Annotated in this window: 50 protein-coding genes and 3 pseudogenes (2 of these 53 only partly in view); 20 read left to right on the top strand and 33 right to left on the bottom strand. The window is 72.1% G+C overall.

Translation table 11 applies throughout. From position 1 onward, the window contains the following. Positions 1-272, bottom strand: the 5' portion of a protein-coding gene (locus tag AMK31_RS06945) for a vitamin B12-dependent ribonucleotide reductase (protein ID WP_073939481.1). The gene continues 2626 nt to the left of window position 1, outside the view; 272 of the gene's 2898 nt are visible here — the first part of the coding sequence; it begins with the start codon at positions 270-272; its stop codon lies beyond the left edge, outside the window. Positions 273-434: 162 nt separating this feature from the next. Beyond that, complete coding sequence (gene nrdR, locus AMK31_RS06950; protein WP_073939482.1) at positions 435-986, bottom strand: transcriptional regulator NrdR; 552 nt, start codon at positions 984-986, stop codon at positions 435-437. Positions 987-1524: 538 nt separating this feature from the next. On the opposite strand from nrdR, the gene lexA reads away from it, so the two are divergent. Further along, a complete protein-coding gene (lexA, locus tag AMK31_RS06955) occupies positions 1525-2304 on the top strand; it encodes a transcriptional repressor LexA (RefSeq protein WP_073939483.1) in 780 nt (259 codons plus the stop codon). A 182-nt stretch (positions 2305-2486) separates the two neighbouring features. On the opposite strand, the gene AMK31_RS06960 is transcribed toward lexA, so the two are convergent. From AMK31_RS06960 to AMK31_RS06975, 4 genes and pseudogenes are all read right to left on the bottom strand, one after another. Next, on the bottom strand, positions 2487-4463 hold the full coding sequence (locus AMK31_RS06960; protein ID WP_073939484.1) for an ATP-dependent DNA helicase: 1977 nt from the start codon (positions 4461-4463) through the stop codon (positions 2487-2489). 149 nt (positions 4464-4612) lie between these two features. Further along, positions 4613-5185 (bottom strand): annotated as a pseudogene (locus tag AMK31_RS41350) (GNAT family N-acetyltransferase); the annotation flags it as partial. A gap of 43 nt (positions 5186-5228) precedes the next feature. Next, complete coding sequence (locus tag AMK31_RS41355) at positions 5229-7130, bottom strand: IucA/IucC family protein (protein ID WP_079186728.1); 1902 nt, start codon at positions 7128-7130, stop codon at positions 5229-5231. 300 nt (positions 7131-7430) lie between these two features. After that, positions 7431-9026, bottom strand: a complete 1596-nt coding sequence (locus AMK31_RS06975; RefSeq protein ID WP_073939485.1) for an aminotransferase class III-fold pyridoxal phosphate-dependent enzyme — start codon at positions 9024-9026, stop codon at positions 7431-7433. Positions 9027-9420: 394 nt separating this feature from the next. Here AMK31_RS06975 and AMK31_RS06980 point away from each other — a divergent pair, with 394 nt between their 5' ends. Both AMK31_RS06980 and AMK31_RS06985 read left to right on the top strand, forming a co-directional pair. Continuing rightward, a complete protein-coding gene (locus AMK31_RS06980; RefSeq protein ID WP_073939486.1) occupies positions 9421-10644 on the top strand; it encodes a trypsin-like serine peptidase in 1224 nt (407 codons plus the stop codon). A gap of 212 nt (positions 10645-10856) precedes the next feature. After that, a complete protein-coding gene (locus AMK31_RS06985) occupies positions 10857-12068 on the top strand; it encodes a trypsin-like serine peptidase (protein WP_073939487.1) in 1212 nt (403 codons plus the stop codon). 123 nt (positions 12069-12191) lie between these two features. Here the strand turns inward: AMK31_RS06985 and hflX are convergent, their stop codons facing one another. The 6 genes from hflX to miaA all read right to left on the bottom strand — a co-directional run bounded on the left by hflX (position 12192) and on the right by miaA (position 20531). After that, positions 12192-13691, bottom strand: a complete 1500-nt coding sequence (gene hflX / locus AMK31_RS06990) for a GTPase HflX (protein WP_073939488.1) — start codon at positions 13689-13691, stop codon at positions 12192-12194. A 129-nt stretch (positions 13692-13820) separates the two neighbouring features. After that, complete coding sequence (locus AMK31_RS06995; RefSeq protein WP_073939489.1) at positions 13821-15296, bottom strand: M1 family metallopeptidase; 1476 nt, start codon at positions 15294-15296, stop codon at positions 13821-13823. A gap of 78 nt (positions 15297-15374) precedes the next feature. Continuing rightward, the gene (locus AMK31_RS07000; protein ID WP_073939490.1) at positions 15375-17555 is read right to left on the bottom strand and encodes a RelA/SpoT family protein; all 2181 of its coding nucleotides are present in this window, start codon (positions 17553-17555) and stop codon (positions 15375-15377) included. A 469-nt stretch (positions 17556-18024) separates the two neighbouring features. Next, a complete protein-coding gene (gene dapF / locus AMK31_RS07005; protein ID WP_073939491.1) occupies positions 18025-18894 on the bottom strand; it encodes a diaminopimelate epimerase in 870 nt (289 codons plus the stop codon). Positions 18895-18980: 86 nt separating this feature from the next. Continuing rightward, positions 18981-19484, bottom strand: a complete 504-nt coding sequence (locus tag AMK31_RS07010) for a hypothetical protein (protein ID WP_073939492.1) — start codon at positions 19482-19484, stop codon at positions 18981-18983. Positions 19485-19592: 108 nt separating this feature from the next. Beyond that, on the bottom strand, positions 19593-20531 hold the full coding sequence (miaA, locus tag AMK31_RS07015; RefSeq protein ID WP_073939493.1) for a tRNA (adenosine(37)-N6)-dimethylallyltransferase MiaA: 939 nt from the start codon (positions 20529-20531) through the stop codon (positions 19593-19595). 182 nt (positions 20532-20713) lie between these two features. Between miaA and AMK31_RS07020 the strand changes: the two genes are divergently transcribed. Beyond that, positions 20714-21058, top strand: coding sequence for a hypothetical protein (locus AMK31_RS07020; RefSeq protein ID WP_073939494.1), 345 nt, complete (start codon positions 20714-20716; stop codon positions 21056-21058). Between the two features lie 25 nt (positions 21059-21083). Further along, the gene (locus tag AMK31_RS07025; RefSeq protein ID WP_073939495.1) at positions 21084-21350 is read left to right on the top strand and encodes an antitoxin; all 267 of its coding nucleotides are present in this window, start codon (positions 21084-21086) and stop codon (positions 21348-21350) included. Positions 21351-21634: 284 nt separating this feature from the next. Here AMK31_RS07025 and AMK31_RS07030 read toward each other — a convergent pair whose 3' ends face one another. The 4 genes from AMK31_RS07030 to AMK31_RS07045 all read right to left on the bottom strand — a co-directional run bounded on the left by AMK31_RS07030 (position 21635) and on the right by AMK31_RS07045 (position 25788). Then, on the bottom strand, positions 21635-22363 hold the full coding sequence (locus AMK31_RS07030; protein ID WP_073939496.1) for a class III extradiol dioxygenase subunit B-like domain-containing protein: 729 nt from the start codon (positions 22361-22363) through the stop codon (positions 21635-21637). A gap of 83 nt (positions 22364-22446) precedes the next feature. After that, positions 22447-23964: a tRNA (N6-isopentenyl adenosine(37)-C2)-methylthiotransferase MiaB gene (miaB, locus tag AMK31_RS07035; RefSeq protein WP_073939497.1), complete on the bottom strand. Its 1518-nt coding sequence runs from the start codon at positions 23962-23964 to the stop codon at positions 22447-22449. Between the two features lie 82 nt (positions 23965-24046). Then, the gene (locus AMK31_RS07040) at positions 24047-24763 is read right to left on the bottom strand and encodes a response regulator transcription factor (RefSeq protein WP_079186730.1); all 717 of its coding nucleotides are present in this window, start codon (positions 24761-24763) and stop codon (positions 24047-24049) included. Beyond that, positions 24760-25788 carry a sensor histidine kinase gene (locus tag AMK31_RS07045; protein ID WP_241842559.1) on the bottom strand — a complete coding sequence of 343 codons (1029 nt, stop codon included), beginning with the start codon at positions 25786-25788 and terminating at the stop codon, positions 24760-24762. Before AMK31_RS07045 ends, AMK31_RS07040 begins: the two co-directional genes overlap by 4 nt. Before the next feature lie 210 nt (positions 25789-25998). Here AMK31_RS07045 and AMK31_RS07050 point away from each other — a divergent pair, with 210 nt between their 5' ends. Both AMK31_RS07050 and AMK31_RS07055 read left to right on the top strand, forming a co-directional pair. Next, on the top strand, positions 25999-26484 hold the full coding sequence (locus AMK31_RS07050) for a cation:proton antiporter regulatory subunit (RefSeq protein WP_073939498.1): 486 nt from the start codon (positions 25999-26001) through the stop codon (positions 26482-26484). Positions 26485-26488: 4 nt separating this feature from the next. Then, complete coding sequence (locus AMK31_RS07055) at positions 26489-27718, top strand: cation:proton antiporter (protein ID WP_073939499.1); 1230 nt, start codon at positions 26489-26491, stop codon at positions 27716-27718. A gap of 47 nt (positions 27719-27765) precedes the next feature. Here AMK31_RS07055 and AMK31_RS07060 read toward each other — a convergent pair whose 3' ends face one another. Beyond that, a complete protein-coding gene (locus AMK31_RS07060) occupies positions 27766-28170 on the bottom strand; it encodes a MazG nucleotide pyrophosphohydrolase domain-containing protein (protein WP_073939500.1) in 405 nt (134 codons plus the stop codon). Between the two features lie 86 nt (positions 28171-28256). Here AMK31_RS07060 and AMK31_RS07065 point away from each other — a divergent pair, with 86 nt between their 5' ends. After that, entirely contained in the window at positions 28257-29267 is a 1011-nt protein-coding gene (locus AMK31_RS07065) for a TAXI family TRAP transporter solute-binding subunit (protein WP_073939501.1), read from the top strand. A 97-nt stretch (positions 29268-29364) separates the two neighbouring features. On the opposite strand, the gene AMK31_RS07070 is transcribed toward AMK31_RS07065, so the two are convergent. Together AMK31_RS07070 and AMK31_RS07075 are read right to left on the bottom strand one after the other, a co-directional pair. Then, a complete protein-coding gene (locus tag AMK31_RS07070; protein WP_073939502.1) occupies positions 29365-30756 on the bottom strand; it encodes a sensor histidine kinase in 1392 nt (463 codons plus the stop codon). A gap of 9 nt (positions 30757-30765) precedes the next feature. After that, positions 30766-31452, bottom strand: a complete 687-nt coding sequence (locus tag AMK31_RS07075) for a response regulator transcription factor (RefSeq protein WP_073939503.1) — start codon at positions 31450-31452, stop codon at positions 30766-30768. Between the two features lie 287 nt (positions 31453-31739). Here AMK31_RS07075 and AMK31_RS07080 point away from each other — a divergent pair, with 287 nt between their 5' ends. The 8 genes from AMK31_RS07080 (at position 31740) to AMK31_RS07110 (ending at position 38200) form a co-directional block, all read left to right on the top strand. Further along, on the top strand, positions 31740-32516 hold the full coding sequence (locus tag AMK31_RS07080; protein WP_073939504.1) for an amino acid ABC transporter ATP-binding protein: 777 nt from the start codon (positions 31740-31742) through the stop codon (positions 32514-32516). Positions 32517-32619: 103 nt separating this feature from the next. Then, positions 32620-33462 (top strand): glutamate ABC transporter substrate-binding protein, encoded by an 843-nt coding sequence (locus tag AMK31_RS07085; RefSeq protein WP_073939505.1) that lies wholly within the window; start codon positions 32620-32622, stop codon positions 33460-33462. A gap of 120 nt (positions 33463-33582) precedes the next feature. Next, positions 33583-34260: an amino acid ABC transporter permease gene (locus AMK31_RS07090; RefSeq protein ID WP_073939506.1), complete on the top strand. Its 678-nt coding sequence runs from the start codon at positions 33583-33585 to the stop codon at positions 34258-34260. Then, a complete protein-coding gene (locus AMK31_RS07095) occupies positions 34257-35165 on the top strand; it encodes an amino acid ABC transporter permease (RefSeq protein WP_073939507.1) in 909 nt (302 codons plus the stop codon). The genes AMK31_RS07090 and AMK31_RS07095 overlap by 4 nt, the downstream gene beginning before the upstream one ends. A gap of 177 nt (positions 35166-35342) precedes the next feature. Continuing rightward, the gene (locus tag AMK31_RS07100; RefSeq protein ID WP_073939508.1) at positions 35343-36998 is read left to right on the top strand and encodes an FAD-dependent monooxygenase; all 1656 of its coding nucleotides are present in this window, start codon (positions 35343-35345) and stop codon (positions 36996-36998) included. 96 nt (positions 36999-37094) lie between these two features. Next, positions 37095-37166, top strand: coding sequence for a putative leader peptide (locus AMK31_RS42290; RefSeq protein ID WP_309544753.1), 72 nt, complete (start codon positions 37095-37097; stop codon positions 37164-37166). 75 nt (positions 37167-37241) lie between these two features. Continuing rightward, the gene (locus tag AMK31_RS07105; RefSeq protein ID WP_073939509.1) at positions 37242-37790 is read left to right on the top strand and encodes a cysteine dioxygenase; all 549 of its coding nucleotides are present in this window, start codon (positions 37242-37244) and stop codon (positions 37788-37790) included. After that, a complete protein-coding gene (locus tag AMK31_RS07110; protein ID WP_073939510.1) occupies positions 37787-38200 on the top strand; it encodes a rhodanese-like domain-containing protein in 414 nt (137 codons plus the stop codon). The genes AMK31_RS07105 and AMK31_RS07110 overlap by 4 nt, the downstream gene beginning before the upstream one ends. Before the next feature lie 106 nt (positions 38201-38306). Here the strand turns inward: AMK31_RS07110 and AMK31_RS07115 are convergent, their stop codons facing one another. The 5 genes from AMK31_RS07115 to AMK31_RS07135 form a co-directional block, all read right to left on the bottom strand. Continuing rightward, entirely contained in the window at positions 38307-39278 is a 972-nt protein-coding gene (locus tag AMK31_RS07115; RefSeq protein ID WP_073939511.1) for a sugar ABC transporter substrate-binding protein, read from the bottom strand. A 247-nt stretch (positions 39279-39525) separates the two neighbouring features. Continuing rightward, positions 39526-40299, bottom strand: coding sequence for a recombination regulator RecX (gene recX / locus AMK31_RS07120; RefSeq protein WP_073939512.1), 774 nt, complete (start codon positions 40297-40299; stop codon positions 39526-39528). 3 nt (positions 40300-40302) lie between these two features. Next, positions 40303-41430 carry a recombinase RecA gene (recA, locus tag AMK31_RS07125; protein ID WP_073939513.1) on the bottom strand — a complete coding sequence of 376 codons (1128 nt, stop codon included), beginning with the start codon at positions 41428-41430 and terminating at the stop codon, positions 40303-40305. Between the two features lie 235 nt (positions 41431-41665). After that, complete coding sequence (locus AMK31_RS07130; protein WP_198948434.1) at positions 41666-42919, bottom strand: AI-2E family transporter; 1254 nt, start codon at positions 42917-42919, stop codon at positions 41666-41668. Positions 42920-42979: 60 nt separating this feature from the next. Further along, the gene (locus AMK31_RS07135) at positions 42980-43174 is read right to left on the bottom strand and encodes a DUF3046 domain-containing protein (RefSeq protein WP_073939515.1); all 195 of its coding nucleotides are present in this window, start codon (positions 43172-43174) and stop codon (positions 42980-42982) included. Positions 43175-43254: 80 nt separating this feature from the next. Here AMK31_RS07135 and AMK31_RS07140 point away from each other — a divergent pair, with 80 nt between their 5' ends. Further along, the gene (locus AMK31_RS07140; protein WP_073939516.1) at positions 43255-44199 is read left to right on the top strand and encodes a hypothetical protein; all 945 of its coding nucleotides are present in this window, start codon (positions 43255-43257) and stop codon (positions 44197-44199) included. Positions 44200-44202: 3 nt separating this feature from the next. Here the strand turns inward: AMK31_RS07140 and AMK31_RS07145 are convergent, their stop codons facing one another. From AMK31_RS07145 to AMK31_RS07155, 3 genes and pseudogenes are all read right to left on the bottom strand, one after another. After that, on the bottom strand, positions 44203-44511 hold the full coding sequence (locus tag AMK31_RS07145; protein WP_073939517.1) for an AzlD domain-containing protein: 309 nt from the start codon (positions 44509-44511) through the stop codon (positions 44203-44205). Continuing rightward, positions 44508-45230 (bottom strand): AzlC family ABC transporter permease, encoded by a 723-nt coding sequence (locus tag AMK31_RS07150; protein ID WP_073939518.1) that lies wholly within the window; start codon positions 45228-45230, stop codon positions 44508-44510. The genes AMK31_RS07145 and AMK31_RS07150 overlap by 4 nt, the downstream gene beginning before the upstream one ends. 20 nt (positions 45231-45250) lie before the next feature. Next, a pseudogene (locus AMK31_RS07155) lies at positions 45251-46092 on the bottom strand (AraC family transcriptional regulator); the annotation flags it as partial. A gap of 126 nt (positions 46093-46218) precedes the next feature. Here AMK31_RS07155 and AMK31_RS07160 point away from each other — a divergent pair. The 3 genes and pseudogenes from AMK31_RS07160 to AMK31_RS07170 form a co-directional block, all read left to right on the top strand. Beyond that, on the top strand, positions 46219-51201 hold the full coding sequence (locus tag AMK31_RS07160) for an ATP-dependent helicase (protein WP_073939519.1): 4983 nt from the start codon (positions 46219-46221) through the stop codon (positions 51199-51201). 77 nt (positions 51202-51278) lie between these two features. Beyond that, positions 51279-52139, top strand: coding sequence for an Fpg/Nei family DNA glycosylase (locus AMK31_RS07165; protein ID WP_073939520.1), 861 nt, complete (start codon positions 51279-51281; stop codon positions 52137-52139). Positions 52140-52170: 31 nt separating this feature from the next. Further along, positions 52171-52932 (top strand): annotated as a pseudogene (locus tag AMK31_RS07170) (SDR family NAD(P)-dependent oxidoreductase); the annotation flags it as partial. Between the two features lie 499 nt (positions 52933-53431). On the opposite strand, the gene AMK31_RS07180 reads toward AMK31_RS07170, so the two are convergent. The 6 genes from AMK31_RS07180 to AMK31_RS07205 form a co-directional block, all read right to left on the bottom strand. After that, entirely contained in the window at positions 53432-53902 is a 471-nt protein-coding gene (locus AMK31_RS07180) for a Dps family protein (RefSeq protein WP_073939521.1), read from the bottom strand. A gap of 193 nt (positions 53903-54095) precedes the next feature. Then, positions 54096-54476 carry a helix-turn-helix domain-containing protein gene (locus AMK31_RS07185; protein ID WP_043504588.1) on the bottom strand — a complete coding sequence of 127 codons (381 nt, stop codon included), beginning with the start codon at positions 54474-54476 and terminating at the stop codon, positions 54096-54098. 109 nt (positions 54477-54585) lie between these two features. After that, positions 54586-55131: a CinA family protein gene (locus AMK31_RS07190; RefSeq protein ID WP_073939522.1), complete on the bottom strand. Its 546-nt coding sequence runs from the start codon at positions 55129-55131 to the stop codon at positions 54586-54588. Then, positions 55128-56072 (bottom strand): CDP-diacylglycerol--glycerol-3-phosphate 3-phosphatidyltransferase, encoded by a 945-nt coding sequence (pgsA, locus tag AMK31_RS07195; protein WP_073939523.1) that lies wholly within the window; start codon positions 56070-56072, stop codon positions 55128-55130. Before pgsA ends, AMK31_RS07190 begins: the two co-directional genes overlap by 4 nt. Beyond that, positions 56069-57541: a 30S ribosomal protein S12 methylthiotransferase RimO gene (rimO, locus tag AMK31_RS07200; RefSeq protein ID WP_073939524.1), complete on the bottom strand. Its 1473-nt coding sequence runs from the start codon at positions 57539-57541 to the stop codon at positions 56069-56071. The genes pgsA and rimO overlap by 4 nt, the downstream gene beginning before the upstream one ends. 93 nt (positions 57542-57634) lie before the next feature. Beyond that, positions 57635-57671, bottom strand: partial view of a helix-turn-helix domain-containing protein gene (locus AMK31_RS07205; RefSeq protein ID WP_073939525.1) — the 3' end only. It continues 803 nt past the right edge of the window; 37 of the gene's 840 nt are visible here — the last part of the coding sequence; its start codon lies beyond the right edge, outside the window; its stop codon occupies positions 57635-57637.

Genomic DNA, 57671 nt, shown 5'->3' on the forward strand with positions numbered 1-57671 from the left:
TGCGGGGTGCCGACGGCACCCCGGAAGTACTTGCTGGTGACGATGTTGACCGCGTTCACCGACCAGAAGTCGGGGAACTCGACGCCACGCTGCTCGAAGTTCACCGAGCCGTCGCGCCAGTTGGTCATGACGACGTCACGGCGCTCCCACGTCACCTCGTCGTACGGGTGCACGCCGGGGGTGGTGTGGATGCGCTCGATACGCAGTCCCTTGCTCGCCTTGGTGCCCTTGGCTCGGGAACCTCGTGCCGGACCGCTCGCCGTCTCTGTCATGCCGCCTCCCTGTACGGGCGAAAACGCCCTGAAGTGCCTCGATGTTCCCGAAGCACGGTGTTCTGTCTGGTGTTGCGGGCACCCTCTCGCTGCCGCCCGCAACAGGTCTTGGATCGCCGCCGACCGGCCGGTCCGGACGCGATGTCCGGCCCGGCCCCTCGATCAGTCGGCGGCGCCGGCGGGCTCGGGGACCGAAACGGCCTCTCCCGACCCGCGGTCGTCTTCCTGGCGCCCCACGCCGGCGTCTCCGTCGTCCGCGGCGGGGCGTCCCGTCTGTTCCCTGAGTTCAGCGATCGCCGCCTCGAAGTCCTCGAGCGACTCGAACGCCCGGTACACGGACGCGAATCGCAGGTAGGCGACGAGGTCGAGCTCCTGCAGCGGGCCGAGTATGGCCAGCCCCACGTCGTGGGTGGTCAGCTCGGCGCTTCCGGTGGCCCGCACCGCCTCCTCGACCCGCTGCCCCAGCTGGGCCAGCGCGTCCTCGGTGACAGGCCTTCCCTGACATGCCTTGCGCACGCCATTGATGACCTTGGTACGGCTGAATGGCTCGGTGACTCCGGATCGCTTGACCACCATGAGCGAACACGTCTCCACGGTCGTGAAACGACGGGAGCAGTCCGGACACTGGCGGCGCCTGCGGATCGACGTGCCGTCGTCGGTCGTACGGCTGTCGACGACGCGGCTGTCGGGGTGCCTGCAGAAGGGGCAGTGCATGAACTCCCAACCCTCCTCACAGCAGACTCGATGGCCTCGGGAGCCACACGGGCCCCTCGAAGCAGCCACAAGCATAGGCGATCGCCGAGGGCTCGATGACCCGGGGGACCACAACTTGTGGGCTGCCGTCGTCATCCAACCACTAGATGTGGGGATTGGCTCATACATCCAGCCCAGCCCCGCGTGTCGAAGCACGCACGTCGGCGCGCCAGCCTGATGCGATGGCGCGTGGGGAGATACCGTGGCCGCCGCAGGGAGGACGCGTGCGACTCCTGCGCGAACGGCAGCCGGTGCCCGGTCGACGGGATGCCGGATGGCAGACTGGGGCCCGCCCCACAAGGGCGCTTCCCCGGGCGCTTTCCCGGCGGTGAAGAGTACAACAATGGGCGCTTTTGCCCGCGAGGCACCGCGTGACCCATACACCCGGACACATGATCACGTCAGCCGAAACGCGAATTTTCACTCGAACGTGTGTTTGGCGCAACCTTTCGAAAGCAACTACCGTTGTCCAGCAGGGAGACCATCGAGAGGGGCCGACGTGACCACCACCGCAGACAGTGCCACCATCACTGCCCAGGACCGCCCCCAGGGCCGACTCGAGCCGGTGCATGCGATGAACGAAGCCACGAATCCCGAGGGGCACAAGCGCTCCCTGCCGGGGCGACCTCCAGGCATCCGGGCGGACAGCTCCGGGCTCACGGACCGGCAGCGCCGTGTGATCGAGGTCATCAGGGACTCCGTCCAGCGGCGCGGCTACCCGCCGTCGATGCGCGAGATCGGCCAGGCCGTCGGCCTGTCCAGCACGTCCTCCGTGGCGCACCAGCTGATGGCACTGGAGCGCAAGGGCTTCCTGCGCCGTGACCCGCACCGCCCGCGCGCCTACGAGGTGCGCGGCTCCGACCAGGCCGCCTCCGTGGCCCCCACCGACACCGCCGGCAAGCCTGCCGCGTCGTACGTGCCGCTGGTCGGCCGGATCGCCGCCGGTGGCCCCATCCTCGCCGAGGAGTCGGTCGAGGACGTCTTCCCGCTGCCCCGGCAGCTGGTCGGTGACGGAGAGCTGTTCGTCCTGAAGGTCGTCGGCGACTCCATGATCGAGGCCGCCATCTGTGACGGCGACTGGGTCACGGTCCGCCGTCAGCCCGTCGCCGAGAACGGCGACATCGTCGCCGCCATGCTCGACGGCGAGGCCACCGTGAAGCGCTTCAAGCGCGAGGACGGCCACGTCTGGCTCCTCCCCCACAACGCGGCCTACGAGCCCATCCCGGGCGACGACGCGACCATCCTGGGCAAGGTGGTGGCCGTACTGCGGCGCGTGTGACGGCCGCGACGGGCGGGCTGGCGACAGCCGCGCCCCTCCGACCGGGCCCCGGAACCCCTGCGCCGGTTCCGGGGCCCTGTGCTGTGCCGGTACCGGTACCGCTGGATCCGGGGCCCTGTGCTGCGCCCGGTGCCGCTGGGATGCGGGGAGGCCCGTCCGCTGCCGGACGGGCCTCCCCGCGATCACGTCGCTTCCGCCTGCTTCGCCGCCGCGTCGATCGCCGCGAGGGACTTCCGGACCTGGTTACGGTCCGTGGTGTACCAGAAGTCCGGCAGTGACGCCTTCAGGAAACCGCCGTAGCGGGCCGTCGCCAGCCGCTGGTCCAGTACGGCCACCACACCGCGGTCCCCGGTCGCGCGGACGAGGCGACCGGCACCCTGGGCCATGAGCAGCGCCGCGTGGGTGGCGGCGACGGCCATGAAGCCATTGCCCCCGGCGTCCTCCACCGCCTTCTGCCGGGCGCTCATCAGCGGGTCGTCGGGACGCGGGAACGGGATCTTGTCCATCACGACCAGCTGGCAGCTGGGGCCGGGGACGTCGACGCCCTGCCAGAGCGAGAGCGTGCCGAACAGACAGGTCTCCGGGTCGGCCGCGAAGTTCTTGATCAGTTCGCCGAGGGTCTCCTCGCCCTGGAGGAGGATCGGGAACTCGGGGATACGGGAGCGCAGCTCCTCCGCGGCGAGCTGGGCGGCCCGCATCGAGGAGAACAGCCCCAGTGTGCGGCCGCCGGCCGCCTGGATCAGCTCCGTCAGCTCGTCCAGCATGTCCGCCCGGTCACCGTCCCGCGCGGGGCGCGACAGGTGCTTGGCCACGTACAGGATGCCTTGCTTGCGGTAGTCGAACGGCGACCCGACGTCGATGCCCTTCCACTGCGGCAGGTCGTCGCCCTCCATGCCCTCCGGGCCGAGCCCCAGGGACGCGCCGACCCCGTTGAAGTCTCCGCCCAGCTTCAGGGTCGCGGAGGTGAGGACCACCGACCGGTCCGCGAACAGCTTCTCCCGCAGGAGGCCCGAGACGGACATCGGGGCCACGCGCAGGGAGGCACCGAAGCGGTCGTGCCGTTCGTACCAGACCACGTCCCACTCGGAGCCGTTGGTGATCCGCTCCGCCACGTCGTGCACCGTCTCCACGGAGGCCAGCGCCTGCTTGCGGACCGCGTCCTCGTCCTGGACGGACTTGTCGCGGGTCGCGCCGATCGCGGAGATCACCGTGCGGCAGGCGTCGCGCAGCATCATCAGCGCGTAGCCCAGATCCTCCGGGATCTCCTCCAGCCGTCCTGGCAGGGCCAGCTCCATCAGCCGCTCGAAGCCCTCCGCGGCGGTCTGGAGCTGATCGGCCGCCTTCTCGTTGACGAGCTTCGCCGCCCGGCGCACCGCGCGGTTGACCTGGCCGGGGGTCAGCTCGCCGGTGGCGACACCGGTCACCCGGGAGACCAGCTCGTGGGCCTCGTCGACGATCAGCACCTCGTGCTGCGGCAGGACCGGGGCGCCTTCGATGGCGTCGATCGCGAGCAGCGCGTGGTTGGTGACCACGACCTCGGCGAGCTTGGCCCGCTCCCGGGCCATCTCCGCGAAGCACTCGGCGCCGTACGCGCACTTCGTCGCGCCCAGACACTCCCGCGACGACACCGACACCTGCGCCCAGGCGCGGTCGGAGACGCCGGGCGTGAGGTCGTCGCGGTCACCGGACTCGGTCTCGTCGGCCCAGTCGCGCAGTCTCAGCAGGTCCTGGCCGAGCTTGCTGGTGGGCGCGGCCGCCTCGAACTGGTCGAACAGGCCCTCTTCCTCGTCCTGCGGGACGCCCTCGTGGAGGCGGTGCAGGCACAGATAGTTCGACCGGCCCTTCAGCATCGCGAACTCGGGGCGGCGGCGCAGCAGCGGGTGCAGCGAGTCGACCGTGCGGGGCAGGTCGCGCTCCACGAGCTGGCGCTGCAGGGCCAGCGTGGCGGTCGCCACGACCACTCGCTCCCCGTGGGCGAGCGCGGGCACGAGATAGCCGAGCGACTTTCCGGTGCCGGTGCCGGCCTGGACGAGCAGATGCGAGCCGTCGTCGATCGCCTCCGCGACGGCTTCGGCCATGGTCACCTGGCCGGGGCGCTCCGTGCCGCCGACGGCAGTGACGGCAGCATGCAGGAGTTCGGGGAGTGAGGGCTTCGTCATAGCGCGACCACCCTACGGCGCGGCACTGACAAACGGGGGATCACGGCGGAGGCGGGGGGCTGGATCAAGACTGTCGGGTTCCTGGGGAGGGGACGGGTCGGCTGGCGTCGGGTGTGGGGCTCGGTGGCGATGACGACGTCGTCACAGCGCTACGGAGGCGTACGGCAGCCGGTCCTCTCCCGGACCATGAGGGCGGCCCGCTTGTCGGGCAGCTCGACCTCGGTGGTGAGGCGGAAGCCGGCGCGGAGGAAGGCGGACAGGGAGGCGGTGTTGCGAAGGTCGGGCTCAGCGATCACGCGTCGGCAAGCGGACCGTTTCTCGAGGATCAGGTCGGCCACGGCTCCGAGCAGCATGCTGCCGAGACCTCGGCCACGGTGGGCGGCATCACCTACGAGCAGGTGGATTCCGGTGTCATGAGGCCGGGCGGGATAGTGGCGGGCGAGCGGGTCGAGGTCCGCCCGGTAGATCTCCCAGTAACCGATCGGCGTGCCGTCCAGCACACCGAGACACGGCACGCTGCGTCCGTCGCCGTCGAGCTGGGCACGGAGGTGCCTCTCGGTCACCTCCGGCGGCCCTGACAGCTTCCAGAAGGCGGCCACGGCGGGGTCGTTCATCCAGCGGCTGACGAGCCGGAGATCCCGCTCGACCCGCACGGGGACGAGCAGGAAGGTGCCCGCGGGGGTGGCGGCGGGACCCCACTCGCCGACCCGGTCGAGCAGGGTTTCCGTGTCGGTGGCTGGCACGGACGGGGCTCCTCTCCGGCGGTCAGGAGTGCAGGGGGTTGGCGATGGTGACGTAGACGGACTGGGTGTCCACCGGGCCGACGAGTTCGTCCAGCCCGTGGAGCCGGGTGAGCAGGTTGGCCTTGCAGCGCAGGACGGACGAGTCGAGCAGTCGGGCGGGCAGGGAGCTGCGGAGTCGGTCGGGGCCGGCGGCCGCGCCGTCCAGGAAGCGGCGGAAGGCGGCGAGCAGCAGTCGCTCGTCCGCGAGGCGCTGGGATCCGAAGGCGCCGACGAGGCCGAGCACGTTGTTGATCGCCAGGTAGTAGGCGAACCGCTCGTCCGTGACCTCGTCGGAGACGAATGTGTCGCTGCGCTCGCCGATGCCGGGCAGCCGGGCTTCGAGTCGCGCTCGGTGGGACTCGCGGAAGTAGTAGCCCTGGTTGTCGCGGTAGCGGCCCCCCGAGGGCCAGCCCTGAGCGTCCAGCAGGAGCAGGGTGTTCTGCTGGTGGGCCTCCAGGGCGATGCCCGCCTCACCGTCCAGCCACAGCACGGGACGGACGACGTGTTCGAGGTAGCGCAGGAACCACTCGGCGGCGACCGCCGCGCGTGGCCGTCCGGTCCGCACGGCAAGGCGTGTGACGAGGTCGGCCAGCCGGGACGGTGTCCGGGCCTGGGGCTGGGGTGCGACGAGTGCGGCGATGCAGGACACGTCGTCGGTCGGGGTGAACGGGTTGTGCCGGATCACCACGTCCAGCCCGGGGACGGGGTCGCCGTCGGGTGCGTCGACGGCGAGCCAGGCCGGGTCGCGGACGATGTCGAAGCCGGGGTGCGCGGAGCGCCACTGCTGGGACAGACCGGTGCGCAGCAGGCGGTGCACCTCGACGCCGCGGTGCAGTTCCTTACGGAGGTTCTCTCGACGGGAGTTGGTGATGCGCAGGCCCACCGACAGCTTGAGCATGGCGGGCGCCTCGGACCGGTACACGGTTCGCACGGAGGAGGTGGGGTGCCACGAGGCGCCTCGTACGCCGAGATCTTTGAGCAGCCCCGCGTCCAGCAGGGCCGCGACCTGCCGCGAGTGCCGCGTCTCGCGGAACTGCCACGGATGCAGCGGCAGAGCTGCGTGCCCCTCGGGCAGGGGGAGGTCCGTCCCGGCGAGGTGTGCGGCGAGGCGGTGGGCGGGGATGACCCGGCCGCGTTCCGTCCAGGCCGAGTCGGTGGCGAGCAAGGAGGGGGCGACGGCCAGCCAGTGCAGCGCGAAGGAGCCTCGCAGCTCGGGTGAGTAGTACCGCGCTTCGGCTTCGGTGATTCCCTCGCGGCTCTTCGGTGTCGGGTGCAGGGGGTGGCCGAGCAGGAGTGCCTGTTCGGCGGTGAGAAAGAGGTCGGCACCGTGTGCGGGGCTGCTCCGGCGTTCGCGGATGAAGGTGGCCGCCCGGCGGACGGAATCGGCGACGCGGGCCACGAGGTCGGTGCCGTGGCCGGGGGCGAGCGCGGACAGGTCGGTCGAACGGCACCCCCTGGCCGCCTCTCTGGCCAACAGGGCGGCGACGGTGACGGCGTCGACAGGTGGGGCCGGTTGAACGGGCGAGGTGGGTTGGGCGGGCTGGGGGTGTCGGGGGGCGTCGGCCAGTTGGGGGATGCCGAAGCGGTGCCAGCCGGTTTCGGAGCGGTAGCGGACGGGGGCGAGGAGCGCGGTGCCGCTGGCGGGGAGGGGGATGCGGAGCGTGCCGTGCGGGGGAACGAGGATGCCGGCCTCGCGTACCCAGCAGCGCAGCAGGTTCTCCACGGCGGCGGCCTCGGCCGCGATGCGGGGGTCCGGGTGGTGGAGGAGGTCGGGGGTGGCGGCGCCCGGCCGGTGCCGCTCGGCGTCCCTTGGCCCGGCTTGCCGGCCGGGGAGGCCCGGCTCTGATGGGCGCAGAGGGATGGCGGCTGTGGGCGTGGTGTTCAAGACGGTTCCTCGGAGGGTGTGCCGGCTCTTCGGGGAGAAGCCGAGCGGTACGGCGACGGGGATGGGCGCGGGGAAGACCTCGCCAGGTGAGGCACGCAGCGGGGGTAGGTAATCGGCGTGGGCCGAAGCATCGCGTTGGGCCCTGGAACGGCTGGGGGTTCGGTCGGCAGGCAGGAGGAAAGGCGGGCATGCCCGACGTGGTGGGGCGAGAGCCCGACAAGGTGGGGTGTGTGCCCGACGTGGCGGGGTGCGTGCCCCACGTGGTGGCGGGGTGAGAGCGCATCTGCACGGGCTGCCTCGTTACCGCGTTCGCCCGGTGGGGTCCCCGGGCTGCTGGCGATGCTGGGTCGGACGGGCGGGCTGGTCGGGGCGGCGTCGCTGAGGATGGCCGGTGTGGTCGCGGGCCGCTGCCGCCAGCGCGTCGGCCAGACGGTCCAGTACCGCGGCCGCCTGCTCGTCGCTGATCGTCAGCGGCGGGAGCAGCCGGACGACGCTCGTATCGCGCCCGCCGAGCCCGACGATCAGTCCCCGTCGAAGGCACTCCCGCTGGACGGCGGAGGCGAGACGGGGCGCGGGTGGGCGTGGAGCGCCGGCGTCGAACGGGCCGGTTCCCGTCCGGGTGACGTCATGGGCGGGGCCGTGCGGCAGCGGGACACCGGCGGTGCGGTTTCCCTCTCCGGGAGCGTGGCTGTCCGCCGTGTGGGCCGGGCCGGACTCCGCCTCCGGGTCGACGAGTTCGAGGCCGATCATCAGCCCTCGCCCCCGAACGTCACCGACGCAGCGGAACTCCTGGCCGAGGGCGCGCAGTTGGGCGAGCAGGCGGGTGCCCAGGGTGGCCGCTCGTTCGGCGAGTCGGTGGTGCCGGACATGGGCGAGAGTCGCCGCGCCGGCGGCCATGGCCAGTTGGTTGCCGCGGAACGGGCCGGTGTGGGCGGTGGGCGCCTCGGTGTCCAGCAGGTCGGCGCGGTGGACGACGGCGGACAGGGGAAGGCTGCCGCCGATGGCCCTGGAGAGGATCATCACGTCAGGTGTCACCCCGCTGTGCTCGACTGCCCAGAAGGTGCCGGTTCGGCCCATCCCGGTCTGCGATTCGTCGACGATCAGCGGGACGGAGCGGGACGCCGTGATCTGCCGCATCCGGCGCATCCAGCCGTCCGGCGCGGTATTCACCCCGGCCTCGCCCTGGACGGGCTCCAGGAGTATTCCGGCGGGGATGTCGGGAGCGGCCGGAAAGGCGCGCGCATCCGGAGCCCCGCGCACGGGACCACCCGCGCAGACCGCGCCTTCCAGCACCGCCTCGGTCCAGCGGGCCGCGAGTTCCGCGCCGTGGGGGCCGCCGACGCCGAAGGGGCAGCGGTAGTCGTGCGGGCAGGGCAGCGAACGGCCGGTGGCGTCCGTGGTGGCGGAGGCTCCCGGAGTCCCGGCGCGGGCGCCGGCGCCTGGTGAGACCGCGGCGCCGGTGTCGGCGTCGGTCTCGCCGAACGTGAGGATCGCGGTTCGGCCGGTCGCGGCTCGCACCAGCGCGCCGGCGGCGGCCACCGCGTCCGTGCGGGACGGTCCGCAGAACCTCACGCGGGCCCGGTCGGCGAACCCGGACGGCAGGGTGCGCAGCAGTTCCGTGACGAAGGCGTCCTCGACGGGCGTGGCCAGATCGGGCACGCTCAGTGGGGCGCCCGAGTCGAGGACCTTGCGGATGGCCTCCAGGACGACCGGGTGGTTGTGGCCGAGGGCGAGCGTGCCCGCGCCGGAGAGGCAGTCCAGGTAGCGGCGGCCGTCCGCGTCCTCGATGGTCAGTCCGCGTGCCCGTACCGGTACGACAGGCAGGGCGTGCGGATAGGTGCGCGCGGCTGGCTCGCGCGCCGGCGGGCGGCGCGGGATCTCCTCGGTAACGGCCACGGCTCCTCGTCCTTCCGCTGTGCACCAAGGAGCTGGCGGCCGCTCGGGACCTGCCCGGCCCTCGCCCGCAGCGCCGCTTCCTCGACACCGACCCACATCCACCCCGACCCGAGCCGCACCGTGTCCTCGGCCGTCCGGCCCCACCTGTGCCCGAACCGCCCGACCGGGCAGACCCCACCGCTTACAACCGCGTACCGGGCAACGGGTTACGGGTTGCTTCAAGATCCTTGCCGTGACGTAACCGTTGCCGTTCCGTCGGAAGTCCCCCACAGCGAGCGCATAGTGTGGGGTGCCATTCCCGGAAGGCCGTGAGAACAGCCCGAGTTCGGCATGACCTCGGGTGGAGCGTCGCGGCCGCTGCACCAAGTCCGTTCACCCCAGGGGGAGTAACACCATGCGATCCACACGGCTGTCGTTCACCGCTCGCCGGGAGAGGAGCGGGCTCCGCCGCAGAACCTCCCCCGTGCTGACCGCCGTGGCGCTGGCCTCGGCGCTCGCGCTCACCGCCACCGCCTGCGAGTCGGGCGACGCCGAGGCGGGCGGCGAGGCGACGGCCTCCGCGGCGGCCGCGGACGACAAGATCAAGATCCCGGACGACATCAAGGACCGGCTCAAGGAGCACGGGATCGACATCGACCAGTGGCGGGACGGCGCCTGGAAGAACTGGAACAAGGACGACTGGCTGCGCGAGGCCGAGGACTTCGTCAACCCGATCATCGAGGACCTGTGGGACCCGGACCGGATGCGGGAGGCGGAGGAGCCGGACCAGGAGGTCGACGACAGCGACCTGTCCGGTGACCAGGGCGTGACCGACCCGGAGCCGGCTCCGGTGCAGGCGGAGGCCGTGCCGGCCTCGTACCACGCCAACGCTCCCGAGGCGGGCAAGGTGTTCTTCGACGCCCCCGAGGGCACGATGGTCTGCTCGGCGACGGTCGTGAAGGACCCGGCGAACCCCGGCAAGTCCAACATGGTGTGGACGGCGGGGCACTGTGTGCACGCGGGCAAGGCCGGCGGCTGGTACCGCAACATCGCCTTCGTGCCGTCGTACAACGACGCGGGCAAGTCGGCCGCGGAGCTGGAGAGCGCCACCAAGGAAGAGGTCGCTCCGTACGGGGTCTGGTGGGGTGACTGGGTGCAGACCTCGGACCAGTGGATCGAGCAGGGCGGCGCGACCGGCGGTGACGGCGCTCCGTACGACTTCGCCGTCATCCATGTCACGCCGGAGGAGGGCAGCGGCGGCAAGTCGCTGGAGGAGATGGTCGGTTCGGCGCTGCCGGTGGACTTCAACGCTCCCGCCGTGCCGAAGATGGACAGCATGACGGCGATCGGTTACCCGGCGGCGCCGCCGTACGACGGCCAGAAGCTGTTCCGGTGCGAGGACAAGCCGGGCCGGCTGTCGATCACGGATGCCGATCCGACGATGTACCGCATCGGCTGCACCATGACCGGCGGTTCGTCCGGCGGCGGCTGGGTCGCGACGGGTTCGGACGGCAAGCCGGCCCTGGTGTCCAACACCTCGATCGGCCCGATCACCGCGGGCTGGCTGGCGGGTCCGCGCCTGGGCAAGGAGGCCAAGGCCGTGTTCGACGAGGTGAGCGGCAAGTTCGCCGGCCGGTGACAGCCGGGGGCGCGGCGGTGGGTGCCGTGCGGAAACCTTCACCGTCCCACCGCCGTTCGCCCTCAACCCCACGGGCATAGTGGGGTGTCGCATGCGCGAGGCGAGTCCTTCGCCGGCTCGCCTTCCGTCTGCGGGACAGGCATCAGCGTGACAAGCATCAGCAGCATGCCAAGCACATGACATTCACACGTTCACACGGGGGTCATCGCACCATGCGTTCCATACGCACGTCCGCCACACCACAGCGGCGTCGGCGCACCGTTGTCGCCGCCACCGGCCTCGTCGCCGCCCTGGCGCTCACCGCGACCGCGTGCAACGGCTCCGGCGAGGAGGAGGCGGCCGACCAGCCGGGCGCCAGCGCCTCGCAGGCCGCGGACGGCGCCGACGACGGCAAGGTCAAGATCCCGTCCGACATCGCCGACCGGCTCAAGGAGCACGGCATCGACGTCGACGACTGGAAGAACGGCGGCTGGAAGAACTGGGACAAGGACCAGTGGCTCAGTGAGGCCAAGGACTTCGTCAACCCCGTCATCGAGGGGCTGTGGGAGCCGGAGCGGATGCAGTCCGCGAAGGAGGCCGACAAGACGGTCACGACGAAGGACATGGCCGCCGCCCAGGGCGTGAGCGACCCGGAGCCCGCGCCGGTCACGGCCACGCCCGAGAAGACGCCGTACCACGACAACGCCGCCCCGGTCGGCAAGATCTTCTTCGACACCCCCGAGGGCTCGGCGGTCTGCTCGGGCACGGTGATCAAGGACGCGAACCACCCGGGCAAGTCCAACCTCGTCTGGACCGCGGGCCACTGCGTGCACGCGGGCCAGAACGGCGGCTGGTACCGGAACATCGCGTTCGTCCCGGCCTACAACGACCTCGGCAAGTCCGAGGCCCAGCTGAGCAACGCCGGCGCCGTCGAGATCGCCCCCTACGGCAACTGGTGGGCGGACTGGGCGTCGACGTCGAACGGCTGGATCGAGGGCGGTTCGGAGACCGGCGGCGCGGGTGCGGCGTACGACTACGCCGTGCTGCACGTGAAGCCGGAGCAGGGCGCCAAGTCGCTGGAGGAGACCGTCGGCGCGGCGCTGGACGTGGACTTCTCCGCGCCGGCCGCGGCGGACGCCGGGAACATGGGCGCCTGGGGCTACCCGGCGGCGCCTCCGTACAACGGTCTGAAGATGTTCAAGTGCGTCGACCAGCCGGGCCGGCTCTCGCTGAGCCCGTCGCTGCCGACGATGTACCGCATCGGCTGCACCATGACCGGCGGTTCGTCCGGCGGTGGCTGGTTCCGGGTGGTGGACGGCGAGACCAAGCTGGTCTCGAACACCTCGATCGGCCCGGCCGACAACACCTGGCTGGCGGGCCCGCAGCTCGGCCAGGACGCCCAGGCGCTGTACGAGAACATGAGTGAGACGTACGGCGGCCGGTGACGCCGTCCGGCACCGGACATGCCGAAGGCCCGCTCCCCGCGTGTGCGGGGGCGGGCCTTCGGGCTGTTCTCGGTCGTCCGTGCGCCGGAGGTCGTCCGTGCTTCAGAGGTCGTGCGTCGGGCGTCAGACCGCCGAGGCCGGAGCGTACGGCGTCAGTTCGGCCGCGAGCTCCTCGTGCACCCGGACCTTGAGCAGGGTGCCCTCCGCGGTGTGCTCCTCGGAGATCACCTCGCCCTCGTCATGGGCGCGGGCGACCAGCTTGCCGAGGGTGTACGGCACCAGCGCCTCGACTTCGACCGCCGGGCGCGGCAGCTCGTTGTCGATCAGCGCCAGCAGCTCGGTGATGCCCTGGCCGGTACGGGCCGAGACCGCGATGGAGCGCTTCTCGTTCCGCATCAGCCGCTGCAGCACCAGCGGGTCGGCCGCGTCGGCCTTGTTGATCACGACGATCTCGGGGACGTCGGTGGCGCCGACCTCCCTGATCACCTCGCGCACGGCGGCCAGCTGCTCCTCCGGGACCGGATGCGAACCGTCCACCACGTGCAGGATCAGGTCGGAGTCGCCGACCTCCTCCATCGTGGAGCGGAACGCCTCGACCAGGTGGTGCGGCAGGTGCCGGACGAAGCCGACGGTGTCGGCCAGGGTGTACAGCCGCCCGCTCGGCGTCTCGGCCCGGCGCACGGTCGGGTCCAGGGTCGCGAACAGCGCGTTCTCGACCAGGACGCCCGCGCCGGTGAGGCGGTTGAGCAGCGAGGACTTGCCGGCGTTGGTGTAGCCCGCGATCGCGACGGAGGGCACCTTGTGGCGACGGCGCTCCTGGCGCTTGATGTCGCGTCCGGTCTTCATCTCCGCGATCTCCCGGCGCATCTTCGCCATCTTCTCGCGGATCCGGCGCCGGTCCGTCTCGATCTTGGTCTCACCGGGACCACGGGTGGCGAGGCCGCCGCCCTTGCCGCCGCCCATCTGCCGGGACAGCGACTGACCCCAGCCTCGCAGCCGCGGCAGCATGTACTGCATCTGCGCGAGCGCGACCTGCGCCTTGCCCTCTCGGGACTTGGCGTGCTGGGCGAAGATGTCCAGGATCAGGGCCGTACGGTCGATGACCTTGACCTTGACGACGTCCTCGAGGTGGATCAGCTGGCCCGGGCTCAGCTCACCGTCGCAGATGACGGTGTCGGCGCCGGTCTCCAGCACGATCTCGCGCAGCTCCTCGGCCTTGCCGGAGCCGATGTAGGTGGCCGCGTCGGGCTTGTCACGGCGCTGGATCACGCCGTCGAGCACCAGCGCGCCCGCCGTCTCGGCGAGTGCGGCCAGCTCCGCGAGGGAGTTCTCCGCGTCCTGCACGGTCCCCGAGGTCCAGACGCCGACGAGCACGACCCGCTCCAGGCGGAGCTGGCGGTACTCGACCTCGGTGACGTCCTCGAGCTCGGTGGAGAGACCCGCGACACGGCGCAGAGCCGCGCGCTCCGAGCGGTCGAACTGGTCGCCGTCCCGCTCTCCGTCGATCTCGTGGCTCCAGGCGACGTCCTCTTCCATCAGGGCATCGGCCCGAAGGCCCTCGGGGTAGTCGTGCGCGAGACGCTTGCGCTGGGTGTCCTGGGAAGGGGATGAAGAGGAGGTCATTGGGTCCTTACGTCGTTGGGGAATCCGTCACTGGTCACAACGTACGAGTACCCCGGGAGATTCCCGGTGCACCGTGCTGTGCCTGCCTGAAGATGGTCGCACGGGACGCCCCGTCTCGTCACCGTGTTATTACCCGGCCTTCTTCGCGGGTGCCTCCGGCTTCCAGTCCGGGTGGCCGGGCATCGGCGGGGTCTTCTCACCGTAGAGCCAGCCTTCGAGGAATCCGGCGAGGTCGCGTCCGGAGATCTCCGAGGCGAGCCGTACGAAGTCGGCCGTGCCGGCGACGGCGTCCTTGTGACGGTTCACCCACGCCCGCTCCAGCCGTTCGAAGGCGGAGCGGCCGATCTCCTGGCGCAGGGCGTACAGGACCAGGGCGGCGCCGTCGTAGACGTTGGGGCGGAAGATGCCGAGGCGGCTGCCGGACCGGGGCGCCTTGGGGGCGGCGGGCGGTCCGCCCTCGGCGCGCCAGCGGTCGGAGGCGCCGTACGCCGCCTTCATGCGGTCCGTGAGGGACCGGTCCGCCTTCTCCTCCGCGTACAGCGCCTCGTACCAGGTCGCGTGCCCTTCGTTGAGCCACAGGTCGGACCAGCTGCGCGGGGTGACGCTGTCGCCGAACCACTGGTGCGCCAGCTCATGCACCATGATCGAATCGACGTACCACGCGGGGAAGGCGGTATCGGTGAACAGGTCTCTCTCGAAGAGAGAGAGGGTCTGGGTCTCGAGTTCGAAGCCGGTGGAGGCGTCGGCCATGAGGACGCCGTACGTCTCGAAGGGGTACCGGCCGACCTTGCCCTCCATCCAGGCGATCTGGTCGGGCGTCTTCGCCAGCCACGGTTCGAGCTGCTCGCGGTGCTCGGTGGGCACGACATCGCGTACCGGCAGCCCGTGCGGGCCGGTGCGGTGCAGCACCGTGGAGCGGCCGACGGAGACCTGGGCGAGCTCCGTGGCCATGGGGTGGTGGGTCCGGTACGTCCAGGTGGTGGCGGAGCCGGCGTGCTCGACGTCGGCGGGGAGACCGTTGGCGACGGCCGTGTACCCCTTGGGCGCGGTCACCCTGAAGGTGAACATCGCCTTGTCCGAGGGGTGGTCGTTGCAGGGGAACGCCAGGTGCGCGGCGTCGGCCTGGTTGGCCATCGCGAGTCCGTCCCCGGTCTGCACCCAGCCGCCGGTCCGGCCCTTCCCGGGCACCGGGTCACTGGTGTGCCGGACGGTGATCCGCATCCAACGGCCCGCGGACAGCGGCTCCTCGGGGGTGATCACCAGGTCCTCGCCGGCCGCGGCGTACGTCGTCGGCTCGCCGTCGATCTCGACCGACTGGACCTTGCCGCGCGCGAAGTCCAGGTTGACGCGTTCGAGCTCGTCGGTGGTCCAGGCGTCGATCGTCGTGACCGCCTGCAGCGGCTTGTCGTTGGCGCCGGGATACGAGAAGGAGAGGTCGTACGACGCCACGTCGTACCCGGGGTTGCCCAGGTACGGGAAGAGGCGGTCGCCGACGCCCAGCGGGACCGGCGGGGCGCTCGCGGCGACGAGGCAGACGGTGACGGCGGAGGCGAGCAGCGCCGCCTTCAGCCGTCGGGGCGCGGGGGTGCGAGGGGTGAGCGGCATGCCCCACGGCTACCAGCGCGTACCCGGCGCCCGGCGGCGACGCGCGCCGGGCACACCCGAACGGGGCCCTGACGGCGGTCAGTGGGCCGAAGCGGGGTGCTGCGCCCGGCTCACGTCGTACACGCCGGGGACGTTGCGCATCGCCCGCATGAGGGCGGGCAGACGGGCCGCGTCCGGCAGCTGCAGCGTGTACGTGTGGCGTACCCGCTGCTGGCTGGGCGGCTCCACGGTGGCCGCCACGATCTCGGCGCCCTCCAGGGCGATCGCCTCCGTGAGGTCCGCGAGGAGATGCGGGCGGCCGAACGATTCGGCGATCAGCGTCACGCGGCACCCCGTCGTCCCGCTCCCGGCCTCCTCGCTCCAGCGCACCGCGGCCTCCGCGCGGCCCGCGGCCTTCATCCGCGCGACGGCCGCGCACTGCACCCGGTGCACGGTCACCGCTCCCCCGCGCACCACGAAGCCGGTGACCTCGTCGGGCGGTACGGGAGTGCAGCAGCCGGCGAGCCGTACGGCCGCGCCGGGCCGCTCGGCGACGGCACGGGCGGAGACGGGCCGGGCGGCGACGGGCGGGCTCGCGGTGGTGCGGGCCACCGTCTCGCGGCTCTCGGACGCCGCTGCGTGGGCGTGGCCCTCCTGGGCCGGGTGCGCCGCCAGCCATCGCTGGATGGCGATCCGCGCGGTCGGCGTATGGGCGTGCTCCAGCCACTCCCTGGAGGGCTCGGACGCCGGGTCCTGCCCCATGAGCAGCTGGACGGTGTCGCCGTCGCGCAGCACGGTGCTCAGTGTCGCGAGCCGGCCGTTGACGCGGGCGCCGATGCAGGCGTGCGCGTCCTCCCCGTACTGGGCGTAGGCGGCGTCCACACAGGAAGCGCCTTCGGGCAGGCCGAGGGTGCCGCCGTCCGGTCGGAAGACGGTGATCTCGCGGTCCTGCGCCAGGTCCTCGCGCAGGGTCGACCAGAAGGTGTCGGGGTCGGGCGCGGCCCGCTGCCAGTCGAGGAGGCGGGAGAGCCAGCCCGGCCGCGTCGGGTCGACACGCTCGCCCTCGGCCGCCGACTGCTCCTCCGAGGGCGCCGCGTACGGGTTGCCGAGCGCGACCACGCCGGCCTCGGCGACCTTGTGCATCTGGTGGGTGCGGATGAGGACCTCGGCGACCTGTCCGTCGGGGCGGGCGACGGCGGTGTGCAGGGACTGGTACAGGTTGAACTTCGGTACGGCGATGAAGTCCTTGAACTCCGAGACCACCGGGGTCATACAGGTGTGCAGTTCGCCCAGGACGCCGTAGCAGTCGGCGTCCTCGTTCACCAGCACCAGGATCCGCCCGAAGTCGGCGCCGCGCAGCCGGCCGCGCTTGCGGGAGACTCGGTGCACGGAGACGAAGTGCCGGGGGCGGACGAGGACTTCGGCCTGGATGTCGGCCTCGCGCAGGACGGCCCGCATGTCGTCGGCGATCTCGGCGAGCGGGTCGTCGGCCCGCGTGGCGTTCTCCGCGATCAACTCCCGGGTGCGCTCGTACTCCTCGGGGTGGAGGATCGCGAAGACGAGGTCCTCCAGCTCGGTCTTGAGGGCCTGGACGCCGAGCCGTTCGGCGAGGGGGATGAGGACGTCCCGCGTGACCTTGGCGATCCGGGCCTGTTTCTCGGGGCGCATCACGCCGAGGGTGCGCATGTTGTGCAGCCGGTCGGCGAGCTTGATCGACATCACCCGGACGTCGTTGCCGGTGGCGACGAGCATCTTGCGGAAGGTCTCGGGCTCGGCGGCGGCGCCGTAGTCGACCTTCTCCAACTTGGTGACCCCGTCGACGAGATAGCGCACCTCCTCGCCGAACTGCTCGCCGACCTGGTCGAGCGTCACATCCGTGTCCTCGACGGTGTCGTGGAGCAGGGAAGCGGTCAACGTGGTGGTCTCGGCGCCGAGTTCGGCAAGGATCAGGGTCACCGCGAGGGGGTGGGTGATGTACGGCTCGCCGCTCTTGCGCATCTGGCCCCGGTGCGAGGACTCGGCCAGCACATAGGCGCGGCGCAGGGGTTCGAGGTCGGCGTCGGGGTGGTGGGCCCGGTGGGCGTCGACGACATGGCTGATGGCGTCGGGCAGCCGGCCGCGGGCGGCGGAGCCGAGGAGCGCGGCGCGGCCGAGGCGGCGCAGGTCGATCCCGGGTCGGCTCCTCCTGCGTGGGGCCGCGGGCGCCGTGGGCGCCATGGCGCCGACCACGGGGTCCGTCACAGCGCCTGGACTCGCAGGGTTCGTGGCCTCCGCACTCATGGGCACCTCCGGCTGCGTGGACCGGCGGACGGGGTGCCCCAGGGCGGACTCGGCTCAGGGGATGGCGACGTCTCCCCCGTCCGGGCCGGTGCTTGATGCTACCGAGCCCATCACGCGCGGCTGACCGCCTCTCGCCGAGCGTGAAACGGATCACCCATTCGAGGGATGGCGCGGATGTTTGCGGTTGCGCGCCGCCCGAAGAGGAGTGCGACCGTCTTCGCACGTCGGCGCGCCCCCGAAGGGGAGGTGTGGCCCGAAGGAGCAGTGTGGCCCGAAGGAGCGGTGTGGCCCCTCGTGTGGCCCCGTGGAACGCGTCGGCCGACGGGAGCCGCCCGGCGGCGACGCGCTCCCGAGGGGACCCCGCGGTCCCGCCGAGGCGTCGGCCGATCGGCGCACGGCGTCAGCCGGTCAGCGCAGGGCACCAGCCGTCAGTGCACGGCACCGGCCGTCAGCGCGGACCGTCCGCCGTTCAGCGCAGCGCGTCCGCCAGCCAGTCCCCGTCGATCTCGCCCTCGGCGACGATCACCGCGGGGCCGGTCATCTCGATCTCGCCGTCGGGCCGCTCGGTGATCACCAGGGTGCCGCCGAGGACGTCGACCGTGTAGCTGACCGGCGTACCGGTGACGGCCGGGTCGGCGCCGTCCCGGCGGGCGGTGGCCACGGCGACGGCGCACGCGCCCGTGCCGCACGAGCGGGTCTCGCCGGAGCCGCGCTCGTGCACGCGCATCGCGACGTGCCGGGGGCCCCGGTCGACCACGAACTCCACGTTCACCCCGTCCGGGTACGCGGCAGCGGGGCTGAACGGGGGCGGGGAGAGGAGGTTGCCCGCGTCCGCGAGGTCGTCGACGAAGGCCACCGCGTGGGGGTTGCCCATGTTCACGTTCCGCGCGGGCCAGCTGCGCTCGTCGACGCTCACCGTGACGTCCCCTTCGGGCAGCCGCGCCTTGCCCATGCCGACGGTGATGTCGCCGTCCTTGGCGATGTGCACGGTCTTCACGCCCCCGCGCGTGGCGACGGCGATGTCGCCCTCGGCCACGTGCCCGGCGTGCTGCAGGTAGCGCGCGAACACGCGTACGCCGTTGCCGCACATCTCCGCGATCGAGCCGTCGCCGTTGCGGTAGTCCATGAACCACTCCGCCTCGGCGGCCATCTTCTCGGCCTCCGGGTGCGCGGCGGAGCGCACCACGTGCAGCACTCCGTCGCCTCCGATGCCCGCGCGGCGATCGCACAGCGCGACGACGGCGGCCGGGGTCAGGTCGATGGCGTTCTCGGGGTCCGGGACGATCACGAAGTCGTTCTCGGTGCCGTGACCCTTGAGGAAGGCGATCCGCGTGCTCATTCCTCGATCGTACGGGGTGGCTACGACACCGGGTCGCCCATGGGTGGCCCGCGGACCCACCCGCCGGGCGCGCCCCGCGCGGAGGCTCAGCGCAGTCGCGCCACTCGCCACACGGCCAGCACGGCCACCGCGGCGACCACGATCACGTACGCGATCACGACCCGCCAGTCCGGGCGCCGTCCCGAGCCGCGCTGCGGCAGTCCGGGCCAGGTGTAGCCCACCCTGCGGGCGGCCATCATGCCCCACCCGGCCGCGCAGGAGCAGATGAGCAGCCCCAGCATGGCGATCATGGCCGCGCTGTCGCCGAAGTCGAAGGCCAGCGGGAAGGCGAACATCAGGGAGCCGAGCGCGCCCAGGCCCACGATCGGCGCCAGCTGCCACAGGCGCAGTCGCCGCTGGGGACGGAGTTCGACCTCGACCTCGGGACCGCCCACGAACATCTCTTCGGGCTCGGGACCGTCGTCGGTGACCCCGTCCGGGGTCTCCTCGGGCCCGTCGGGGCTCAGACGGTCGTCTTCCCGCTCAGCGCCGCCACTTCCGGTGGTGGTGTGCTCGGTGCCTGGTGCGGTGTCACGAGGGCCGGCCTCCATCGCCACGCGCCCTCCCAACTAGGACTCCACTTGGTCGATCGAAGCTCGATGATGGCACGGCGCCGGAGGCCCCGTTGACGGCCGGAGCGTCCCGATGCCATGACGTGATCAGGCTGTAACCGGTCGTTCGACCAACGCCAGAGCGAGCCCCGGAAGTTCCGTGAGGTCCGCCGCGGCCCCACTCAGCCAATGCACGCGCGGGTCGCGCCTGAACCATGAATCCTGACGGCGCGCGAAGCGCTTGGTGGCACGGACGGTCTCGGCCCGAGCCTCGTCGAGGGTGCACTCCCCGGCCAGCGCCGAGAGCACCTGCTGGTAGCCGAGTGCGCGCGACGCCGTACGCCCCTCGCGCAACCCCTGCGCCTCGAGTGCGCGCACTTCCTCGACGAGTCCCGCCTCCCACATCCGGTCGACCCGGCGCGCGATGCGCTCGTCGAGCTCGGGCCGCGCCACGTCCACGCCGATCTGCACGGTGTCGTAGACGAAGTCGTGGCCGGGGAGGTTCGCGGTGAAGGGACGGCCGGTGATCTCGATCACCTCGAGGGCCCGGACGATACGGCGGCCGTTGCTGGGCAGGATGGCCTGCGCGGCCCCGGGGTCGGCGGCGGCGAGCCGGGCGTGCAGCGCGCCGGAGCCGCGCAGCGCGAGCTCGTCCTCCAGCCGGGCCCGCACCTCCGGGTCGGTGCCCGGGAACTCCAGGTTGTCGACGGCGCCACGGACGTAGAGGCCGGAGCCGCCGACCAGGATGGGCCAGCGGCCCTCGGCGAGCAGGGCGTCGATCCGCTCGCGGGCGAGCCGCTGGTACTCGGCGACGGAGGCAGTGACGGTCACGTCCCAGATGTCCAGCAGATGGTGCGGCACGCCGCCGCGCTCCTCGGACGTCAGCTTGGCGGTGCCGATGTCCATCCCCCGGTAGAGCTGCATGGAGTCGGCGTTGACGACCTCCCCACCGAGTTGCCGGGCGAGAAAAACACCCAGATCGGACTTTCCGGCCGCGGTGGGTCCGACGACGGCGATGACGCGGGGGGCGGGGGCTGCGCTGCTCACCGGAACAGTCTCGCAAACCTCACAGCGTGGCCTCGAACGAGTTACGTGACGACCCGCAACCGGGGTCGTTGCCCGTTGCGAGGTTTCCGCCGCCGGTTCACAGGGGCTGTGACCCGGGCGACGCAAACGGACGCACCGGGCGACGCGGGATTTCGTCCGCACGAGTAACATATGGAGTAGATATGGGCGTTTTTGCGCGACTCTTCCGGAGGTCGAAGGCTGCGGAGGAGGCGTCGACCGCCGAGGCACAGGCCGACCGGAAGTCGGCCGGGTCCGAGGCGACCGCGGCGACCGAAGCCGCCGAGGCGACCGAAAAGACCGGCGCTGCGGAAGCCGAGGAACCGGCCGAGGCCGGGTCCGACGCCGAGACGCAGACGACGGGCACGGGCGGCGGCACGGCGACGGCCGTCAAGGAGACCGTCAAGGAGGCCGGCGAGGCAGCCGCGTCGGACCCCGTCGGAATCCCCAAGCAGCAGTCCGCCGTGGAGGCGGCCGACAGCGAGGCCGACAAGGGCGCCCGCACCTAGACTGCCCGTGAGGGAAGGTGAACCCATGGGTCTTTTCCACAATCTGAAGGCCAAACTCGGCCCGGCCAGGGAGAAGGTCTCCGGCCTCGCGCATCAGCACGGGGACAAGATCCAGCACGGGATCGACCGTGCCGCCCACGCCGTCGACCAGCGCACCAAGGGCAAGTACAGCGACAAGATCCAGTCGGGCACCGGCAAGGCGAAGGGCGCCATGGACCGACTCGCCCACAAGCATGAAACCGGCAGGGGAGAGGGCACCGGCACACCGCCGAGCACACCGCCACCGGCCTGACACGGCAGTCGACACACAACAGCACGACGCACACGGCGGACGGCCGCGGAGCAGCAGGCTCCCGGCCGTCCGCCGTTTACGGGGCCCTCGGCCCCGCGAGGGTGCCTTGACTGTCAGGAAGCCTAGGGGGTGTCTCGTCGATCAGGCCGGATCAGGGAGCGGCGTCTGGTGCCGTGCATCGCAAGGCGGAGGAGGGAGCCGATGCGGCGCATCGGCGAGTGACGACAACGCGGCGAGGCGCGGCACCAGGCGCCGCGAGCCCGGCATGATCGGCGAGACGCCCCCTAAGACCAGGCAGCCACCACGTACCCCACTCCGTACGGCGCGTCCTCGTACAGCAGGGCTCCGCCGAGCCCGGCGTCCTCCGCCGCGCCCGCGAGCACCTGCCAGGGCGCCCGCCCGGACACCTTCAGCTCCTGGGCCAGCCCGGCGTCGAGCGCCTTGAGGGCCGCGACGTCCGCCGCCCCCAGCGCACGCGCGACCTCCGCGTCGAAGGGCTCGGCCCGCTCGTCGAGATAGCCCGGAGCCTTGACCGTCCGGCACGCGCTGGCGTCGCCCATCACCAGCAGCGCCACCCGTCCGGCCCGCGCGGCGATGTCCCTTCCCACTTCGATACACCGCTCGGCGTCGATCGGTTCCGCCACGCCCAGTCCCTCGATCGGGGCGTCGGACCACCCGGTGCGCTCCAGCAGCCACGCGGCGACCGCCAGGGAGGGAGGCAGGTCGCCCTCCCCCTCGACGGCTTTGCCCCCGCCCGCCTGTTCACGGCCCAGCCGTACGTCGAGATCGACGCCGAAGCCGCGGAAGGAACCCGGGGTGCCCTCGGGGTACGGTCCGCGCCCGCTCTCGTCGGCGGGGCCGATCACCACCAGCCGGTCCGGGCGGGCGGCGGCGAGCACGCCGAGCGCGTCCGTGCACGCGGCACGCGCGGCGTCCAGTTCGGGTGCGGCGCCCGCGGCGACGCCGGGTACCAGGAGGGGCGGGCATGGGCAGACAGCGGCGGCGACAAGCATGATCGGCAGCGTAACCCCCAGGGGGCCCACGCCTCACGCCGCCTCCGCGCGGCACGCTGCACGCGCCGCGCGGTCATCGGCCCTCAGTCGCAGCCGCAGCCGCTTCCCGTGGCGACCGGCAGCGGTGCCGGCACGCCGATCTTCGGCAGGCCCAGCATCACTCCCGCCGGCTTGGCGGCCTCGGCGGCGTTGCGCTTCTCCCAGGCGTCGCCCGCGCGGGTGCGGCGCACGTCGAGGACGGCGCCCTCGGCGAGGAGGTGGTGCGGGGCGGCGTAGGTGACCTCGACGGTGACCACGTCGCCGGGGCGGACCTCCTGCTCCGGCTTGGTGAAGTGCACCAGGCGGTTGTCGGGGGCGCGGCCGGACAGGCGGTGGGTGGCGCCGTCCTTGCGGCCCTCGCCCTCGGCGACCATCAGCTCCAGCGTGCGGCCGACCTGCTTCTTGTTCTCCTCCCAGGAGATCTCCTCCTGGAGGGCGACCAGACGCTCGTAGCGTGCCTGGACGACCTCCTTCGGGATCTGGTTGTCCATCTCGGCGGCCGGGGTGCCCGGGCGCTTGGAGTACTGGAAGGTGAACGCCTGCGCGAAGCGGGCCTCGCGCACCACGTGCAGCGTCTGCTCGAAGTCCTCCTCGGTCTCGCCGGGGAAGCCCACGATGATGTCGGTGGTGATCGCGGCGTGCGGGATGGCCGCGCGGACCTTCTCGATGATCCCGAGGTAGCGCTCCTGGCGGTAGGAGCGGCGCATCGCCTTCAGGACGGTGTCCGAACCGGACTGGAGCGGCATGTGCAGCTGCGGCATCACGTTCGGCGTCTCGGCCATGGCGGCGATGACGTCGTCGGTGAAGTCGCGCGGGTGCGGGGAGGTGAAGCGGACCCGCTCCAGGCCCTCGATCCCGCCGCAGGCCCGCAGCAGCTTGCTGAACGCCTCGCGGTCGCCGATGTCGGAACCGTACGCGTTCACGTTCTGGCCGAGCAGGGTGATCTCGCTGACGCCCTCGGCGACCAGGGCCTCGACCTCGGCGAGGATGTCGCCGGGACGGCGGTCCTTCTCCTTGCCGCGCAGCGCCGGGACGATACAGAAGGTACAGGTGTTGTTGCAGCCGACGGAGATGGAGACCCACGCGGCGTACGCGCTCTCGCGTCGCGTCGGCAGCGTCGAGGGGAACGCCTCCAGCGACTCGGCGATCTCGACCTGCGCCTCCTCCTGGACGCGGGCGCGCTCCAGCAGCACCGGCAGCTTGCCGATGTTGTGGGTGCCGAAGACGACGTCCACCCAGGGCGCCCGCTTCACGATGGTGTCGCGGTCCTTCTGCGCGAGACAGCCGCCGACCGCGATCTGCATGCCGGGGCGCTGGGCCTTCTTCGGGGCGAGGTGGCCCAGGTTGCCGTACAGCCGGTTGTCGGCGTTCTCACGTACGGCGCAGGTGTTGAAGACGACGACGTCCGCGTCGCCGTCCGACCCCTCGGGCGCGCGCACGTAGCCGGCGTCCTCCAGCAGACCGGCCAGTCGCTCGGAATCATGGACGTTCATCTGGCACCCGTAGGTGCGTACTTCATATGTTTTGACGCCCACTGCCTGGCTCCGGTCGATGCTGCTCATGGGACAAGGGTAGGCCGTCGGCAGAAGTGGCTCGGGCCGCCTGTGGACAACCGGCTCGCACGGCGCGGATCACCCGGTCGGCTCACGGCTCGATCAGGCCGGCCCGTATCGCGTACCGGGTGAGTTCCAGGCGGTCGCGCAGGCCGAGCTTCTGCAGCAGGTTGGCGCGGTGGCGTTCGACCGTCTTGGCGCTGATGAACAGCAGCTCGGCGATCTCCTTGGAGGTGTGGCCCTCGGCGACCAGTTTCAGGATCTCCTCCTCGCGCTCGGTGACGGGCCGCGCGGGCAGGCGGCCTTCTCCGCGATGGAGGCGCTCCAGGTAGGCGCGGACGAGGGCGCGTTCCGCGCCGGGGTAGACGAAGGGCTCGTCCCGCATGGCCGCGCGGCACGCCTCGACCAGATCGCGGTCGGCGACGGACTTGAGGACGTAGCCGGACGCCCCGGCCTTCAGGGCCTCGAAGAAGTACTGCTCGTTGTCGTACATGGTGAGGATGAGGATGCGCAGGCCGGGCAGCCGGCGGGACAGCTCGCGGGCGGCCTGCAGACCCGTCATGCGGGGCATGGCGATGTCCAGGACGGCCAGGTCCACGTCGCCCTCACGCGCGCGTGCGACGGCCTCCGCGCCGTCCCCGGCCTCGGCCACGACCGTCAGATCGGGCTCGCCGTCCAGGATGAGCCGGACGCCACGGCGTACCAGGGTGTGATCGTCGGCCAGCAGGACGCGGACCGGGGCGCTCTTCGGCGCTCCGCCGCGCGCGGTGCCGCTCGTCGCGCTCCCCCCGCGTCCCGGCGCGCTCATGTGCCTGCCTCCGTCACGCGCGTGGGCACGTCCGTCGGTCCGTCGGCGGCCCTTGTCCCGGCGCTCATAGGCCCGCCCGGCCCGTCCGGCCCGCACGGTATCCGCATCCGCACGTCCGTGCCGTGCTGCGGGCCCGGGCCGAGGCTCAGCTCGGCGCCGATCAGCAGGGCCCGCTCCCGCATGCCGCCGATGCCCGCGCCCTCGGCCGCCGTCCCGCCCAGGCCCCTGCCGTTGTCGCGGACGAGCAGTTCGACGCCGCCGGGGACGGGTGTCAGACGCAGTTCCGCGCGGTCGGCGCCGGAGTGCCGCGCGGTGTTGGTGAGCCCTTCCTGGGCCACCCGGTAGATCACGAGTTCGGTCTCCTCGGTGAGCGGCGGCAGCTCACCGCGCACCTCGTGCCGCACGGTCAGCCCATGGGCGGTGAACTCACCGGCGAGCGAGCGCAGTGCGCTGGCGAGGCCCAGCTCCTCCAGCACGCCGGGACGCAGCCGGAGCGCTATCCGGCGTATCTCGTCGAGGCCCGCGCGGGTGGCCTCCTGCGCGTGGCCGACCTCTTCACGCAGTTCCTCCGGCGCCCGGTCGGCGACCCGCTTGAGCTGGAGCAGTACGGCGGTGAGCGTCTGGCCGACCTCGTCGTGCAGTTCCCGCGCCACGCGGTGGCGTTCGCGCTCCTGGGCGGAGAGCGCGCGGGCCGCGCTGGTGGCGCGTTCGGTCTCCAGGCGGTCGAGCATCGTGTTGTACGTGGTGATCAGCTCGGCGGCCTCCGCGGGACCGGCGACGACCGCGCGGGCGCCCGGCCGCAGCAGGTCCACCGCGGCCATGGCCCGGCCGAGCCGCTGCAAGGGGGCGAGTCCGATGCGCAGCACGACGGCGTTCCCGGCCAGCAGCACCGCGAGGCCGGCGAGGAGCACGAGCGCCTCGCCGGGCAGGACGGGGGTGGACACGGTGACCGGGCCCAGCAGCAGCGCGGTGGCCACGACGAGCCCCGCGGAGTTGAGCGAGAAGATCCGCCAGAACAGCGACACGCTTCCCACTCCGCTCCCTCTGGCCCCGCTCGCCTCCCGGCACGATCGCGCCCCGTCCAGCATCGCCGCCGCTCGTCCACCGCGCATATCCGTGACAACACCCATATCGCCACCGTACGGGCGGGTGACAGCATGACGGCCTCGTAGTCCCCCGCCACGAGCCGGGGACTGCGAGCCGTATCGACGAGCTGGCGAGCAAAGGGAAGAAACGTGTCTGCTCCACGCCTCAGGGCGACGCCACTGCCGGGCATCGGGGTCCAGTACGACCTCGTCACACGAGAGCAGCGCCACCTGTCCGTGGTCGCCCACCGCGACGGAGCCCGCACGGTGGGCGTGTACCGCGCGGACGATCCCGACTCCTGCGCGCAGTCCCTGCGGCTGACGAGCGCGGAGGCGGGCGCGCTGATCGACGCGCTGAAGCCGTCGCACCACAGCAACAGCCTGCTGTACACCACTGACCTGGGCCTGGTGGCCGAGCGGATCGAGGTCACCGCGACCTCGCACTGGAACGGGCGGGTGCTCGGCGAGACCCGGATGCGGACCGAGACCGGCGCGTCGGTCGTGGCGGTGCTGCGGCGCGCGGAGGCGATCCCGTCCCCGGCGCCGGACTTCCGGCTCGCGGGCGGCGACATCCTGATCGTCATCGGTACCCGGGAGGGCGTCGACGCGGCCGCCGACATACTCGGTCGGGAGTGAGCCGGTGCACTCCGCGGTCCTGTTGATCGAGTTCGGTTCCATCATCCTCGGCCTCGGCCTGCTCGGCCGGGTCGCCGCCCGTTTCGGCATCTCCGCCATCCCGCTGTACCTGCTGGCCGGTCTGGCGTTCGGCGAGGGCGGTCTGCTGCCGCTCGGGGCGAGCGAGGAGTTCATCGCCACGGGCGCCGAGATCGGCGTGATCCTGCTGCTGCTGATGCTCGGCCTGGAGTACACCGCGAGCGATCTCGTCTCCAACCTCAAGGCGCACTATCCGGCCGGGCTGGTCGACTGCGCGCTCAACGCGCTGCCGGGCGCCGTGGCCGCGCTGCTGCTCGGCTGGGGGCCGGTCGCCGCCGTCGTCCTGGCCGGTGTCACCTGGATCTCCTCCTCGGGGGTGATCGCCAAGGTGCTCGGCGAGCTGGGCCGGATCGGCAACCGGGAGACGCCGGTCATCCTCAGCGTGCTGGTCCTGGAGGACCTGGCGATGGCCGTGTACCTGCCGATCGTGACCGCGCTGGTCGCCGGGGTCGGGCTGGCGGCCGGCAGTGTGACGCTGGCGATCGCGCTCGGCGTCGCGGGGCTGGTCCTCTTCGCCGCCGTGCGCTACGGCCGGCTCATCTCGCGGTTCGTCTCCAGCGACGACCCGGAGAAGCTGCTGCTCGTCGTGCTCGGTCTGACCATCCTGGTCGCCGGTGTCGCGCAGCAGCTCCAGGTGTCCGCGGCGGTGGGCGCGTTCCTGGTCGGCATCGCGCTGTCGGGCGAGGTCGCGGAGGGTGCGCACACGCTGCTCAGCCCGCTCAGGGACCTGTTCGCCGCGGTGTTCTTCGTGTTCTTCGGGCTGCACACGGACCCGGCGAGCATCCCGCCGGTGCTGCTGCCGGCGCTCGCGCTGGCCGTCGTCACCGCCCTGACGAAGATCGCCACGGGGTACTGGGCGGCGCGGCGGGCGGGGATCTCCGTCAAGGGCCGCTGGCGCACGGGCGGCGCGCTGGTCGCCCGGGGCGAGTTCTCGATCGTCATCGCCGGGCTGGCGGTCACGGCCGGCATCGAGCCGTCCCTGGGCCCGCTGGCCACCGCGTACGTCCTCCTGCTGGTCGTCCTCGGTCCGCTCACCGCGCGGTACACCGAGCCGGTGGCCATGTGGTGGAGCCGCCGCGGCACGGCCCGCGCGGGGGCCGCGGACGCGGTACGGCCGGAGGAGGAGCGGCGGGCGCAGGCGCCGGTGGGCGACTGACGGGCGGGCACCCGCCACGGGGTTCCCCCCTGAGGCCTGCTCCCCCCTCAGGCCTGCTCCGCCCGCCAGCCCTGGCGCCGCAGCACGCCCGACACGTCGGGCGCCTCGTAGTGCTCGCCCTTGAGGACCTTGCCGTCGGCTCTGCGGGCGACGCTGCCGTCCGGGCCCAGCTTGGACATGTTGGAGCGGTGGACCTCGGCGATCACCTGGTCCAGGTCGATGCCGTGGACCAGGGCCGTGCCGTACGCGACGTACACCACGTCGGCCAGTTCGTGCGCGAGCCGGTCGAGCGGGCCGGAGACCGAGACCTCGGCGACCTCCGCTGCCTCCTCGGCCAGCAGGTCGCCTCTGTGGGCGGCCAGCTCGGGCGAGACCTCGGTCGGGGTGCTGCGGGCGTCCAGACCGAAGGCGCTGTGGAATTCACGGACGAGGTCGGCGGGGGAGGAACTCATGCCTTGACTGTATCGACCGCCACCGACAGTCCCGGCTGTGATTCCGGCCCTGGTCAGTGGGCGCACAGGCTGGCAGGATCTCGCGTATGTCCAAGCTGTTCCCCCGTATCGGCAGGCGCCGGGCCCTGCAGAGCGCGGCCGCCGGTGTCGTGGCTCTCGGGCTGCTGCTGTGGTGGCTGCTGCCTCTGGAGGAGGAACCCCCGCGCGGGACGATCACCCTCAGCACGGGCACCCGCGCGGGCGTCTACTACGAGTACGGGGAACGGCTGCGCAAGGAACTCGCCGAGGACATGCCGGACCTCAAGGTGGAGCTGCTCACCAGCGCCGGATCGCAGGAGAACGTCGCCCGCGTGGCGACCGGCCGGGCCGACTTCACCATCGCGGCGGCCGACGCGGTGGAGACGTACAAGCTGGACGGCGTGGGAGCCGACCAGCTGCGCGGGGTTGCCCGCCTGTACGACGACTACGTGCAGCTCGTCGTGCCGCCGGACTCGGACATCCGGTCGGTGAGGGACCTGCGTGGCAAGCGGGTGGCCATAGGGCTGCCCGACTCGGGCGTGCGGCTGATCGCCAGCCGGGTGCTCAAGGCGGCCGGTATCGACCCGGAGAAGGACATCACGGCGTACTCGGACGGCATCGACACCGGGCCGAAGGAGCTGGGGAAGCGACTCGACGCGTTCTTCTGGTCGGGTGGACTGCCCACGGACGGCCTGCGCAAGCTCACCGAGGCCAAGCCGGAGTCGGAGGCGCAGCCCTTCCGGTTCGTGCCGATCGACGTCGACCTGGTCGCCAAGCTGCACAAGGAGCGCGCCGCCACGCGGTACTACCGCGCCACCAACATGCCCGAGTCGGCCTACCCCGCCATCCAGCAGGGCGAGGCCGTCCCCACCATCGCGGTGTCCAATGTGCTGATCACCCGCAAGGACATGGATCCCCGGCTGACCGAGTGGCTGACCCGGACCGTCATCAAGAGCCGTGACCGTATCGGCGCCCACGTCCACTCCGCGCAGCTGGTCGATCTGCGCACGGCGATCTACACGGACCCGCTGACGCTGCACGAGGGCGCGCGACGCTACTACCGCTCGGTCAAGCCGTAGATCCGTCTCCGCGCGGTGACCCTTCCCCGTCTCCCCGCCTCCCCGTCTCCGCGCGGAGTCCCATCAGCGGTACTCCCGCCCCACGCGGTCCGCCGGATCACACGCCCGGGCCGGTCCTGGGCACCCGCACCGTCACCTTCAGCCCGTGCGGCTCATGATGCTCGTACGCGATGGAGCCGCCCGCCGCGGCGAGCAGTGCGCGGGTGATGGACAGGCCGAGGCCCGAGCCCTTCACGTTCTGATGGCGGCCGCTGCGCCAGAAGCGGTCGCCCACGCGGGTCAGCTCCTCGTCGGTGAGACCGGGGCCGTGGTCCGCGACGACGATCGTGGACGTCTCGCCGTTGGAGGCGACGGTGACCTCGACGCACTCCCCGGCCGGCGTGAACTTCAGCGCGTTGTCGATCACCGCGTCCAGCGCGCTGGACAGGGTCACCGCGTCGGCCCACGCGGTGGTCGGCGGGCAGTCGGCCGCCAGCCGTACGCCCTTGGCCTCGGCGGTCGGCGCCCAGGCCGCGACTCGCTCGGCGGTGAGCGCACCGATGTCGGTGAGCTCCAGGTCCGCCTCGGCGTGCTCGGCGAGCGCCAGGTCCAGCAGGTCGTCCAGCACATTGGCCAGGCGTTTGCCCTCGGCCTGCACGGAGGCGATCTCCTCGTTGCCCTCGGGCAGCTCCAGCGCCAGCAGCTCGATGCGCAGCAGCAGGGCCGCGAGCGGGTTTCGCAGCTGGTGCGAGGCGTCGGCGACGAACGCGCGCTGCTGCTCCAGGACGTCCTCGACGTTGTCCGCCATCTCGTTGAACGACCGGGCCAGCCGGCGCAGCTCGGGGGGCCCGCTCGCCACCGCCACCCGGGACTTCAGCCGTCCGGTGGCGATGTCGTGGGTCGTCGCGTCCAGCACGCGAACGGGCCGGAGCACCCAGCCGGTGAGCCGTAGCGCGGCGCCGACGGCCAGCAGCATCGCGGCCGTCTCGCCGGCGGCGATGACCAGCCAGCCCTGGAGGATCCGGGACCGCATCTGCCCGGTGGGCGAGTCGGTGACCACCACGGCGACGACGTCGCCGTCCCGGATGACCGGCGAGGCGACCACGAGCCGATTGCGCTGCCAGGGCCACACCTGCTGCGGATCGTGGCTGCGGCGGCTGAGGAACGCCTCGTCGAACGCGTCCCGCACCTCACCCGTTCGAGGGAGGGCCCAGTCGTCGGGGGCATGGGCCATGGGGGCGTCGTCGCGGTAGAAGACACCGGCATGAATGCCGTAGACCTTGTAGTAACTGATCAGCTCGCGTCTGAGCGTCTCGCGGCGCTCGTCCTTGACCGTGGGCGCGGCGGTGACGAACTGCGCGAGGGCCGCGAACCGCGCGGTGTCGTCGATCCGGTCGACGACCACCTTCTGCTGCTGGGCGGCGGCCAGACTGACGGCGAGCGGGACGCCCAGCGCCAGCAGCACGGCCGCCATCAGGACGATGAGCAGCGGCAGGAGACGTGTGCGCACCCTGCCCCGCTACGCGCCGGGGGCGACGAGCCGGTAGCCGACGCCGCGTACGGTCTCGATGAGCGCCGGCATGCGCAGCTTGGCGCGCAGGGACGCGACGTGCACCTCCAGGGTGCGGCCGGTCCCCTCCCAGCTGGTGCGCCAGACCTCGCTGATGATCTGTTCGCGCCGGAAGACCACACCCGGGCGTTGCGCCAGCAGGGCGAGGAGGTCGAACTCCTTGCGGGTCAGTTGGACGACCGAACCGTCCACGCTGACCTGGCGGGTGGGCAGCTCTATCCGGACGGGGCCCAGGTGCAGGGCGGTCTCGATGGAGCCGGTGGCGTCCTCGTGGACGGAGCGGCGGCTGACCGCGTGGATACGGGCGAGCAGCTCCCCGGTGTCGTACGGCTTGACCACGTAGTCGTCGGCGCCGAGGTTGAGGCCGTGGATGCGGGAGCGGACGTCGGACCGCGCGGTGACCATGATGACCGGCGTGCCGGTGCGCTTGCGAATCTTGCTGCAGACCTCGTAGCCGTCCTGGTCGGGCAGGCCGAGGTCGAGCAGGACGACGCCGAATCCGGCGCCCTCGGGCACGAGCGCCTGCAGGGCCTCCTCGCCGCTGCGCGCGTGCGTGACGTCGAAGCCGTGCCGCGCAAGGACCGCGGACAGAGCGGTGGCGACATGGTTGTCGTCCTCGACGAGGAGCAGTCTCATCCCGGCCCCCTTCGGTTCATCGGCTGTTTGGATGCGCTGGCTGGAATCACGTGCACGCGCGCGTGCACCATGGCAGTCACGCTGATGGATGTCGACGGCGTCAAGAGGGTTCCGGTTGCGCGGCGCCCGAAGTTATCCGGCCGATACGCTCGCTGGTCACAAGTGCTACGACAGGTGTCCGATTGCTATCGGATCGTGATGCTCAGATTCCCCTCAGATGTAATGACGCAGGTCGCGTAGGGTTATTAGTGTCCTCCGAAACCCGAGGAGGACGGAGCCAGCAAGCGATGACCGAAGTATCGGTGGCCAAGGAAGACGTGGCCGCGTCCGGCGAACTGGTCGTCCTGAAGAGCGTCAACAAGCACTTCGGCGCGTTGCACGTACTCCAGGACATCGATCTGACGATCGCCCGCGGCGAGGTGGTGGTGGTCATCGGGCCCTCCGGGTCCGGAAAGTCCACCCTGTGCCGCACCATCAACCGCCTGGAGACGATCGACTCCGGCACGATCTCGATCGACGGGAAGCCGCTGCCCCAGGAGGGCAAGGCGCTGGCCCGGCTGCGCGCCGACGTCGGGATGGTGTTCCAGTCCTTCAATCTCTTCGCGCACAAGACCGTGCTCGAGAACGTCATGCTCGGCCAGATCAAGGTCCGCAAGGCCGACAAGAAGCAGGCCGAGGAGAAGGCGCGCGCCCTTCTCGACCGCGTCGGCGTCGCCACTCAGGCGGACAAGTACCCGGCCCAGCTCTCCGGCGGCCAGCAGCAGCGCGTCGCCATCGCGCGGGCCCTCGCCATGGGACCCAAGGTCATGCTCTTCGACGAGCCGACGTCGGCTCTCGACCCGGAGATGATCAACGAGGTCCTCGAGGTCATGCAGCAGCTCGCCCGTGAGGGCATGACCATGATCGTGGTCACCCACGAGATGGGCTTCGCGCGATCCGCCGCCAACCGTGTGGTGTTCATGGCGGACGGCCGCATCGTCGAGGAGGCTGCGCCCGAGCAGTTCTTCAGCAACCCGCGCAGCGATCGTGCCAAGGACTTCCTGTCGAAGATCCTTCATCACTGACGCACTCTCGTCGCCCGCGCGACCACCGCGCCCCACGCGTCGACCCGCGTCACCCCTGAACCGGACGGCCCGCGTCCCCTTCACCCCGCAAAGGATGTTCACCATGAAGCTCCGCAAGGTCACCGCCGCGGCTGCCGCCGCACTCGTCCTGTCGATCACCGCGACCGCCTGTGGCGGCGGCGACAAGGAAGGCGACAGCAACTCCGGCTCCGGCGGCGACAAGATCAAGATCGGTATCAAGTACGACCAGCCCGGTCTCGGCCTGAAGGAGCCGGGCGGTTCGTTCTCCGGCTTCGACGTCGACGTGGCGACGTACGTGGCCAAGGAGCTCGGCTACGAGCCCGACCAGATCGAGTGGGTCGAGACCAAGAGCGCCGACCGTGAGAACGCGCTCGCCCGCGGCGACGTGAAGTTCATCGCGGCGACCTACTCCATCACCGACGAGCGCAAGGAGAAGGTCGACTTCGCCGGTCCGTACCTGCTGGCTCACCAGGACCTGCTGGTCAAGAAGGACTCGGACATCACCGAGGCCACCGACCTCAACAACAAGAAGCTGTGCTCGGTCACCGGCTCGACGTCGGCTCAGAACGTCCACGACGACTTCGCGCCGAAGGCTCAGCTGAGGGAGTACGGCACCTACTCGGAGTGCATCGCCGGTCTCCAGAGCGGCGCCGTGGACGCGGTGACGACGGACGACTCGATCCTCGCGGGCTTCGCCGCGCAGGACCAGTACAAGGGTCAGTTCAAGCTCGCCGGCCTGAAGCTGAGCAACGAGAACTACGGCATCGGCGTCAGGAAGGGCGACACCGAGACCGTGAACAAGATCAACGACGCGCTGGAGAAGATGGTCAGCGACAAGTCGTGGAACAAGGCGGTCGAGGAGAACTTCGGCCCGGCCAACTACAAGAACGAGCCGGCGCCGCAGATCGGCAACATCGTCAAGTAGGCCCAGGACCGACCGTCCAAGTAACGCGGGGTCTTTGAGGCGTGCCGCCGTCCGCTGCGATCAGGGCGGCGGCGCGCCGCGTCCTCCACGTACGCCACACACCCGGAAGCGCGGGAGATCGTGTTCGACTTTATTTCTGACTATGACGATCCAACCTTGTTGGGTGCCTTCTGGGTGACGGTGCAACTCACCGTGTTCTCCGCCGTCGGCTCCCTGGTCTGGGGCACGCTGCTGGCGGCGATGCGGGTCAGCCCGGTCCCGCTGATGCGGTGGTTCGGCACCGCATACGTGAACATCGTCCGGAACATCCCGCTGACCGTCATCATCGTCTTCACCTCGCTCGGTCTCGCCGACATCTTCGGCATGACCATGGGTGCACCCGACGACTTCGAGGTACAGGGCTTCCGCCTCGCGGTGCTCGGTCTCGTCGCCTACACCGCGGCCTTCGTCTGCGAGGCGTTGCGCTCCGGCATCAACACCGTGCCGGTCGGGCAGGCCGAGGCGGCCCGCGCCATCGGCCTGAGCTTCAGCCAGGTGCTGCGGCTGATCGTGCTGCCGCAGGCCTTCCGCTCGGTCATCGGCCCGCTGGCGAACGTGCTGATCGCACTGACCAAGAACACGACGGTGGCGGCCACGATCGGTGTCGCGGAAGCCGCGCTGCTGATGAAGGAAATGATCGAGAACGAGGCACAGACGCTGCTCATCGGCGCGGTCTTCGCCTTCGGTTTCGTGGTACTGACCCTGCCCACCGGCCTGTTCCTCGGCTGGCTGAGCAAGCGACTGGCGGTGAAGCGGTGACCTCCGTTCTGTACGACGCGCCCGGCCCCCGGGCCAAGCGGCGCAACATCATCTTCTCCGTCGTCTTCGTCGCCCTCCTCGCGCTCCTTCTGTGGTGGGTCTACAGGACGATGGACGAGAAGGGCCAGCTGGAGTGGGCCCTGTGGAAGCCGTTCACCCAGTCCGAGGCCTGGACGACGTATCTGATCCCCGGCCTCGAGAACACGCTCAAGGCCGCGGCGCTCGCCATGGTCATCGCCCTCCCGCTGGGCGCCTTCTTCGGCATCGCGCGGATGTCCGACCACCGGTGGGTGCGCGTCCCGGCCGGCGCGGTGGTCGAGTTCTTCCGGGCCATCCCGGTGCTGCTGCTGATGCTGTTCGCCAACGAGCTGTACGCCCGCTACACGGACGTGACCAGTGAGGACCGGCCGCTGTACGCGGTGGTCACCGGTCTGGTGCTCTACAACGCCTCGGTCCTCGCCGAGATCGTCCGCGCGGGCATCCTGTCGCTGCCCAAGGGGCAGACTGAGGCGGCCCAGGCGATCGGTCTGCGCAAGGGCCAGACGATGACCAGCATCCTGCTGCCGCAGGCGGTCACGGCGATGCTCCCGGCGATCGTCACCCAGCTGGTCGTCATCGTGAAGGACACCGCGCTGGGCGGCGTGATGCTCGGCTTCACCGAGCTGCTGAACTCGCGCGGCACGCTCGCGGCCAACTACGCGAACGTCATCCCCAGCTTCATCGTGGTGGCGATCATCTACATCGTCCTCAACTTCGTCCTCACCAGCTTCGCGAGCTGGCTGGAGGGCAAGCTGCGGCGCAGCAAGCGGTCGACGGGCGCGGTGCTGCACGCGGAGGACGTCGACGATCTGAACGCCGCCGAGGTCGGTGGTGCACCCGGGTCAGGGGTCGGCAAGACGGTCTGATGGTCGGTCAATAACCGTCCGTGACGCAGGGGCAGTGGCATGATCGCCACTGCCCCTGTGTCACTTGACGCAAGCACCGGCAATGGGTTGCATACGTTCTGTGATCGTGCACCCTGCTCCAACTTCCTGTTCACACCCGTCCCTCAGGACACCGCCACGGGCAGGGGGCGCAGCGCCGTGGACCCGGTGATCATTGTCGGAGCGGGGCCCGTCGGGCTCACGCTCGCCCTGGCGCTGGCGCGTCAGGAGGTGCCGTCCGTCGTCCTGGACGAGGGTCCGGGCAAGGACGAGCCACGACTCGCGCGTACCGTCGTGCTGCGCGAGGACACCGCCGCCCTGATCGGACGGCTGACCGGTGTGCCGCTCTCCGAAGCGGGCGCCCGCTGGGCCGGATGGCGGTCGATGCGGCGCAAGCAGGTGATGCGCGAGATCACGTTCGGCGAGGCCCCGGAGGAAGCCGAGGGAGACGAGGCCGCCACACCGCTCGCCTCCCCCCTGCACATCGCACAGCACGTGCTGACCGGCGCCCTGCGCGCCGCGATCGCCCGCGAACGGCTCGTCAAGATCGCCGTGGAGAGCCGGCTGGACACCATCGAGCAGGAGGCCTCGGGCGTCACCGCGCACACCCGCGGCCCCAAGGGCACCTGGTGGCGCGGAAGTTACCTGGTCGGCTGCGACGGCCCCCGCTCCACCGTGCGCAAACTCCAGGACATCCGCTTCCCCGGCCGTACGGCGGTGGAGCGACACGCCGTGGCCGCGCTGCGCACGGAACTCAAGTGGACCGGTCAGGCGTTGCTCCACCGGATGCCGCCCTGGCGGACGTCGGGCCCCTCGGCCGGGGAGGTGACCGGGCGCCCGCTCCCGGAGGGTGTCTGGCGACTGGACTGGCTGCTGCCGCCCGGCAAGGACCTGGTCACGCCCGAGCTGCTGATGGACCGGGTCCGGGAGACCCTGGCCGGCTGGTCGGACGGCGCGTCACCGTCGTACGAACTGCTGGACACCGGAGTCCACACGGTCCACCACCGGCTGGCCCGGCGCTGGCGGGCGGGCCGGGTCTTCCTCGCCGGGGACGCGGCGCACCTGCTCGGCGCGCTCGGCACGCAGGGCCTGGACGAGGGGCTGCGGGACGCCGACAACCTCGCCTGGAAGCTGGCGCTGGCCTGGCACCACGGGCCGCACGAGGCGCTGCTGGACAGCTATCAGGAGGAGCGGCGCGCCGTCGTCGCCGCCCGGCTGCGGGCCGCCGACCAGGCGCTCCCGCTGCTGCGCGGCGGCAAGGGCCTGCGCTCGTACGTCCCCGGCACCGCCCGCGGCCACGACGCGCTGCTCACCGACGGGCACCTCGGCAGCGGACCGCTCGGCGCGCCGGGGACGTACGCCGGATCCCCGCTGGCGCCCCGGCACAGCGAGGCCGAGGTCCCGGTCGACACCCCGCCGGGTGCGCCGGTCACCGATGTGGTGGTCACGGCGGAGGACGGCTCCTTCGTGTGGCTGCGGGACCGGCTGGGCCGCGGCGCGCTGCTCGTCGTGCTCGTCGCGCCGGGCACGGGCGTGTGGGAGCGCAAGCACTGGGTGTCGGCCGGGATCATGCCCCGGCTCGCGGCCGCGGTGACGGCGCTGCCCCACCCCGCCGAGCTGCTGGTCGCCGAGCACTATCCCGGTGCGGCCCCGCACACCGTGCTCCTCGTCCGCCCCGACGGCCATCTGGTCACGGCGCTGAACGGGGTGCGCCCGGCCGACCTGTACACGGCGGCCGAGGCGACGCTCGGCGGCCCGGTGAAGGCGCCGGGGAGGGCGGAGGCCGGCGCCGGGGCCGGGGCGGGCTCACGCTGAGAGCCCGCACCCACGGTCACCGTGTGTCCACATGGTGACAGTGAGTTGACCCGTCCCGACCGGCATGGTGTACTCCGGATCGTGACCGACACCTACGTGCGCCTGTGGCGGAGGGTCCATATGGACCTCGTCCGCTATGCGGGCTGCGTGTGTCGACCGTCCTGCTGATCTCGCCCCTCCCTCTGCCGCGCGCCGCCGAGGCGTCGTCGCGCGTGCTCACGCGAACTCACCAGGACGGTCCACGTGTCTGCGCTTTCCTTCTCCCGTTCCGTTTCCGCCCCTGCCGCCCGGCAGGCCGCCCCTCCCACCCAGGCCGACCTGCTGGACTTCGCCCGGCGTACGGCCGCCGACACCGAACTGATCGACTCACTGCCGCTCGACCCGGAGGGCCGCACCTGGGTACGGCTCCAGGGGCCCGGCGGCAGTGAGGCCTGGCTGATCGGCTGGCCGCCCGGCACGGGCACCGGCTGGCACGATCACGCCGACTCGGTCGGTGCCTTCGTCACCGCGCGCGGCGAGCTGACGGAGAACGCGCTCGCCGCGCGGCTGCCCACCGACGGCTGGAAGACCCTCGAACTCAGCGAGGGCGTGGACCGGGAGCGCCTGCTGCCGGCCGGGCAGGGCCGCGCCTTCGGCCACCACCACGTCCACGAGGTCCTCAACGGGTCTCCCGATCGGCACGCGATCTCCGTCCACGCCTACTATCCGCCGCTTCCGCAGATCCGCCGCTACAGTCGCAGCGGCCAGGTGCTGCGCCTGGAGCACGTCGAGCGCCCGGAGGACTGGCAGTGAGCGGCGAGCGCGAGGTCCCGGTCGGCATCGACGAGTTCCTGGAGCGGGTCCGGGCCCGCTACGAGCGGATCGGGCCGCGGGAGGCGTACGACGCCCAGCAGAGCGGTGAGGCACTGCTGGTGGACATCCGGTACGCCGCCCTGCGCGAGCGGGACGGTCTGATCCCCGGCGCCCTCGTCGTGGAACGCAACGAGCTGGAGTGGCGCCTCGACCCCTGGGGCAGCCACCGTCTGCCCGAGGCCACCGGTCACGACCTCCGGGTCGTGGTGGTCTGCAACGAGGGATACGCGTCGAGCCTCGCGGCCGACTCGCTGCACCGGCTCGGCCTGCACCGGGCCACGGATCTGGTGGGCGGCTTCCAGGGGTGGCGGGCGGCGGGGCTGCCGGTGGTGGCCCAGACGGGTCGGTGATCCGGTCCGGGGTCGGAAGTCTGCTCGGTCCGGGGTAGGGACCCTGCTCTGTCCGGGGTCGGAAGTCTGCTGCGCGGTCCGGGGCAGGAGCCGCCCCGGACCAGGGTCAGAAGTCCTCCGGCGGGCAGTACAGCGGAACCAGGTCGGCGTTGTCCTTGGTGACCAGGCGCAGCGGCGTCTTGGCGATCTTGTCGGCCTCGGTCTTCTCGCCGCGCAGCAGGGCGATGGTGTTCGTCACCGCCAACTCGCCGGTTTCGGCCGCCGAGTTGGCGACGGTGGCGGAGAAGCGTCCGTCCTTCAGCGCGGCGAGGCCTTCGTCGGTGCCGTTGACCGTCACGATCTTCACCTGGCCGGCGCCGGCCGCGTCGAACGCCTTGCGGACGGCGAACGCCATCTGCTCGTTGGCGACGAAGGCGTACGTGAGGTCGGGGTGGCTGCGGATCATGTCCTCGGCGACTCGCCGGGCCTCGGCCGGGTCGTACATGCCGGGCGCTTCGGCCACCACCTCGGCGTTGTCCGGCAGCGCCGAGGTGAAGCCGCCCACCAGCAGGTCGGAGGCGGCGCCCGGGGCACCCGCGACGATGCCGACCGTCACGGGCCGACCGGCCGCGTCCTCGGCGATCCATTCGGCGTCCAGCCGGCCTGCCGCCTTCAGATCGACCACGACCGCGCCGAGGATGTCCGAGGTGTCCTCGGGCACCACCGAGGTGAGGAAGACCGGGATGTCCGCGTCGCGGGCCCTGGCGATGTGCTTCTCCAGCGCGTCGACGTCGACGGTCTGGACGATCAGGGCGTCGACGTCCCGGGCGATCATGTCCTCTATGTTGGCCAGTTCGCCTGCGGAGTCCTGACCCGAGTCGGCCGTGTACAGGTCGACCAGGTTGTTCCTGGCCTCCTGCTCGATCGACCGCTGGAGGCAGGTGTGGAACTGGGTGGTGCCGCCGTTGACGAATCCCAGTGTGTCGGGACCGTCGGCCGCCTGCCCGGCGGTCGATCGCAGCTGACAGCCGCTCAGCGCGAGGCCGACGCCGAGGAGGGACGCGGCCAGCGCTCTTCGGGAGCGGGCGGACACGGGCATGACGGGGCCGCCTTTCGGGCGTCTGGGATGCGGGCACAGCCGTGCGGGCACGCGGGATGCGCGTACGGATGCGTGGCCGTGCGGCAGCAGACGGTACCGGCGGCGGGGAGTGGATCATCCTTCCAGGCGCGCAAGGTAATCGTGCGTTCCGTGAGACGAGGTGTCCATCGGCCCTACTCGGCCCTGCGCGCGATCGGTGCTCCCGCCCGCCCTCCGTGACCAGGGCCCGTCGTGGCGCGCGGCCGCTTCAGAACCCCTCGTCCTCCAGGAACTCCGTGTCCTCCCCCTCCTCCTCCAGCGCCTGCCGGACGATCCGCAGGGCCATGCCCTCGGAGTAGCCCTTGCGGGCCAGCATCCCGGCGAGGCGGCGCAGTCGTTTGTCGCGGTCGAGCCCGCGGGTGGCGCGCAGCTTGCGGGCGACCAGCTCGCGCGCGGTCGCCTCCTCCTGCTCGGAGTCGAGCTGGGCGACGGCCGCGTCGATCAGCGTGGAGTCGACGCCCTTGGTGCGCAGTTCCCGGGCGAGCGCCCGCCGGGCCAGCCCTCGGCCGTGGTGCCGGGACTCCACCCAGGCGTCCGCGAAGGCGCTGTCGTCGATCAGTCCGACCTCCTCGAACCGGGACAGCACCTCCTCGGCGACCTCGTCCGGGATCTCCCGCTTGCGGAGGGCGTCCGCGAGTTGCTTGCGGGTGCGTGGGGTCCCGGTGAGCAGGCGCAGGCAGATCGCCCGTGCCCGCTCAGCCGGGTCCCCCGAGGACTCCCCCTGCTCGGCCCTCGACGAGGAGGAGGGGCCCCCGTCCTCGGTGGACGGGTCTCCGAAGCCGCGCCGCCGGCGCCCACGCCCCCGGCGTGAGCCACCCGCGCCGCTCCGGTCACCGCCGCTCGTCCCCCCGCCGGGGTACGAGTCGCCGTCCGGCCGACCGTCGCCGTGCCCGGCGGCCCGCCGTTCGCCGTCATGCCCCGGCTCCGGCTCCCGCGGGGTGCCGGGGTAGGCGTACTCGGCCCAGTCGGTTCGCCGTGTCACGGGTCAGCTCTTGGCAGCCGCGGCCTTGGTCTTGGCCGTCTTGGCCGCCGCCGGCGCGGGCACCGACTTGGCGGTGTCGTCCGCGGCGGTGGTGACCGCGGCGTCCGTGCCCGACTCGGCCGCCGGCTCCTCGGGCCGCACACCGACGCCCAGCTTCTCCTTGATCTTCTTCTCGATCTCGTTGGCCAGGTCGGGGTTGTCCTTGAGGAAGTTGCGCGCGTTCTCCTTGCCCTGGCCGAGCTGGTCGCCCTCGTACGTGTACCAGGCGCCGGCCTTGCGGACGAAGCCGTGCTCCACGCCCATGTCGATCAGGCCGCCCTCGCGGCTGATGCCCTGGCCGTAGAGGATGTCGAACTCGGCCTGCTTGAAGGGCGGCGCGACCTTGTTCTTGACGACCTTGCACCGGGTGCGGTTGCCGACCGCCTCCGTGCCGTCCTTCAGGGTCTCGATGCGGCGGATGTCGATGCGCACCGAGGCGTAGAACTTCAGCGCCCGGCCACCGGTCGTGGTCTCGGGGGAGCCGAACATCACACCGATCTTCTCGCGGAGCTGGTTGATGAAGATCGCCGTGGTCTTGGACTGGTTGAGCGCGCTGGTGATCTTCCGCAGGGCCTGGCTCATCAGGCGGGCCTGCAGACCGACGTGGCTGTCGCCCATCTCACCCTCGATCTCCGCGCGCGGGACGAGCGCGGCGACGGAGTCGATGACGATCAGGTCGAGAGCACCGGAGCGGACCAGCATGTCCACGATCTCCAGGGCCTGCTCGCCGTTGTCGGGCTGGGAGAGGATGAGGTTGTCGATGTCGACGCCGAGCTTGCGCGCGTACTCGGGGTCGAGGGCGTGCTCCGCGTCCACGAAGGCGACCTGGCCGCCGGCCTTCTGCGCGTTGGCCACGGCGTGCAGCGTGAGCGTGGTCTTACCGGAGGACTCCGGTCCGTAGATCTCCACCACACGGCCGCGGGGCAGGCCGCCCACGCCGAGGGCCACGTCGAGCGCGGTCGACCCGGTCGGGATGACCTCGATGGGCTCCTTCGACCGCTCGCCCATGCGCATGACGGCGCCCTTGCCGAATTGTCGTTCAATCTGCGCGAGGGCGGCGTCGAGAGCCTTCTCGCGGTCGGTTCCTGCCATGGGTTCCACCCGGTTTGCTTGAGTCGATCGCTTCACGTCAAAGACGCTAACGCCTGCCACTGACAATGCGCCCCGACGCGGGTCCGGCCTGTGGATAACCCGGACATTTCTCCCCTCATAACAGGTCGAAACGCCCACCGAGAGCCTCGCCGGAGCTTCCATATGAATGGATGTTCGATTTTCGTGTCAAGCGCACCACGCGGCTCTCCGGGCCCTCGGGCCGCAGCCGGAGGACCTACCGGCCCGACCGCCCCGCCGCCCGCAGCCGTCCCCACAGCTCCCGCGCCCGCGTGACCGGACCGGGTCCCGCGTCGCGCCCGCCTCGCCTCCGGTGCCCGTGGACCCGGGGGTCGTCCGTGACGTCGTACCGCTTCACGTACGCCCCCAGGAAGGCCTGGAGCGTGGCGACCGCCGGGATGGCGACCAGCGCGCCGACCGCACCGAGCAGCGCGGTGCCGGCGACGACCGAGCCGAACGCGACCGCCGGGTGGATGTCGACGGTCTTCGAGGTCAGCTTCGGCTGGAGCACGTAGTTCTCGAACTGCTGGTAGATCACCACGAAGATCAGCACCCACAGCGCGTACCAGGGGTCGACCGTGAACGCGATCAGCATGGGCAGGGCGCCCGCAAGATAGGTGCCGATGGTGGGGATGAACTGCGAGACCAGGCCCACCCACACGGCCAGCACGGGCGCGTAGGGCACACCCAGGAACTCCAGCAGTATGTAGTGCGCCACTCCGGAGATGAGCGCCATCAGACCGCGCGAGTACAGATAGCCGCCGGTCTTGTTCACGGCGATCTCCCAGGCCCGCAGCACCTCGGCCTGCCGGGCGGGCGGCAGCACGGAGCACAGCGCCCGGCGCAGCCTCGGCCCGTCGGCGGCGAAGTAGAACGAGAACAGGCCGACCGTCAGCAGCTGGAAGAGGCCCCCCAGGACCTGCGCGGAGACGTCCAGGACCCCGGTGGCGCTGTTCTGCACGTAGTTGCGCAGCCAGTCGGAGCGGAGCAGGCCCTCCTGGATGTCCACTCGCCGCAGTTCGGTGTTGAAGTGGGTGTTGACCCAGTTGATCACGGAGTCGAGATAGTCCGGGAAGTTCTCGACCATGGTGATGATCTGGCCGGCCAACATCGAGCCGAGCAGCGTGACGAATCCGGCGGTCACGATGAACACGGCGAGGAAGACCAGGAAGGTGCCCAGTCCCCGGCGCACACCGCGCGAGGCCATCCAGCTGACCGCGGGCTCGACGGCGAGGGCCAGGAAGAACGCGATGAGGATGTTGATCAGCAGGCCGGTGAGCTGGTGGAAGGCCCAACTGCCCAGCTGGAAGACGGCGATGAGCGCGAGCGCCAGCACCATGGCGCGCGGCAGCCAGCGCGGCATGCGCGCACCCGGCGCGGCCGCCCCGCCGGCCGGCGGCCGGTCGGGCGGCGTCGTACCGCTCGAGGAGGCGTGCTGCGCGGCCGGTCCGGTCTCATCTGTGGATGTCACGCTGCAAGTCTGGCCCACGCCGCCGACAACCGACCGCCCCAGGGCGGTCTCCGTGATCTGTCAGCGCTGTTCCTGTGGCACGTGCATGACGTCACACACCACGCGCCACACGTCCTTGGCGTCCCAGCCGGCGGCCAGTGCCTCGTGCACGGTGCGCCCGCCGAGTTCCGACATCACATGATCGCGCGCGAAGGTGTCGGCGTACCCCGTCCCGAAGTGCTCCGCCATCCGCTCCCAGAAGACCGTCAACCGCATGCCACCAGTATCCCGCCCCTGAGAGTGGGCCCGGGCGGGGACCGCTCGCCCGGCTCCCTTTTCGCCCTACGGTCTGAGCCATGGCCGAAACAGGAGCATCCCCACTCCCCTCATCGCCCCCGGCGCGCTCCCCGCTCTTCCGCGCCGAACACTTCGTCTGGCTCACCGCGCGGGTGCTGGAACAGCGCCTCTTCGCGTACCACTTCCTCAACGGCGGCGCCGATCCCGTCGAGACGGCGCTGGACGCCCACCGCAACCAGGACGGCGGCTACGGCCACGCCCTGGAGCCCGATCTGCGCGGCCCGGTCAGCCAACCGCTGCACACCGCGCGGGCCCTGCGCGTGCTGGACTCGATCGGCCGCTGCGGCGGACAGCGCGTGGAGCGGGTGTGCCGCTACCTGACCTCGGTGTCCACTCCCGACGGGGCACTGCCCGCCGTCCATCCCAGCCAGCGCGGCTACCCGGCCGCCCCTTTCGTGCCGATCGTGGACGATCCACCCAGCGAGCTGCTGGCCACCGGCCCGGTGGTCGGCCTGCTGCACCGCAACGAGGTGTGGCACGCGTGGCTGTTCCGCGCGACGGACTTCTGCTGGCAGGCGGTGGAGACGCTGGAGCGTTCGCACCCCTACGAGATCCAGGCCGCCGTGGCCTTCCTCGACTCGGCGCCCGACCGCCCCCGCGCGGAGGCGGCCGCCGACCGCCTGGGCCGCCTGGTGCGCGAGCAGCGGCTCGCGGCCCTCGACCCGGACCGTCTGGACGCCTTCCCCGTCGCCCCCGGCTACGCCCCGGGCGAGCACCACTTCCCGTACGACTACGCGAGGACACCGCAGTCCCTCGCGCGCGCGTGGTTCACCGACGACGAGATGGCGCGCGCCCTGGACCATCTGGCGAGCGAGCAGCAGGAGGACGGCGGCTGGCCGATTCTCTGGCGGCAGTGGGCACCCGGCGCCACCCTGGAGGCCCGCCCCATGGTGACCATCGAGGCCCTGCGCACCCTGAGGGCCCACGGCCGCCCGATCGGCTGACCCTCAGCCGCCCAGCGCCCGCACCCCCGCGGTCACCACCACGGCCGCCGCCACGACGAGCAGGAACGGGGCGCGCAGCAGCAGCGCCACGCCGGCCGCGGCGACCCCGGCGGCCCTCGCGTCCAGCACCAGTGCCTGCCCGTCGGCGAAGGTCTGCTGGGCCGTGAGGGCGGCGAGCAGGGCGACCGGCAGCAGCGCGGCGAGCCGCCGGACCAGCGGCCGCTCCAGCAGTCCGGCGGGGACGAGCAGCCCGGCGAGCTTGACGGCGTAGCAGCCCGCGGCCGTGACGGCGATGGCGATCCAGGTGTTCACCGGTCTCCCACCTCCCGGCGGCCACGCGCCCACAGCACCACGGGCGCCGCGAGAGCGGCCACCAGGACCGGCACTCCGGCGGGCAGGACGGGCAGCAGCCCGAGCCCCAGGACGACGGCGAGCACGGCGACGGCGCGCTCGGTGGCCGTCCGCAGCATCGGCGCCAGCAGCGCCAGGAACACCGCGGGCCCGGCCGCGTCGAGGCCCCAGGCGTCGGTGTCACCGATGGCCTCGGCACCGAGCGCGCCGAGGAACGTGGTGAGGTTCCACAGGACATAGAGGCTGAGCCCGGTCACGGCGAACCCGATCCGTGCGGTGCGGCGCGTCGGCTGTGCCAGGGCCACGGCCGCCGTCTCGTCGATCACCCACTGGGCGGCGAACGGGCGCACCGCGCGCGGGAGGGCCAGCAACTGCGACAGCCGCAACCCGTAGAAGGCGTTGCGCACCCCCAGGAAGAGGGCGCCTGCGGCCGCCGTGACCGGACCGCCACCGGCCGCGAGCGCCCCGACGAGCGCGAACTGGGACGCCCCGGTGAACACCAGCAGGCTGAGCACGCAGGTCTGCGCCGGCGTCAGCCCGTTGCCCGCCGAGGTCACCCCGAAGGCGAATCCGGACAGTCCTACGGCGACGCCGACTCCCAGGGCGTCCCGGACGACAGCGGCGTCCGGCTTGCCGCCGTCGTCCGCCCGTATCTCCGCGAGAGCTGTTTCCTCAGTCACCCGTCGGACGGTAGGACCAGCCGGCGGGACGCGTCTTGTACGTTCTTGCGCTCCCGCTGGTAGGCGCCCGGGGGTACCCCGACGATCCGGCTGAAGTGCCGGTTCAGGTGCGGCTGGTCCGTGAACCCGACGGCCACCGCGGCCTCGGCGGGCGAGCGGCCCGCGTCCAGCAGCCGCAGCGCCCGCCGCACCCGGGCGTCCGTCAGCCAGGCGTGCGGCGGCATCCCGTAGGCCGCGCGGAACGCCCGCAGCAGCGCGAAGGGGCTGGTCCCCAGGTCACCGGCGAGCTTCTCCAGCGTCGGCGGCTCGGTCATCCGCTCCTCCAGCACCGCGCGGGCCCGAGCCGCGACCCGCGCCCCGGCCGTCCGCACCTCGCGCTGCGGCAGCGCCCCGCCGTTCAGCCGGAGCAGCCGGGTCACCGCGACCCGCAGCAGGGTGTCGGCGGCGAGCGCGTTCCCCTCATCGGCGGCCCGCAGCACCTGGTGCACCAGACCCACGGTGTACGGATCGTCGAGCACCGGGCTGACGAACCCCGGAGTGCCCCGGATGGCGGTCGTCTCGGCGGCGATCTCCGCGACGAGTCCGGGCGACGGGTACACGGCCCCGTAACGCCACCCCTCGGGCACCCCGGCCCGCCCGGTGTGCGGGGTGTCGGGATTGACCAGTGCCAGCGCGCCCGCCCCGGCGTACTGGTCGGCCCCGCGGTGGTGGAAGACCTCGACTCCGTCGCGATGGCCGCGATCACGAAGTTCTCGTGGGTGTGCCGCACGAACGTCTTACGGACGTACCGGGCCCGGAGCAGATCGACTCCCGGCAGCTCGGCGTAGCGCCAGTGCCGCGCCCGCTCGCTCGAACCCGCCATGCACCCATTGTCGGCCAGCCGGACGGCGTACGGACACGCGACCGCCCCGGTGGTCCGGCGAGCCGCCTCCTCGACGCAAAGCCGCAGCTCAGGCCCTTTGTCAGTGCCGGGGTGCAGGATGGACGCATGGCCAGCTCCCCACGCCGAGCCCTGGACGGCTTCTCGCCCGCGACCCGCGCCTGGTTCACGGGTGCCTTCTCCGCACCCACCACCGCGCAGGCCGGCGCGTGGCAGGCGATCCGCGAGGGCTCGGACGTGCTGGTGGTCGCCCCCACCGGCTCCGGCAAGACCCTGGCCGCCTTCCTCGCCGCCCTCGACCAGCTCGCCTCCACACCTCCGCCGGCGGACCCCAAGAAGCGCTGCCGCGTCCTGTACGTCTCCCCGCTGAAGGCCCTGGCCGTCGACGTCGAGCGCAACCTGCGCAGCCCGCTCACCGGCATCCGCCACGAGGCCGTCCGCCTCGGCCTGCCCGAACCGGAGGTCAAGGTCGGCATCCGCTCCGGCGACACGCCCGCCGCCGAGCGCCGCGCCCTGTCCACCCGCCCGCCGGACATCCTGATCACCACCCCCGAGTCCCTGTTCCTGATGCTGACGTCGGCCACACGGGACGCGCTGACCGGCGTGGAGACGGTGATCCTGGACGAGGTGCACGCCGTCGCCGGCACCAAGCGCGGCGCCCACCTGGCCCTGTCCCTGGAGCGCCTGGACGAGCTGCTGCCGAGGCCGGCCCGCCGCATCGGCCTGTCGGCGACCGTCCGCCCGGTCGACGAGGTCGCCCGCTTCCTCTCCCCGCGCGGCAAGGTGGAGATCGTCCAGCCGAAGTCGGGCAAGGAGTTCGACCTGTCCGTGGTCGTCCCGGTCGAGGACCTGGGCGAGCTGGGCGGCTCCCCCGTCGCCGAGGGCACCGAGGGCGGCGAGCGCCCGTCGATCTGGCCGCACGTCGAGGAGCGGATCGCCGATCTCGTCCAGTCCCACCGCTCGACCATCGTCTTCGCCAACTCCCGCCGCCTCGCCGAACGCCTGTGCAACCGGCTGAACGAGATCGCGTACGAGCGGGCCACCGGCGAACCCCTTGACGAGCACCACGCCCCGGCCGAGCTGATGGGCGGCTCGGGCGCCGCGCAGGGCGCACCGCCGGTCATCGCGCGCGCCCATCACGGCTCGGTCTCCAAGGAGCAGCGAGCCCTCGTCGAGGAGGACCTGAAGGCCGGCCGCCTGCCCGCCGTCGTCGCCACCTCCAGCCTCGAGCTCGGCATCGACATGGGCGCGGTCGACCTCGTCGTCCAGGTGGAGTCCCCGCCCTCGGTGGCCTCCGGGCTGCAACGCGTCGGCCGCGCGGGACACCAGGTGGGCGCGGTCTCCACCGGCGTGGTCTTCCCGAAGTACCGCGGCGACCTGGTCCAGGCGGCCGTGGTCACCGAGCGCATGCGCACCGGCGCGATCGAGTCCCTGAGGGTGCCCGCCAACCCGCTGGACGTGCTGGCCCAGCAGCTCGTCGCGATGACGGCGCTGGACACCTGGCAGGTCGACGACCTGCTCGCCACCGTGCGCCGCGCGGCCCCCTTCGCCTCGCTGCCGGAGTCGGCGTTCACCGCGGTCCTCGACATGCTCGCCGGCCGCTACCCGTCCGACGCGTTCGCCGAGCTGCGCCCCCGCGTGGTGTGGGACCGCGTCGCGGGCACGGTCACGGGCCGCCCCGGCGCGCAGCGCCTCGCCGTCACCTCCGGCGGCACGATCCCCGACCGAGGCCTGTTCGGCGTCTTCCTCGCCGGGGCCGACCCGAAGAAGGGCGGCGGCCGGGTCGGCGAGCTGGACGAGGAGATGGTCTACGAGTCCCGCGTGGGGGACGTCTTCACGCTCGGCACCAGCTCCTGGCGCATCGAGGACATCACCCGCGACCGCGTCCTCGTCTCCCCCGCGCCCGGCGTCCCCGGCCGCCTGCCGTTCTGGAAGGGCGACCAGCTGGGCCGCCCGCTGGAACTGGGCCGCGCGGTGGGCGCGTTCCTGCGCGAGGTCGGCTCGCTGTCCAAGGACGACGCCCGTCTGCGCCTGCTCGCCGCCGGCCTGGACGCCTGGGCGGCGGACAACGTCCTTTCGTACCTCGACGAACAGCGCGAGGCCTGCGGCCACATCCCGGACGACCGCACGATCGTCGTGGAGCGCTTCCGCGACGAACTCGGCGACTGGCGAGTGGTCGTGCACTCCCCCTTCGGCGCCCAGGTCCACGCCCCCTGGGCCCTCGCCCTCGGCGCCAAGCTCTCCGAGCGGTACGGCATGGACGCCCAGGTCATGCACGCCGACGACGGCATCGTGCTGCGCCTGCCCGACGCCGACCTGCTGGGCATGGACCTCCTCGACCAGGAGCCGATGAAGGCGGGCGCGGAGTACGACGCCGAGCAGGCCCCCGTCGGCGCGGCCGACGTCGTCTTCGACAAGGGCGAGGTCGACCAGATCGTCACCGACCAGGTCGGCGGTTCGGCCCTGTTCGCGGCCCGCTTCCGCGAGTGCGCCGCCCGCGCGCTGCTGCTGCCCCGCCGCAATCCGGGCAAGCGCACCCCGCTGTGGCAGCAGCGTCAGCGAGCCTCCCAGCTGCTCCAGGTGGCGAGCGAGTTCGGCTCGTTCCCGATCGTCCTGGAGGCGGTCCGCGAATGCCTCCAGGACGTCTTCGACGTCCCCGGACTCGTCGAGCTGATGGGCGACCTGGAGTCCCGCAAGGTCCGCCTGGTCGAGGTCACCACCCCCGAGCCGTCCCCCTTCGCCCGCTCCCTCCTCTTCGGATACGTCGCCCAGTTCCTCTACGAGGGCGACTCGCCCCTCGCCGAGCGCCGCGCGGCCGCCCTGTCGCTGGACTCGCGGCTGCTGGCCGAGCTGCTGGGCCAGGCCGAGCTGCGCGAACTGCTCGACGCGGAGGTGCTGACCGAGCTGGAGCAGGAGCTCCAGTGGCTCACCGAGGACCGCCGCGTCAAGGACGTCGAGGGTGTCGCCGACGTGCTGCGGCTGCTCGGCCCGCTCACCGACGCCGAGCTGGCCGAGCGGGGCGCCGAGCCCCAGTGGGCCCAGGAACTGGCCGGTGCCCGCCGCGCGATCAAGGTCCGGATCGCCGGCGCCGACCACTGGGCCGCGATCGAGGACGCGGGCCGCCTGCGCGATGCCCTCGGCACTGCCCTGCCGGTCGGCGTCCCGGAGGCCTTCACCGAACCGGTGAAGGACCCTTTGGGCGACCTCCTCGCGCGCTACGCCCGCACCCACGGACCGTTCACCTCCGCGACAGCGGCCGCCCGCTTCGGCCTCGGCGTCGCGGTCACCGAGGGCGCCCTGCACCGGCTGTCGGCGTCCGGGCGGGTCGTCCAGGGCGAGTTCCACCCGGCCGGAATCGGCCAGGAGTGGTGCGACGCGGCCGTACTGCGCCGGCTGCGCCGCCGCTCCCTCGCCGCCCTGCGGCACGAACTGGAGCCGGTTCCCCCGGCCGCGCTCGCCCAGTTCCTCCCGCAGTGGCAGCACATCGGCCAGGGGCACGCCCTGCGCGGCGTCGACGGACTGGTGCGCGCCGTCGAGCAGTTGCAGGGGGCCTCGGTGCCGGCCTCCGCGCTGGAGAAACTGGTTCTGCCGTCCCGCGTGACGGGCTACACCCCGGCGATGCTCGACGAACTCACCGCCGCCGGTGAGGTGGTGTGGGCCGGTGCCGGGGCGTTGCCCGGCAAGGACGGCTGGGTCTCCCTGTACCTCGCGGACGCGGCCCCGCTGCTGCTGCCGCCTCCGCACCCTCTCGAACTGACGGCCCTGCACGAGTCCGTCCTGAACGCCCTCTCGGGTGGCTACGGCCTGTTCTTCCGTCAGATCGCCGACCAGGTACGCGCCACCACCCACCCGGACGCCACCGACCCGCAACTCGCCGACGCCCTGTGGGATCTGGCGTGGTCCGGACGCCTCACCAACGACACGCTCGCCCCGATGCGCGCCCTGCTCGGCTCGGGCCGCACCGCCGGTTCCACCGCCCACCGCGCCAAACGCGCCGTCCCGCGCGGGCGCTACGGCTCGCTGACGGCCGCCGCCCGCCCGGCCTCCCGAAGCGGCCCGCCGACCGTCGCCGGCCGCTGGTCCCTGCTCCCGCAGCGCGAGCCCGACACCACGGTGCGCGCCCACGCCCTGGCCCGCACCCTGCTCGACCGGCACGGCGTGGTGACCCGGGGCGCGGTCGCCGCGGAAGGCGTCGAGGGCGGCTTCTCCGCGATGTACCGCATCCTGTCCGCCTTCGAGGAGAGCGGCCAGGCCCGGCGCGGCTACGTGGTGGAAGGGCTCGGCGCCGCCCAGTTCGCCATGGACGGTGCGGTGGACCGCCTCCGCGCGGTGGCCAACGCCCGCGAACGCAACGCCGGCCGCCCGGACGCCGACTTCGCCCACGGCGCAGGCGTCGGCACGGGCACGGGTGCCGGCGCAGGCGCTCCGGGCCCCGGCCCCGGCGCCTTCCTCGGCGTCGACGGAGCCACCGCCGACTTCCTCGACGGAGCCCGCCCGTTGGGACCTTTCGAGGACCACTCGCCCGCCTGGTACGACGCCCCCGATGGAGGCGACCCCTTCGACGTCCCGGCCACCCACCCGATGCCGGGCGACCAGCGCACCCCACGCGGCCAGGACCGCACCGCCCCCGCCTGGCAGAACGGCGGCCGCCCACCGTACGCCCAGGCCGCCCCCGGCCGCCGCGCCTCCGGCCCGCCCGTCCCGCGCGCCGTCGTCCTCGCCGCCGCCGACCCGGCGAACGCCTACGGCGCGGCCCTCGCCTGGCCCGACCCGCCGACCGACGCCGGGCACAAGCCGGGCCGCAAGGCGGGCTCCCTCGTCGTACTCGCCGAGGGCGAGCTGGTGCTCTACATGGAACGGGGCGGCAAGACGCTGCTGGCCTGGCCCACCGACCCGGACACCACCCCCACCGACGACGCCCGGCTGCGCGCCGCCGCGGACGCCCTCGCCGACGCGGCCCGCGCGGGCTCCCTCGGCACGGTCACCGTGGAGCGGATCAACGGCGCCCAGGCACTGACGTCACCCATCGGCGCCCTCCTGGAGGGAGCGGGCTTCGTCGCGACACCCAGAGGCCTGCGCCTGCGGGCATGACCGGGAGACCAGGCAGCACCAGGCATGAGGCAGACATGACCAGGCATGACCCGCCCGCCCCGTGCCACCCTTGACCCATGCCCGAAGGAGACACCGTCTGGCAGGCCGCGAGCAGGCTGCACACCGCCCTCGCGGGCGAGGTGCTGACCCTCTCCGACCTCCGGGTCCCGCGGTACGCGACCGCCGACCTCACCGGCCGGACCGTGCTCGACGTGACCCCGCGGGGCAAGCACATCCTCACCCGCATCGAGGGCGGCCTCACCCTGCACTCGCACCTGCGGATGGACGGCTCGTGGAAGGTCTACGCGGCAGGCGAGCGCTGGACCGGCGGCCCGGCGCACCAGATCCGCGCGATCCTCGGCACCGCCGACCGCACGGCCGTCGGTTACCGCCTCCCCGTCCTGGAACTCCTCCGCACCGCAGACGAGGACCGCGCGGTCGGCCATCTCGGCCCCGACCTGCTGGGCCCGGACTGGGACCCCGGCCTCGCCCTCGCCAACCTCCTCGCCGACCCGGCCCGCCCGCTCGGCGAGGCCCTGCTGGACCAGCGCAATCTCGCCGGGATCGGCAACGTCTTCAAGAGCGAGCTGTGCTTCCTGCTGGGCGCCACCCCATGGCTCCCCGTCGGCGCGCTCCCGCCCGACCGCGCCGCCCGGCTCCCGGTCCTCGCCAAGAAGCTCCTGGAGGCCAACCGCGACCGCCCGGTCCGCAGCACGACCGGCCGCCGCGGCCAGGACCTGTTCGTCTACGGCCGGGCACCCCGCCCCTGCCTGCGCTGCCGCACCCCCGTCCGCGTCGCCGACCAGGGCGACGGCTCCCGGGACCGCCCCACCTACTGGTGCCCGACCTGCCAGACCGGCCCGGCCCCGGCCCCGGCCCCGGGCACCGGCCGCTCCAGCCGATCCGCCCATTCCAGCCGACCCACCAGCGGCAATTGACGCCCCGTCAGGTTCTACGTACCGTCCCTCCATGCTGGCCCCCGCGTACGACCTCACCGGACGCACCGCCTTCGTCACCGGCGCGGCAGGCGGCATCGGCCGCGCGTCGGCCGTCCTGCTCGCCGGCGCCGGGGCCACCGTGCACTGCGCGGACCTCGACGCACAGGGCCTGCGCGAGACGGCGGCCCTGATCGAGGAACGCGGCGGCACCGCCCGCGCCCACCCCCTCGACGTCACCGACCGCGGCGCGCTCCGGCAGGCGATGGCGGCCTGCGAACGCCTGGACGTGCTGGCCGCGATCGCCGGGATCATGCACAGCAGCCCGGTGCCGGACACCCGCGACGCGGGCCTCGACCGGGTGCTGGCCGTCAACTTCAAAGGGGTGCTGTACGCCTGCCATGAGGCGGCCCGGCTGATGCCGGCCCGGGGCACCGGCGGCAGCATCGTCACCATGGCCTCGGGAGCCGTCGACACCGGCGCCCCCGGCCTGCTCTGCTGCGGCGTCGCCAAGGCGGCCGTGGTGCAGCTGACGAAGACGCTGGCGACCGAGCTGGGCGGCCACGGCACCCGCGCGAACGCGATCGCGCCGGGCTGGACCCGTACCCCCATGACGGCCCGCCACGACGACGAGACCCGGTCCCGAACCGAGGCGGCGATGGCCCGGATGTCCCCGCTGGGCCGGGTCGGCACACCGGAGGACATCGCTCACGCGGTCCTGTATCTGGCCTGCGACGCCTCGCCCTTCACGACGGGTCAGATCCTGCGCCCGAACGGCGGGGTGGCGATGCCCTGGTGGCGTCCGCCGACGCCCTGGCGCCATCCGCCGACACCTTGGCAGCATCCACCGACGCCCCGGCAGCACCCGCCGATGCCCTGGCGGCGTCCGCCGCCCGCCAGGCGGCCCGCCAGCGCCCGGTACCGACCGCGCCGGCGGCCCGCGCCTTGGAGACCGTGTGCACCGGGAGGAGACTCAGTCCCCACCCGCCGGCCGCGACCGTCCCCTCCAGCACCCCCGCGTCCGGCGCGACCGCGACCCGGACGACCGCCCACCACCACACCGCGCCAAGCGTCAGAACGGCCCCCCAGCGCACTATCCGCCCCGCCATGGCGGCCACCTCCAGCCCGACGCCAGAACGCCGTCTCACCCCGACCGGGCCGACGCTAGACGGCCACTCTCAGCGCGGGGAGGGCGCACCACCGGCACACGGGCGCACCACTCGCGTCACCCCTACGTCCCTCGCTCACCTGCACGTCACACACTCGCCCGTACATCGCACGGACTCACCCGCACGTCACACGTTCTCCGCCTGGAACATCCAGTGATGCTTCTCGAGGTCCGCGGTGACCTGGATGAAGATGTCCTGCGACACCGGATCCGGTTCCCCGGTCGCCGCCACGCGCTCCCGCATCCGGGTGATCACCGCCCCGAGGGCGTCCACGAGCACCCGTACCGCGTCCTCGTCCTTGACCCATCCGCCGAACACCTCCCCGATGCCGCTGCCGGAGGCCACGGTCGCGGCCCGCCCGTCGGGCGAGACACCCAGGGCGGAGGCCCGCTCGGCGACCGTGTCGGAGTGCGTCCGGGCGGTGTCGACCACCTCGTCCAGTTGGAGGTGCACGGACCGGAAGCGCGGCCCCACGACGTTCCAGTGCACCTGCTTGGCGACCAACGCGAGGTCCACCAGATCGACGAGGGCGCCCTGCAGCGCGTCGGCGACGGTCTTCAGGTCCGAATCGGACAGCGGGCTCTTCACGGCGTTCATCCGCACCTCCGGCAACTCACCCAGTCGTGGCCCCTCCACGATGACCGGATCCACAAAATGCGGCAAACGGAGCACATCGCCAGACGCCCCAACAAGGGCCCAGACACGCGAAAACCCCGACCCGCTTCCCCAGGCCCCCTGGAGAAGCCCCGTCGGGGCTCACACGTCACGCTCTTTCAGAGCCGCGCCACACTCACGCGGCGACCACGTCCACCGCTTCGGCAGGCGCCTTGATGGTCACCCGTTCCGGTGGCACACCAGTCACCGAAACAGAGCCCAGCATCGGGCGAACCGGCGTGTGCACAGGCTCGCTGGGGGTGGCCGCTGCAGACTGGGCCAGCTCGGCGAGGGCGAGCTCGTCGCTCACTTCCCTCATCAGCTCGGACATCCGTACGTCCAGCGCGTCGCAGATGGCGGCGAGCAGTTCGGAGGAAGCCTCCTTCTGCCCCCGCTCCACCTCGGAGAGATAGCCGAGTGAGACTCGGGCGGACGAGGAGACTTCGCGCAGAGTACGGCCCTGGCGCTGGCGCTGCCGACGCAGCACGTCACCCAGCAGGCGACGGAGCAGAATCATCGGTGGCTCCCTCCTCGGACCGCGTAGCCGCATCCTTCACGCCCCACCGTACCGCCTCGCGCCGCGGCCGTGCGGGGAGCGATGTCGTGTTCACTCAGGGCTGCAAACATCAAAACCCCCCGTTCTGTTCCGTATCCTGTGCCCGCTCATTCCCGGTCTGTTCGCCCGCAAGCTCCTTCAGGAGCAGTGCGAGTACGCTCCGTACACTCTCCATACGAATTTCCTCGCGGTCGCCGTTCAACCGCAGCGACTCCACTTTTCCGCCACCGGCGGAACCGGAACCAGGGCCGAAGGGCCCGTCCAGCGCCATGAAAACCGTCCCGACGGGCTGTCCGTCCTGCGGATCGGGGCCGGCGACACCGGTGGTGGCGATGCCCCAGTCGGCGCCCAGCGCCTTCCGCACTCCGGCCGCCATCTGGGCCGCGACCTGCGGATCCACCGCACCTCGCTGGGCCAGCAGGGTGGCGTCGACACCCAGCAGCCGATGCTTCAGTTCGGTGGCGTACGCGGTCACGGAACCCCGGAACGCCTTGGACGCACCCGGAACCGTGGTGAGCTCCGCGGCGACCAGCCCACCGGTCAGCGACTCGGCGACGGCGACCGTCTCACCCCTCACGGTGAGTAGTCGCACCACGTCGGCTGCCGTGGACCTCACCCCTGCGTCTCCTCCAGCGCGGCCTTGCGCTCGGCGATTCCCTGCCGGCGCAGCACAATGGCCTGTCTCACATAGTCGAGGCCGGTCACGACGGTCAGTACGACCGCCGCCGCCATCACCCAGAACCGCAGGGTGGCCAGCCACCCCGTCAGCGCGAGCACATACATCCCGACGGCCACGCCCTGGGTGAGGGTCTTGAGCTTGCCGCCCCGGCTCGCCGGGATGACGCCGTACCGGATGACCAGAAAACGCAGCAGCGTGACGCCGAGTTCCCGCCCGAGGATCACCGCTGTCACCCACCACGGCAGATCGCCCAGCGCAGAGAGACAGATCAGCGCCGCTCCCATGATCGCCTTGTCGGCGATGGGATCGGCGATCTTCCCGAAGTCGGTGACGAGGTCGTAGGTGCGCGCCAGATGCCCGTCGAACAGGTCGGTGATCATGGCGATGGCGAAGGCGGCCCAGGCCAGCGAACGCCACGCCGGGTCGTACCCGCCGTCGGCCAGCATCAGGGCGACGAAGGCGGGCACGAGGAGCAGCCGGAGCATGGTCAGCAGGTTGGCGATGTTCCAGACGCTGGCCTGGTTGACCGCGGCAGCCGCGATCTTGCCGCCCCGCGCGGGCTTGGCACCCGCCGGGCCGCTGCCCGATCCGCCGTCCGCCACGCTCTCCGGCGCTGCCCCGGGCGACGCCACGGGTCCGCCCTCGGAGGAACCGACGGACGCCCCGCCGGCAGCGCCCGCAGAGGACGCCCCACCGGCATTACCGGACGACGACTCCGCGGAGCCTCCCGGCACCGAAGCGGCGACGGCGGCCCCGCGAGGCCCGGCAGCGCTCGGACCGTGGGCGGCGGCGCCCGCCGCCCCCTTGCCCGGGGCGGAAGCCGCAGCCGCGCCGTTCGCCCGGGCGGGACCGCCCGCGGCCGCCGGCACTCCGCTCATCTGCCCGCCTCCTCGCTGCCTCCGGGGTGGCCCGCCAGCGGCTCGGCCACCAGGTCGACACCCTCCGTACCGACCACCTTCGCCTCGACCATACGACCGACGCTCAGGCCCGCGCCGCTCGTGAGCAGCACCTGACCGTCCGTCTCCGGCGCCTGGTGGGCCGCGCGGCCGTAGACGCCCTCCTCGTCGTCCACCGACTCGACGAGGACCCGCACGGTCGAGCCGACGCGTTCCTCGGCACGCTGCGAGACCAGTTCCTCGGCCAGCCGGGAGACCCGGGCCAGCCGCTCGGCGACGACGTCCTCGTCGAGCTTGTTGTCGTACGTCGCGGCTTCGGTGCCCTCCTCGTCGGAGTAACCGAAAACGCCGATGGCATCCAGCCGCGCGCCGGTCAGGAAGCGCTCCAGCTCGGCCAGGTCGGCCTCGGACTCGCCGGGGAAGCCGACGATGAAGTTGGACCGCACACCGGCCTCCGGGGCCTTGCTCCGGATGGTGTCCAGCAGCTCCAGGAAGCGGTCGGTGTCGCCGAAGCGGCGCATCGCGCGGAGCACGCCGGGGGCGGAGTGCTGGAAGGAGAGGTCGAAGTAGGGGGCGACCTTGGGGGTGGAGGTCAGCACGTCGATCAGGCCGGGGCGCATCTCGGCGGGCTGGAGGTAGCTGACGCGGACCCGCTCGATGCCGTCCACCTCGGCCAGCTCGGGCAGCAGCGACTCCAGCAGGCGGATGTCGCCCAGGTCCTTGCCGTACGACGTGTTGTTCTCGGAGACCAGCATGATCTCCTTGACGCCCTGCTCGGCCAGCCACCGTGTCTCGTTCAGCACGTCGCTCGGGCGGCGCGAGATGAAGGAGCCGCGGAAGGACGGGATGGCGCAGAAGGTGCAGCGCCGGTCGCAGCCGGAGGCGAGCTTCACCGAGGCGACCGGGGCGCCGTCCAGCCGTCGGCGCAGCGGCGCGCGCGGGCCGGAGGCGGGGGCCAGGCCGTCGGGGAGGTCGGTGGGCGCGTGGCCCGGCAGGGCGACCTCCGCCGCGGACTCCTGCCGCTCGGCGGGGCTGATCGGCAGCAGCTTGCGCCGGTCGCGCGGGGTGTGGGCGGCGTGGATGCCGCCGCTCAGGATGGTCTGGAGGCGGTCGGAGATGTCGGCGTAGTCGTCGAAGCCGAGCACGCCGTCGGCCTCGGGAAGGGCCTCGGCCAGCTCCTTGCCGTACCGCTCGGCCATGCAGCCGACCGCGACCACGGCCTGGGTTCTGCCGTGGTCCTTGAGGTCGTTGGCCTCCAGCAGGGCGTCTACGGAGTCCTTCTTGGCGGCGTCGACGAAGCCGCAGGTGTTGACGACGGCGACATCGGCGTCCGCGGCGTCCTCGACGAGCTGCCAGCCGTCCGCCTCCAAACGGCCTGCGAGCTCCTCCGAGTCCACCTCGTTACGGGCGCAGCCAAGGGTGACCAGTGCGACGGTACGGCGTTCAGGCATGGGCTCAAGACTACTTCGTCCCGCTGACACCCCACGTCGACGGGGTTGGCCGATCTTGGCCGACCCCGCACCCGCTGCCCCGTTGCGACTCCCTTATCCGACCTGCGGATCACTCTTCCTGTAGGTCAGC

Origin of the sequence: Streptomyces sp. TSRI0107 (genome assembly GCF_001905845.1) — a bacterium.
Lineage (GTDB): Bacteria > Actinomycetota > Actinomycetes > Streptomycetales > Streptomycetaceae > Streptomyces.

Excerpts from the sequence above, each read along its gene's own strand:
- AMK31_RS07025 (WP_073939495.1), top strand. The coding sequence starts at position 21,084 with ATGGGTCTTTTCCACAATCTGAAGGCCAAACTCGGCCCGGCCAGGGAG.
- AMK31_RS07000 (WP_073939490.1), bottom strand. The coding sequence starts at position 17,555 with ATGAGTGCGGAGGCCACGAACCCTGCGAGTCCAGGCGCTGTGACGGAC.
- AMK31_RS07165 (WP_073939520.1), top strand. The coding sequence starts at position 51,279 with ATGCCCGAAGGAGACACCGTCTGGCAGGCCGCGAGCAGGCTGCACACC.
- dapF (WP_073939491.1), bottom strand. The coding sequence starts at position 18,894 with ATGAGCACGCGGATCGCCTTCCTCAAGGGTCACGGCACCGAGAACGAC.
- AMK31_RS07030 (WP_073939496.1), bottom strand. The coding sequence starts at position 22,363 with ATGCTTGTCGCCGCCGCTGTCTGCCCATGCCCGCCCCTCCTGGTACCC.
- AMK31_RS07060 (WP_073939500.1), bottom strand. The coding sequence starts at position 28,170 with ATGAGTTCCTCCCCCGCCGACCTCGTCCGTGAATTCCACAGCGCCTTC.
- AMK31_RS07085 (WP_073939505.1), top strand. The coding sequence starts at position 32,620 with ATGAAGCTCCGCAAGGTCACCGCCGCGGCTGCCGCCGCACTCGTCCTG.
- AMK31_RS07040 (WP_079186730.1), bottom strand. The coding sequence starts at position 24,763 with ATGAGCGCGCCGGGACGCGGGGGGAGCGCGACGAGCGGCACCGCGCGC.
- AMK31_RS07140 (WP_073939516.1), top strand. The coding sequence starts at position 43,255 with ATGGCCGAAACAGGAGCATCCCCACTCCCCTCATCGCCCCCGGCGCGC.
- rimO (WP_073939524.1), bottom strand. The coding sequence starts at position 57,541 with ATGCCTGAACGCCGTACCGTCGCACTGGTCACCCTTGGCTGCGCCCGT.
- AMK31_RS07115 (WP_073939511.1), bottom strand. The coding sequence starts at position 39,278 with ATGCCCGTGTCCGCCCGCTCCCGAAGAGCGCTGGCCGCGTCCCTCCTC.
- AMK31_RS07020 (WP_073939494.1), top strand. The coding sequence starts at position 20,714 with ATGGGCGTTTTTGCGCGACTCTTCCGGAGGTCGAAGGCTGCGGAGGAG.
- AMK31_RS07075 (WP_073939503.1), bottom strand. The coding sequence starts at position 31,452 with ATGAGACTGCTCCTCGTCGAGGACGACAACCATGTCGCCACCGCTCTG.
- nrdR (WP_073939482.1), bottom strand. The coding sequence starts at position 986 with ATGCACTGCCCCTTCTGCAGGCACCCCGACAGCCGCGTCGTCGACAGC.
- AMK31_RS06960 (WP_073939484.1), bottom strand. The coding sequence starts at position 4,463 with ATGACGAAGCCCTCACTCCCCGAACTCCTGCATGCTGCCGTCACTGCC.
- AMK31_RS06995 (WP_073939489.1), bottom strand. The coding sequence starts at position 15,296 with ATGCCGCTCACCCCTCGCACCCCCGCGCCCCGACGGCTGAAGGCGGCG.
- AMK31_RS07185 (WP_043504588.1), bottom strand. The coding sequence starts at position 54,476 with ATGATTCTGCTCCGTCGCCTGCTGGGTGACGTGCTGCGTCGGCAGCGC.
- AMK31_RS07160 (WP_073939519.1), top strand. The coding sequence starts at position 46,219 with ATGGCCAGCTCCCCACGCCGAGCCCTGGACGGCTTCTCGCCCGCGACC.
- AMK31_RS07010 (WP_073939492.1), bottom strand. The coding sequence starts at position 19,484 with ATGGAGGCCGGCCCTCGTGACACCGCACCAGGCACCGAGCACACCACC.
- AMK31_RS07065 (WP_073939501.1), top strand. The coding sequence starts at position 28,257 with ATGTCCAAGCTGTTCCCCCGTATCGGCAGGCGCCGGGCCCTGCAGAGC.
- AMK31_RS07080 (WP_073939504.1), top strand. The coding sequence starts at position 31,740 with ATGACCGAAGTATCGGTGGCCAAGGAAGACGTGGCCGCGTCCGGCGAA.
- AMK31_RS07180 (WP_073939521.1), bottom strand. The coding sequence starts at position 53,902 with ATGAACGCCGTGAAGAGCCCGCTGTCCGATTCGGACCTGAAGACCGTC.
- AMK31_RS06985 (WP_073939487.1), top strand. The coding sequence starts at position 10,857 with ATGCGTTCCATACGCACGTCCGCCACACCACAGCGGCGTCGGCGCACC.
- AMK31_RS06980 (WP_073939486.1), top strand. The coding sequence starts at position 9,421 with ATGCGATCCACACGGCTGTCGTTCACCGCTCGCCGGGAGAGGAGCGGG.
- recA (WP_073939513.1), bottom strand. The coding sequence starts at position 41,430 with ATGGCAGGAACCGACCGCGAGAAGGCTCTCGACGCCGCCCTCGCGCAG.
- hflX (WP_073939488.1), bottom strand. The coding sequence starts at position 13,691 with ATGACCTCCTCTTCATCCCCTTCCCAGGACACCCAGCGCAAGCGTCTC.
- AMK31_RS07135 (WP_073939515.1), bottom strand. The coding sequence starts at position 43,174 with ATGCGGTTGACGGTCTTCTGGGAGCGGATGGCGGAGCACTTCGGGACG.
- miaB (WP_073939497.1), bottom strand. The coding sequence starts at position 23,964 with ATGAGCAGCATCGACCGGAGCCAGGCAGTGGGCGTCAAAACATATGAA.
- pgsA (WP_073939523.1), bottom strand. The coding sequence starts at position 56,072 with ATGAGCGGAGTGCCGGCGGCCGCGGGCGGTCCCGCCCGGGCGAACGGC.